The sequence below is a fragment of the Bacteroides nordii genome, assembly GCF_019930665.1.
Taxonomy (GTDB): domain Bacteria; phylum Bacteroidota; class Bacteroidia; order Bacteroidales; family Bacteroidaceae; genus Bacteroides; species Bacteroides nordii.
This window is the reverse complement of record NZ_CP082886.1, coordinates 3,806,317-3,863,987: the sequence shown is the minus strand read 5'-3', so window position 1 is coordinate 3,863,987 and position 57,671 is coordinate 3,806,317. Positions and strand designations below refer to the sequence as shown.

Annotated in this window: 38 protein-coding genes and 2 rRNA genes (2 of these 40 only partly in view); 28 read left to right on the top strand and 12 right to left on the bottom strand. The window is 40.1% G+C overall.

Features of this window, described 5'->3' with window-relative positions:
• From K8P02_RS15295 to K8P02_RS15255, 9 genes are all read left to right on the top strand, one after another.
• A 23S ribosomal RNA gene (locus K8P02_RS15295) occupies nucleotides 1-2,685 on the top strand (it extends 202 nt beyond the left edge of the window).
• A 78-nt stretch (nucleotides 2,686-2,763) separates the two neighbouring features.
• Nucleotides 2,764-2,874 (top strand): 5S ribosomal RNA (gene rrf, locus K8P02_RS15290).
• A gap of 289 nt (nucleotides 2,875-3,163) precedes the next feature.
• Nucleotides 3,164-4,309 carry a sensor histidine kinase gene (locus tag K8P02_RS15285; protein ID WP_007487138.1) on the top strand — a complete coding sequence of 382 codons (1,146 nt, stop codon included), beginning with the start codon at nucleotides 3,164-3,166 and terminating at the stop codon, nucleotides 4,307-4,309.
• Nucleotides 4,310-4,465: 156 nt separating this feature from the next.
• Nucleotides 4,466-5,047 carry a YceD family protein gene (locus K8P02_RS15280; RefSeq protein ID WP_002562388.1) on the top strand — a complete coding sequence of 194 codons (582 nt, stop codon included), beginning with the start codon at nucleotides 4,466-4,468 and terminating at the stop codon, nucleotides 5,045-5,047.
• A gap of 13 nt (nucleotides 5,048-5,060) precedes the next feature.
• Nucleotides 5,061-5,246 carry a 50S ribosomal protein L32 gene (gene rpmF, locus K8P02_RS15275; protein ID WP_081768163.1) on the top strand — a complete coding sequence of 62 codons (186 nt, stop codon included), beginning with the start codon at nucleotides 5,061-5,063 and terminating at the stop codon, nucleotides 5,244-5,246.
• 104 nt (nucleotides 5,247-5,350) lie between these two features.
• Nucleotides 5,351-6,355 (top strand): beta-ketoacyl-ACP synthase III, encoded by a 1,005-nt coding sequence (locus tag K8P02_RS15270; RefSeq protein WP_002562386.1) that lies wholly within the window; start codon nucleotides 5,351-5,353, stop codon nucleotides 6,353-6,355.
• Between the two features lie 87 nt (nucleotides 6,356-6,442).
• Nucleotides 6,443-7,324, top strand: coding sequence for a GTPase Era (gene era / locus K8P02_RS15265; RefSeq protein WP_002562385.1), 882 nt, complete (start codon nucleotides 6,443-6,445; stop codon nucleotides 7,322-7,324).
• A gap of 47 nt (nucleotides 7,325-7,371) precedes the next feature.
• On the top strand, nucleotides 7,372-8,685 hold the full coding sequence (gene der / locus K8P02_RS15260; RefSeq protein WP_002562384.1) for a ribosome biogenesis GTPase Der: 1,314 nt from the start codon (nucleotides 7,372-7,374) through the stop codon (nucleotides 8,683-8,685).
• Nucleotides 8,686-8,768: 83 nt separating this feature from the next.
• Complete coding sequence (locus K8P02_RS15255) at nucleotides 8,769-9,416, top strand: response regulator (protein ID WP_002562383.1); 648 nt, start codon at nucleotides 8,769-8,771, stop codon at nucleotides 9,414-9,416.
• 218 nt (nucleotides 9,417-9,634) lie between these two features.
• On the opposite strand, the gene K8P02_RS15250 is transcribed toward K8P02_RS15255, so the two are convergent.
• Together K8P02_RS15250 and K8P02_RS15245 are read right to left on the bottom strand one after the other, a co-directional pair.
• Nucleotides 9,635-10,405, bottom strand: a complete 771-nt coding sequence (locus tag K8P02_RS15250) for an ABC transporter ATP-binding protein (RefSeq protein ID WP_002562381.1) — start codon at nucleotides 10,403-10,405, stop codon at nucleotides 9,635-9,637.
• Complete coding sequence (locus tag K8P02_RS15245) at nucleotides 10,402-11,145, bottom strand: MlaE family ABC transporter permease (RefSeq protein ID WP_002562380.1); 744 nt, start codon at nucleotides 11,143-11,145, stop codon at nucleotides 10,402-10,404. Before K8P02_RS15245 ends, K8P02_RS15250 begins: the two co-directional genes overlap by 4 nt.
• 75 nt (nucleotides 11,146-11,220) lie before the next feature.
• Between K8P02_RS15245 and lptB the strand changes: the two genes are divergently transcribed.
• The gene (gene lptB / locus K8P02_RS15240) at nucleotides 11,221-11,985 is read left to right on the top strand and encodes an LPS export ABC transporter ATP-binding protein (protein WP_002562379.1); all 765 of its coding nucleotides are present in this window, start codon (nucleotides 11,221-11,223) and stop codon (nucleotides 11,983-11,985) included.
• Here lptB and K8P02_RS15235 read toward each other — a convergent pair.
• The 10 genes from K8P02_RS15235 to K8P02_RS15190 all read right to left on the bottom strand — a co-directional run bounded on the left by K8P02_RS15235 (nucleotide 11,982) and on the right by K8P02_RS15190 (nucleotide 26,565).
• The gene (locus tag K8P02_RS15235) at nucleotides 11,982-12,473 is read right to left on the bottom strand and encodes a GNAT family N-acetyltransferase (RefSeq protein WP_044158565.1); all 492 of its coding nucleotides are present in this window, start codon (nucleotides 12,471-12,473) and stop codon (nucleotides 11,982-11,984) included. The two genes, lptB and K8P02_RS15235, sit on opposite strands and share 4 nt — an antisense overlap.
• A 76-nt stretch (nucleotides 12,474-12,549) precedes the next feature.
• On the bottom strand, nucleotides 12,550-12,795 hold the full coding sequence (locus K8P02_RS15230; RefSeq protein ID WP_025868121.1) for an RNA recognition motif domain-containing protein: 246 nt from the start codon (nucleotides 12,793-12,795) through the stop codon (nucleotides 12,550-12,552).
• Between the two features lie 401 nt (nucleotides 12,796-13,196).
• Nucleotides 13,197-16,283: a T9SS type A sorting domain-containing protein gene (locus K8P02_RS15225; RefSeq protein ID WP_025868120.1), complete on the bottom strand. Its 3,087-nt coding sequence runs from the start codon at nucleotides 16,281-16,283 to the stop codon at nucleotides 13,197-13,199.
• Between the two features lie 45 nt (nucleotides 16,284-16,328).
• Entirely contained in the window at nucleotides 16,329-17,357 is a 1,029-nt protein-coding gene (locus tag K8P02_RS15220; protein WP_025868119.1) for a BACON domain-containing protein, read from the bottom strand.
• A 6-nt stretch (nucleotides 17,358-17,363) separates the two neighbouring features.
• The gene (locus tag K8P02_RS15215; protein ID WP_025868118.1) at nucleotides 17,364-18,629 is read right to left on the bottom strand and encodes a DUF4302 domain-containing protein; all 1,266 of its coding nucleotides are present in this window, start codon (nucleotides 18,627-18,629) and stop codon (nucleotides 17,364-17,366) included.
• A gap of 11 nt (nucleotides 18,630-18,640) precedes the next feature.
• Complete coding sequence (locus K8P02_RS15210; protein ID WP_002562372.1) at nucleotides 18,641-19,513, bottom strand: zinc-binding metallopeptidase; 873 nt, start codon at nucleotides 19,511-19,513, stop codon at nucleotides 18,641-18,643.
• 36 nt (nucleotides 19,514-19,549) lie between these two features.
• Nucleotides 19,550-21,115 (bottom strand): RagB/SusD family nutrient uptake outer membrane protein, encoded by a 1,566-nt coding sequence (locus tag K8P02_RS15205; RefSeq protein WP_007487149.1) that lies wholly within the window; start codon nucleotides 21,113-21,115, stop codon nucleotides 19,550-19,552.
• 24 nt (nucleotides 21,116-21,139) lie between these two features.
• The gene (locus tag K8P02_RS15200; RefSeq protein WP_223381498.1) at nucleotides 21,140-24,718 is read right to left on the bottom strand and encodes a SusC/RagA family TonB-linked outer membrane protein; all 3,579 of its coding nucleotides are present in this window, start codon (nucleotides 24,716-24,718) and stop codon (nucleotides 21,140-21,142) included.
• 25 nt (nucleotides 24,719-24,743) lie between these two features.
• On the bottom strand, nucleotides 24,744-25,844 hold the full coding sequence (locus K8P02_RS15195; protein WP_025868117.1) for a FecR family protein: 1,101 nt from the start codon (nucleotides 25,842-25,844) through the stop codon (nucleotides 24,744-24,746).
• 142 nt (nucleotides 25,845-25,986) lie between these two features.
• Complete coding sequence (locus K8P02_RS15190) at nucleotides 25,987-26,565, bottom strand: RNA polymerase sigma-70 factor (RefSeq protein WP_007487154.1); 579 nt, start codon at nucleotides 26,563-26,565, stop codon at nucleotides 25,987-25,989.
• Nucleotides 26,566-27,548: 983 nt separating this feature from the next.
• Between K8P02_RS15190 and tig the strand changes: the two genes are divergently transcribed.
• The 18 genes from tig to K8P02_RS15100 all read left to right on the top strand — a co-directional run.
• Complete coding sequence (gene tig / locus K8P02_RS15185; protein WP_007487157.1) at nucleotides 27,549-28,904, top strand: trigger factor; 1,356 nt, start codon at nucleotides 27,549-27,551, stop codon at nucleotides 28,902-28,904.
• A gap of 139 nt (nucleotides 28,905-29,043) precedes the next feature.
• Nucleotides 29,044-29,706, top strand: a complete 663-nt coding sequence (gene clpP, locus K8P02_RS15180) for an ATP-dependent Clp endopeptidase proteolytic subunit ClpP (protein WP_002562365.1) — start codon at nucleotides 29,044-29,046, stop codon at nucleotides 29,704-29,706.
• Nucleotides 29,707-29,708: 2 nt separating this feature from the next.
• Nucleotides 29,709-30,956: an ATP-dependent Clp protease ATP-binding subunit ClpX gene (gene clpX / locus K8P02_RS15175; protein ID WP_002562364.1), complete on the top strand. Its 1,248-nt coding sequence runs from the start codon at nucleotides 29,709-29,711 to the stop codon at nucleotides 30,954-30,956.
• A 166-nt stretch (nucleotides 30,957-31,122) separates the two neighbouring features.
• The gene (gene recQ / locus K8P02_RS15170; protein ID WP_002562363.1) at nucleotides 31,123-33,303 is read left to right on the top strand and encodes a DNA helicase RecQ; all 2,181 of its coding nucleotides are present in this window, start codon (nucleotides 31,123-31,125) and stop codon (nucleotides 33,301-33,303) included.
• A gap of 763 nt (nucleotides 33,304-34,066) precedes the next feature.
• The gene (locus K8P02_RS15165) at nucleotides 34,067-35,287 is read left to right on the top strand and encodes an IS4 family transposase (protein WP_025868357.1); all 1,221 of its coding nucleotides are present in this window, start codon (nucleotides 34,067-34,069) and stop codon (nucleotides 35,285-35,287) included.
• Nucleotides 35,288-35,482: 195 nt separating this feature from the next.
• A complete protein-coding gene (locus tag K8P02_RS15160; RefSeq protein ID WP_122201946.1) occupies nucleotides 35,483-38,410 on the top strand; it encodes a SusC/RagA family TonB-linked outer membrane protein in 2,928 nt (975 codons plus the stop codon).
• Nucleotides 38,411-38,427: 17 nt separating this feature from the next.
• A complete protein-coding gene (locus tag K8P02_RS15155) occupies nucleotides 38,428-39,957 on the top strand; it encodes a RagB/SusD family nutrient uptake outer membrane protein (RefSeq protein WP_007487159.1) in 1,530 nt (509 codons plus the stop codon).
• Nucleotides 39,958-39,968: 11 nt separating this feature from the next.
• Complete coding sequence (locus K8P02_RS15150) at nucleotides 39,969-40,871, top strand: DUF4984 domain-containing protein (protein WP_195450013.1); 903 nt, start codon at nucleotides 39,969-39,971, stop codon at nucleotides 40,869-40,871.
• A 20-nt stretch (nucleotides 40,872-40,891) separates the two neighbouring features.
• Nucleotides 40,892-42,745 (top strand): BACON domain-containing protein, encoded by a 1,854-nt coding sequence (locus K8P02_RS15145; RefSeq protein WP_025867891.1) that lies wholly within the window; start codon nucleotides 40,892-40,894, stop codon nucleotides 42,743-42,745.
• A gap of 18 nt (nucleotides 42,746-42,763) precedes the next feature.
• Entirely contained in the window at nucleotides 42,764-45,373 is a 2,610-nt protein-coding gene (locus K8P02_RS15140; RefSeq protein WP_025867892.1) for a DUF4458 domain-containing protein, read from the top strand.
• An 11-nt stretch (nucleotides 45,374-45,384) separates the two neighbouring features.
• A complete protein-coding gene (locus K8P02_RS15135; RefSeq protein ID WP_223381496.1) occupies nucleotides 45,385-47,097 on the top strand; it encodes a BACON domain-containing protein in 1,713 nt (570 codons plus the stop codon).
• Between the two features lie 13 nt (nucleotides 47,098-47,110).
• On the top strand, nucleotides 47,111-48,592 hold the full coding sequence (locus tag K8P02_RS15130) for a leucine-rich repeat domain-containing protein (protein WP_025867893.1): 1,482 nt from the start codon (nucleotides 47,111-47,113) through the stop codon (nucleotides 48,590-48,592).
• Nucleotides 48,593-48,696: 104 nt separating this feature from the next.
• Complete coding sequence (locus tag K8P02_RS15125) at nucleotides 48,697-49,764, top strand: hypothetical protein (RefSeq protein ID WP_025867894.1); 1,068 nt, start codon at nucleotides 48,697-48,699, stop codon at nucleotides 49,762-49,764.
• Between the two features lie 29 nt (nucleotides 49,765-49,793).
• Nucleotides 49,794-53,132, top strand: coding sequence for a T9SS type A sorting domain-containing protein (locus K8P02_RS15120; RefSeq protein WP_223381494.1), 3,339 nt, complete (start codon nucleotides 49,794-49,796; stop codon nucleotides 53,130-53,132).
• A 128-nt stretch (nucleotides 53,133-53,260) separates the two neighbouring features.
• Nucleotides 53,261-54,736 (top strand): IMP dehydrogenase, encoded by a 1,476-nt coding sequence (guaB, locus tag K8P02_RS15115; protein WP_002562353.1) that lies wholly within the window; start codon nucleotides 53,261-53,263, stop codon nucleotides 54,734-54,736.
• Between the two features lie 216 nt (nucleotides 54,737-54,952).
• The gene (locus K8P02_RS15110; protein ID WP_007487166.1) at nucleotides 54,953-56,500 is read left to right on the top strand and encodes a peptidylprolyl isomerase; all 1,548 of its coding nucleotides are present in this window, start codon (nucleotides 54,953-54,955) and stop codon (nucleotides 56,498-56,500) included.
• 58 nt (nucleotides 56,501-56,558) lie between these two features.
• Nucleotides 56,559-57,404 (top strand): peptidylprolyl isomerase, encoded by an 846-nt coding sequence (locus tag K8P02_RS15105; RefSeq protein WP_007487168.1) that lies wholly within the window; start codon nucleotides 56,559-56,561, stop codon nucleotides 57,402-57,404.
• 9 nt (nucleotides 57,405-57,413) lie between these two features.
• Nucleotides 57,414-57,671, top strand: partial view of a peptidylprolyl isomerase gene (locus tag K8P02_RS15100; RefSeq protein ID WP_007487170.1) — the beginning only. 1,134 nt of this gene lie beyond the right edge of the window; 258 of the gene's 1,392 nt are visible here — the first part of the coding sequence; the start codon lies at nucleotides 57,414-57,416; its stop codon lies beyond the right edge, outside the window.

Genomic DNA, 57,671 nt, shown 5'->3' with positions numbered 1-57,671 from the left:
GAAAAGAAAATAAATAATGATTCCCCTAGTAGTGGCGAGCGAACGGGGAATAGCCCAAACCAATTATGTTACGGCATAATTGGGGTTGTAGGACCACGTTTTGGGACGAAAGTTGGTGAGTGGAATGATCTGGAAAGTTCAGTCATAGACGGTGATAACCCTGTACACGAAGCCATCTGAACCCTAGTGGTATCCTGAGTAGCGCGGAGCACGAGGAATTCTGCGTGAATCTGCCGGGACCATCCGGTAAGGCTAAATACTCCCGAGAGACCGATAGCGAACCAGTACTGTGAAGGAAAGGTGAAAAGCACTTCGAATAGAAGAGTGAAATAGTCCCTGAAACCGTGCGCCTACAAGCGGTCGGAGCAGCTTTTTGTTGTGACGGCGTGCCTTTTGCATAATGAACCTACGAGTTACTTTTTCCGGCAAGGTTAAGCGTCTGAAGACGTGCAGCCGAAGCGAAAGCGAGTCTGAACAGGGCGTTATAGTCGGAAGGAGTAGACGCGAAACCAAGTGATCTACCCTTGGGCAGGTTGAAGGTTAGGTAACACTAACTGGAGGACCGAACCGATAAGCGTTGAAAAGCTTCCGGATGACCTGAGGGTGGGGGTGAAAGGCTAATCAAACTTGGAGATAGCTCGTACTCCCCGAAATGCATTTAGGTGCAGCCTTGTGAATTACTAATGTGAGGTAGAGCGACTGATAAGATGCGAGGGCTTCGCCGCCTATCAAGTCTTGATAAACTCCGAATGCGCATTAGTTCAATCACAGGAGTGAGGGCATGGGTGCTAAGGTCCATGTCCGAAAGGAGAAGAATCCAGACCATCAGCTAAGGTCCCCAAATAAACACTAAGTTGAACTAACGAAGTCAGATTGCTAAGACAGCTAGGATGTTGGCTTGGAAGCAGCCATTCATTTAAAGAGTGCGTAACAGCTCACTAGTCGAGGAGTTTGGCGTGGATAATAATCGGGCATCAAGTGTTTTACCGAAGCTATGGGATCAGTAATGATCGGTAGGGGAGCATTCCACTCTGCGTTGAAGGTGTACCGTCAGGTATGCTGGAGCGTGTGGAAAAGCAAATGTAGGTATAAGTAACGATAAAGGGGGTGAGAAACCCCCTCGCCGAAAGACTAAGGTTTCCTGATCAACGCTAATCGGATCAGGGTTAGTCGGGTCCTAAGGCTCAGCCGAACGGTGATGCCGATGGCAGAACAGGTTAATATTCCTGTACTACCTTTAGGAGTGACGTGGAGACGGAGGCGTGACAGCGCCGCGAACTGACGGAATAGTTCGTTAAAGGGTGTAGATGTTGATTGCGGCAGGCAAATCCACCGCAAGAGTCGAACCTGATAGTATGGAGCGTTCTTCTGAACAATCCAATAGTGCGTGTAAACATACTCCCAAGAAAATCCGCTAAACTTAATCTTAAAGGTACCCGTACCGTAAACGGACACACGTAGTCGGGTTGAATATACTAAGGCGCTTGAGTGAATCACGGTTAAGGAACTAGGCAAATTGACCCTGTAACTTCGGGATAAAGGGTCCCCGTCAGTGATGGCGGGGCGCAGAGAATAGGTCCAGGCAACTGTTTAACAAAAACACAGGGCTGTGCAAAATTGAAAGATCACGTATACAGCCTGACACCTGCCCGGTGCTGGAAGGTTAAGAGGAGATGTCATCGCAAGAGAAGCATTGAATTGAAGCCCCAGTAAACGGCGGCCGTAACTATAACGGTCCTAAGGTAGCGAAATTCCTTGTCGGGTAAGTTCCGACCTGCACGAATGGTGTAATGATCTGGACACTGTCTCAACCGTGAGCTCAGTGAAATTGTAGTATCGGTGAAGATGCCGATTACCCGCGATGGGACGAAAAGACCCCGTGAACCTTTACTATAGCTTAACATTGAATTTGGGTAATTGATGTGTAGGATAGGCCGGAGACTTTGAAGCAGGTACGCCAGTATTTGTGGAGTCGCTGTTGAAATACGGCCCTTTGATTATTTGAGTTCTAACTCGTTGTTACGAGGACACTGTTTGGTGGGTAGTTTGACTGGGGTGGTCGCCTCCAAAAGTGTAACGGAGGCTTCTAAAGGTGCCCTCACGCCGATTGGTAACCGGCGGTAGAGTGTAATGGCATAAGGGCGCTTGACTGGGAGACCCACAAGTCGATCAGGTAGGAAACTAGAGCATAGTGATCCGGTGTTTCCGCATGGAAGGGACATCGCTCAAAGGATAAAAGGTACTCCGGGGATAACAGGCTGATCCCTCCCAAGAGCTCATATCGACGGAGGGGTTTGGCACCTCGATGTCGGCTCGTCACATCCTGGGGCTGGAGAAGGTCCCAAGGGTTGGGCTGTTCGCCCATTAAAGTGGCACGCGAGCTGGGTTCAGAACGTCGTGAGACAGTTCGGTCTCTATCTATCGTGGGCGTATGAAATTTGCGTGGCTCTGACACTAGTACGAGAGGACCGTGTTGGACTGACCGCTGGTTTACCAGTTGTGCCGCCAGGTGCATTGCTGGGTATCTAAGTCGGGATTGGATAAGTGCTGAAAGCATCTAAGTACGAAGCCAGCCACAAGATTAGATTTCTTAGGGTCGTCATAGACGATGACGTTGATAGGAGGCAGGTGTAAAGGTAGTAATATCATAGCCGAGCCTTACTAATTGCCCGTTGACTTTTGTTTTCTTTCCTTTTTGTATGGTTTATATATACGTTTAGTTCTTTTTGACTGAATTGCTTTTTGTACACATGTCTACCTTCTTCAGGTGACTATAGCATCAGGGTTCCACCTCTTCCCATTCCGAACAGAGAAGTTAAGCCTGATCACGCCGATGGTACTGCGTAACAGTGGGAGAGTAGGTAGTCGCCGTTTTTTGAATCCCCCTTTCGTCAAGATGATTGATGGAAGGGGGATTCTTTTGTTTTATTCACCGCTGAGTTTCACAGAGGAATAAGCCGTATTCTTGTTTATTCTGTTTATGAAGGATAATCAATACTCTGTGTTTCTCTGTGAAACTCGGTGGTGAAAGTTTCTGTGCCCCTGTGAAACTCGGTGCCAATCTGTGGGGAACCAACGTAAACACAGCCTGGAGAACTTCCCAGTGTGGGAAGTACAATATAAAGAGCGATAGGACGTTATATATTAGTAAATCTATATTTATATGCAATTTATTGATATTCGACGAATAAAGGTTGTGCTAGTTCTTTCTGCTATAGTTATAGCCGTGGCTTCTTTGTACATTTCTCATCAGTTGGTTAGAGATCTTTCAATGGAAGAAAGGCTTAGGATGGAGGTTTGGGCGGAAGCCATGCGTGCTTTTAATACAGCTGATGAAAAGACTGACCTTAATCTGGTGTTGAAGGTACTGAATGCTAATAATACGATTCCTGTAATCGTAGTAGGGGAAGCAGGAGATATCCAAACCTATCGTAATATAGACGTTGCTTCCAATGACTCTGTTTCCTTTTTATATAAACGGTTGGAGCATTTGAAGCAATATGGAAGTGTGATCCGTATTAATTTGTCTCCAGGGAGTGATTATATAGATGTTTACTATGAAGATTCTCTGATGCTGACCCGGCTTTCTGTTTATCCTTATGTGCAGTTAGGAGTTGTTCTGATATTTGTATTGGTAGCTATTTTTGCTTTACTTAGTTCTAAAAAGGCTGAACAGAATAAAGTTTGGGTTGGGCTTTCTAAGGAGACGGCTCACCAGTTAGGAACCCCTATTTCTTCTCTTATGGCCTGGACGGAATTATTAAAGAGTGAATACCCTTCGGATGGTCTTATTCCTTGCATGGCTGAAGATGTAGCCCGTTTGCAGATGATTGCTAATCGTTTCTCTAAAATTGGTTCCGCGCCAGAAATGGAGGAAGTTGATTTGCGGATACTATTAAAAGAGGTGACTGAATATATAGCACATCGTACCTCAGATAAAGTGAAAATTGTTACTCACTTGCCGGAGACGTCAGTAACTCTTCCTTTGAATGCTTCTTTATTTGGTTGGGTAATAGAAAATTTGTGTAAAAATGCGATAGATGCTATGGATGGTGTAGGAAGAATTACCATCTCAGTCACGGACTCTTCCAATCGCTGGTACATTGATGTAGAGGATACGGGAAAAGGAATTATAAAAAGTAAACATCAAACAGTCTTTACGCCGGGCTATACAACTAAAAAAAGAGGATGGGGTCTTGGCTTGTCATTGGCTCGTAGAATCGTTGAAGAGTATCACTCCGGGCGTATTTTTGTGAAACAATCCGAACTAAATAAAGGTACAGTATTTAGAATAGAACTTAAAAAGTGAATATTTACTGATGATTTGTGTGTTATGAGGATTATTATTTGTATCTTTGTCGCCCGAATTCTGTCCATCTAATTGTCCTAAATCGGAAAATAACTGGTGAAGAACAGAATATTTAGGCTTTTTTTGTACCTTTGCAACGATTAAAAAAGTAAAGCTTTGGGAAAGTTTGATAAATACAAAATTGATTTGAAAGGAATGCAGTCAGACTCTGTTAAGTATGAGTTTGTACTGGATAATCTTTATTTCACTCACATTGATGGCCCTGAGGTTCAGAAAGGTAAGGTTAATGTGGAATTAACTGTAAAGAGAACATCTCGTGCTTTTGAACTGAGTTTCCAGACCGATGGTATGGTATGGGTGCCGTGTGACCGTTGTCTGGATGAAATGGAACAGCCTGTTAGTTCTTCTGATAAGTTGATGGTGAAATTTGGTCATGAATATGCAGAAGAAGGTGATAACCTCATTGTGATTCCGGAAGAAGAAGGAGAGATCAATGTGGCATGGTTCATGTATGAATTTATAGCTTTATCTATTCCGATGAAGCATGTACATGCTCCCGGAAAATGTAATAAAGCGGTGACAAGTAAGCTAAGTAAACATTTAAGAACTAATGCCGATGACGACAGCGAAGATTCGTATGAATCTGCCGGAGGAGAAGATGTCGTTGTGGAAGAAGAGACAGAGGAACAAATAGATCCTCGATGGAATGAATTAAAAAAAATATTAGATAATAATTAAAGTTTAAAGAAAAATGGCACATCCTAAGAGAAGACAATCAAAAACAAGAACTGCAAAGAGAAGAACTCACGATAAGGCAGTGGTTCCTACATTAGCTATTTGCCCGAATTGTGGAGAATGGCACGTTTATCACACTGTATGTGGCGCTTGCGGCTATTACAGAGGTAAACTCGCTATCGAAAAAGAAGCAGCTGTATAAATTATAGTACAGTCTGAATAGACTTATACTTAAATAAACAGCCAGGGAGCTTGCTCTCGGGCTGCTTTAAGTATTATAAGTATTGCTAAATTAAATTTGAATTGATGGAAAAAATAAACGCAGTAATTACAGGAGTCGGTGGATATGTACCTGATTATGTCTTGACTAATGACGAGATATCAAAGATGGTAGATACAAACGACGAGTGGATTATGACTCGTATCGGGGTAAGAGAAAGACGAATTCTGAATGAAGAAGGATTAGGTACCTCTTATATGGCTCGTAAGGCCTGCAGACAGTTAATGCAGAAGACCGGTGCTAATCCTGATGACATTGATTTGGTTATTGTTGCTACTACTACAGCTGACTATCACTTTCCTTCCACAGCTTCTATTCTTTGTGATAAACTCGGATTAAAAAATGCATTTGCTTTTGACTTACAAGCTGCTTGTAGTGGTTTCTTGTTTGCAATAGAAACTGCAGCCAATTATATCCGTTCAGGAAGGTATAAGAAGGTGATTCTCGTAGGAGCAGATAAAATGTCATCGATGGTAGATTACACGGAACGTGCTACATGTCCTATCTTTGGAGACGGTGCAGCTGCTTTTATGATGGAACCAACTACTGAAGAGCTTGGTGTTATGGATTCTCTGTTGAGAACAGACGGTAAAGGTTTGCCGTTTCTCCATATGAAAGCGGGTGGTTCTGTTTGTCCCCCTTCTTATTTTACTGTAGACAACCATATGCATTATATCTATCAGGAAGGTAGAACCGTATTTAAATATGCTGTTTCAAATATGTCTGATAGTTGTGCTGCTATTGCTGAGCGGAATGGTCTGAATAAAGATAATATTAATTGGGTAATTCCTCATCAGGCTAATATGCGTATTATTGACGCAGTGGCTCATCGTTTGGAGCTTCCGATTGAAAAGGTTTTAATCAATATAGACAGATATGGTAATACCAGTGCTGGTACTCTGCCTCTTTGTATCTGGGATTATGAAGATAAACTAAAGAAAGGCGATAACTTAATCTTTACCGCATTCGGTGCAGGTTTTACCTGGGGAGCTGTTTACGTGAAGTGGGGTTATGATGGAAAGAAGGAATAGTAACAAATGTTACTAAAATATAACACATAAAACGCATCTTATTTCGATTCGATGCGTTTTTTTGTCTAAATCAATAAATGAAAGGCGATGCATAAAGCAGGTTTTGTTAATATAGTAGGTAATCCGAATGTCGGAAAGTCGACATTGATGAATGTGTTAGTGGGGGAGCGTGTTTCTATTGCTACCTTTAAGGCACAAACGACTCGTCATCGTATTATGGGTATCTATAATACGGATGATATGCAAATTGTTTTTTCCGATACTCCGGGAGTTCTGAAACCAAACTATAAGTTGCAGGAGTCTATGCTGAATTTTTCTACTTCGGCATTGACCGATGCGGATATATTGCTTTATGTGACGGATGTGATAGAGACTCCTGATAAAAATAATGAGTTTGTTGAGAAAGTGCGTCAGATGACAGTTCCGGTGTTGCTACTTATTAATAAAATAGACTTAACAGATCAGGAGAAGCTCGTTGAACTTGTAGAAGACTGGAAAACTTTACTTCCGCAAGCTGAGATTATTCCTATCTCGGCAACGTCAAAATTCAATGTGGATTATGTGATGAAGCGAATAAAGGAATTATTGCCGGATTCTCCGCCTTATTTTGAAAAAGATCAATGGACTGATAAGCCGGCTCGTTTTTTTGTAAACGAGATTATTCGTGAGAAGATTCTTCTGTATTATGACAAGGAGATACCTTATGCGGTAGAGGTTGTTGTGGAAGAGTTTAAGGAAGAGGCGAAGATGATACATATCCGTGCGATAATCTATGTGGAGCGAGATTCTCAAAAAGGGATTATTATCGGAAAGCAGGGAAAAGCTTTAAAGAAAGTGGCTACTGAAGCTCGTCGGGATCTGGAACGTTTCTTTGGGAAGACTGTTTTCCTGGAGACATACGTAAAGGTGGATAAAGACTGGCGTAGTTCGGATAAGGAATTGCGCAACTTTGGTTATCAGTTGGATTAAGAAAATATTCATACGACTGTGATAGTCGCAAAAACAACACGTGAACTATGGGAAATTTAGTTGCAATTGTTGGACGCCCCAATGTGGGAAAGTCAACTTTATTTAATCGCTTGACAAAGACTCGTCAGGCAATCGTAAATGATGAAGCGGGTACAACCCGTGACAGACAATATGGCAAGTCGGAATGGCTGGGTCGTGAATTCTCAGTAGTTGATACCGGCGGTTGGGTTGTCAACTCAGATGATATATTTGAAGAAGAAATTCGTAAACAGGTATTGATGGCAGTTGACGAAGCTGATGTAATACTGTTTGTGGTGGATGTGATGAATGGTATTACTGATCTGGATATGCAAGTAGCAGCGATTTTGCGTCGTGCGAAAAGTCCGGTAATTATGGTGGCCAATAAAACAGACAATCATGACTTACAGTATAATGCTCCTGAATTTTATCGTTTGGGACTGGGTGATCCTTACTGTATTTCAGCTATGACCGGTAGTGGTACAGGAGACCTGATGGATCTTATTGTTAGTAAATTTAAGAAGGAGTCAGCTGAGATTCTGGATGACGATATTCCTCGTTTTGCTGTAGTAGGCCGTCCGAATGCAGGAAAGTCGTCTATTGTTAACGCTTTTATTGGTGAAGAGCGTAATATTGTTACTGAAATAGCCGGTACGACTCGTGATTCAATCTATACTCGTTATAATAAGTTTGGTTTTGACTTTTATCTTGTCGATACAGCAGGTATTCGTAAGAAAAATAAGGTCAATGAAGATTTGGAATATTACTCGGTTGTACGTTCTATCCGTTCCATAGAAAATGCGGATGTATGTATTCTTATGGTTGATGCAACCCGTGGTATAGAGAGTCAGGATCTGAATATATTTTCTTTAATCCAGAAGAATCAGAAAGGACTTGTCGTTGTTGTGAATAAGTGGGATTTGGTAGAGGATAAAACAGCAAAAGTAATGAAAACGTTTGAAGAAGCTATCCGTACTCGTTTTGCTCCTTTTGTGGATTTTCCTATTATATTTGCTTCTGCATTGACCAAACAGCGTATTTTAAAAGTACTTGAAGAAGCACGTGCAGTTTATGAAAACAGGACTATAAAGATACCTACTGCGCGTCTGAATGAAGAATTGCTTCCATTGATAGAAGCTTATCCACCTCCTGCAATAAAAGGGAAATACATAAAGATTAAGTATATTACTCAATTGCCTAATACGCAGGTGCCCTCTTTTGTGTTTTTTGCTAATCTGCCGCAGTATATTAAAGAACCATATAAGCGATTCCTTGAGAACAAAATGCGTGAGAAGTGGAATCTGACCGGAACTCCTGTAAATATTTATATTCGTCAGAAATAATGTGAAATAAATAATGCAATATCTTCATTTTTCTAATGATAATATTTATATTTGTCAAAAATAGCAACAGACAATAAAATAGTATGGTAGAGAAAGCGGAGATTTTGCTGGTTGATGATCATGCATTAATCTTGGAGGGAATATGTCATATTCTTAAACGGCTTCCTGAAGTTGTGGTAGCAAATGCTGTAACAACTGGTGAGGAAGCTGTTGGATTAATAGCTGAACGTGATTATGATATTTATATTTTGGATGTTGGCCTTCCCGATGTATCTGGATTTGAATTGATAGATATGATTCGTGAGCTCAATGAAGATGCACGTATTATTGTAAATACGATGCATGAAGAAATATGGTATATTAACAGGCTTGTTCGGCAAGGAGTGAATTCTGTAATTTTAAAGGCCTCCGATTCAATTGAAGTAGAAAATGCAGTGAAGAGTGTGTTACGGGGTGAAGCCTATACTTGTCCACGGTTTGAGAGGATACGTAAGAAATTGGGACATACATCTTCACAGATACACCCTAAAGACGTACCTACTAAGCGTGAAATAGAAGTACTCCAGGCAGTGGCTGAGGGACTTTGTACGCATGAGATTGCTGGACGATTGAAGATCACGGAGAATACTGTTGAAACATTCCGTAGAAGGTTGATTCAGAAATTTAATGCAAAGAATGCTATCGATATGGTAGTAAAGGCTATGGCTCAAGGATGGATTCATATTGTGTAAATTGATTTTTTCTTTTGTCACGGTTTTCAGTGATGTTTCTGTATGAATTTTCGACTATCTTTGAAGCGGTAATTGAAATACTCTCTTTTAGAGTTTTATAAAGAAAAGGGACAGTCAATATGTCGTGATGATATATGTCAATTCTATTAACTGGTTTTTACAATTAAGAAGGGCGCATTCTGAAGTGAGTGCGCCCTTTCTTATACTGTGTACTGTGTTTAACCTTCTATGTTTTGTATTTCTACATCTTTCACTTTACGGAGTAAGTCGGAAGCGAAGATAAAATCGTTCAAACGTTTATTGGTCGATGTAAAAATGTCGTCTTTTGTACCTTCCCACTCTTTTGTACCTTCATAAATATAAATAATCTTCTCTCCAATACCCATAACGGAGTTCATGTCATGTGTATTGATGATGGTGGTCATATTATATTCGCGGGTAATGTCATGTATGAGATCGTCAATTACCAATGAGGTTTTGGGGTCAAGACCAGAGTTGGGCTCATCGCAAAACAGATACTGAGGATTTAGTGCAATAGCCCTTGCAATGGCTACACGTTTTTGCATACCTCCACTGATTTCTCCCGGATATTTATCTTTAGCTTCTGTCAGATTTACACGGTCCAAGCAAAACATTGCACGTTTGGTACGGTCCCGTACCGTATCATTGCTAAACATATTCAGCGGGAACATTACATTGTCCAATACAGACATGGAATCGAATAAAGCAGCACTCTGGAATATCATGCCCATTTCACGGCGGAGCATCTTTTTTTCTTTCTTTCCCATGGTCAGAAAGTTACGATGGTCGTATAATAACTCTCCTTTTTCCGGGACAAGCAAACCAACGATACATTTCATCAATACAGTCTTTCCCGAACCACTCTGACCAATAATCAGATTAGTCTTTCCATTTTCGAAGGTGGCATTGATATCTTTCAATACCGCTTTGTCCTCGAATGACTTATAGAGCCTTTTTACTTCAATCATCCCATTAAAAGTTTAGTTAATATCAAGTCGGCAAATAAGATTAGTACGCTACTGGAAACTACAGAGTCCGTAGATGCTTTTCCTACAGCTATCGAACCACCCTCTACCGTATAGCCGAAGAAAGAAGATACGCTGGCAATGATAAATGCAAAGAATAACGATTTTATAATACCGCACCACACAAACCATTCCACAAACATATATTGCAAACCATACTCTAAATTGGTAGCAGTCATAATGCCTCCAAACCAACAGGTGGCAAAGGCACCGATGATACCGGCAAAAATACTAAACGTTACCAGAATCGGAATGGTTGTCACCATTGCTGCTATTTTGGGAAGTATCAGGTAGTTAGCAGAGTTTACTCCCATTATTTCGAGGGCATCTATTTGCTGTGTTACACGCATTGTCCCTAATTCAGAGGCAATATTAGAACCCACTTTACCGGCCAGTATCAAACACATGATAGAGGAGGAGAATTCCAGTAACATGATTTCGCGGGTCACGTAACCCACTGTCCAACGAGGCATCCAGGGGCTTTCGATATTCAGCTTGATTTGTATGGTGATAACCGCTCCTATGAAAAATGAAATCAGCAGTACGATTCCAATAGAGTTCACCCCTAGTTGTTCTATCTCATTGAGATATTGACGGAAGAACATTCTCATACGTTCAGGCCGCGAGAAAGTGCGTCCCATCAGCACCATATATCTCCCAACCGTTCTTAATGCTTTGATCATAACTTCGTATATTTGTCTGCAAATGTACGTTTTTTCGGCTTATTTTTGCTACATTTGCCGCAAAATAACAAAGATATGGAAGAAAGCAAGATGGTACTTCGTACGGAGGACCTGGTAAAAAAGTACGGTAAGAGAACTGTGGTTAGCCATGTTTCCATTAATGTGAAGCAAGGTGAAATCGTAGGTTTGCTGGGACCGAACGGTGCTGGTAAGACTACCTCATTCTATATGACCGTAGGCCTGATTACTCCTAATGAGGGCCGTATCTTTCTCGATGATCTTGAAATAACAAAATATCCGGTGTATAAGCGTGCGCAAACCGGTATTGGTTATTTGGCACAGGAGGCTTCCGTATTTCGTCAGATGAGTGTGGAAGATAACATTGCTTCTGTGCTTGAAATGACAAACAAACCGAAAGAATATCAGAAAGAAAAGCTGGAGAGCCTGATTGCCGAGTTTCGTCTGCAGAAAGTGCGTAAGAATAAAGGAAATCAACTTTCGGGAGGAGAGCGCCGTCGTACGGAAATAGCCCGTTGTTTGGCTATTGACCCTAAGTTTATTATGCTTGATGAACCTTTTGCCGGAGTAGATCCTATTGCAGTAGAAGATATTCAGCAAATTGTCTGGAAACTAAAAGACAAGAATATCGGTATTCTTATTACTGACCATAATGTGCAGGAGACGTTGAGTATAACAGATCGTGCCTATCTTCTGTTTGAAGGAAAGATTCTTTTTCAGGGAACTCCAGAGGAACTTGCAGCGAATAAGATTGTTCGTGAAAAATACCTGAGTAACAGCTTTGTGCTTCGTCGTAAAGACTTCCAGTTAGAGAAAGATTAGTCTTTTTTATCCGGGAGGTACTTCAAATAAACCATATCTATACATTGTTCGCCGTTGTCTTCGAATATAGGTTCGGGATAGTTGTCAACGAAGAAGTTCCTGATAATGTGTGAATTAACAAAGCCGCATTTCCGGTAAAATGCCAATTGGTAGAATTCCCGTTCGGGTATACCGGTGCTTCCCGTACCAACAATGATTTCAGGAGTTCCCTGGAAATAATTGATAATAAAGGAGATCATATGGCTGGCATATCCTTTCCTTAAATGATCGGGATGGGTAACCAGATTTTTTATTTCTGCTGTGACCCCATCCGATACAACTACAACTGCGCATACAACCTCTTTTTTTACCTGCATAGTAAATAAATGTCCCTTGCTGAGATATTTCGTTATCATGTCCACTGAAGGATCTGCTATCAGCAGTAATTCGATGAAAGCTTCTTTGTTCTCAGTGATTTCTTCTATCACGATGTCTTGTGGATATTTCATATAGATAAATCTGTTAAAGAAAGAACCTTCCGACAACACTTAGTATATCGGAAGGCCATTTCATTTTTTCCTTTTGTTAGAATTTGGGTCTTGCCTCTTTAACCACCATTGTACGACCGTGGTATTCTGCGCCATTCAGTTCGGCGATAGCTTTTGAAGCAGCAGCATCGTCTTCCATTTCAATAAAAGCAAAACCTTTTGATCTGCCGGTTTCGCGATCCATAATAACTTTTACTGAAGATACTGTTCCGTAGTCTTCCATGACTTGTTGCAAATCTGCCTCCTTAACGCGGTAGTTAAGGTTTCCAACATAAATGTTCATAGTGAAAGTGATAAAAAATAAATAATGAAATAAAACTCTCGGGAAGATGATTGATAATAAAAAGATTAAAACGACAGAGAGTTTACAAATGCGTTTTTCAAACGAAGTAAAACCTTGTAATAGAAATCGAGAAACTAATATATCATCATTCCGTAACAAAGAAAAACATAAAAAATGAAAATACAATTATTTTTCTTGTGTTTTTGTTGTTAATGTGATGATATACTGTGCTTTTATTCGTCTTGTAGTATAAATTGGTGTATTTTAGAGGCCTTTTTTTCAATAACAAGGATTTATTGAAAATTAGTTCCGGATAGTTTATAAAACCACCTAAAGACCTGTTTTTATACAGATGTCTTTAGGTGGTTTCTCTTTTTTGTTAGATAAAGAGAGAGAGAATATTATTCGATTACAACTTTTGTTGTATAGGATACCTGGTCTTTTGTGATTTTTACAATGTATAATCCGGCAGAAGGTACCTGTATATTATCTATGTTATTTATAATTTCTTTCTGTAAACAGACTTTTCCACTGGCATCAAAGATACGAATATAAGTGTTAGCGGCATTTTCTACAGTCAATATTTCTTCGTTGGCATAAACAGTGAATGCTGTTTGTACTGCCATCTTTTCAATACCTGTACCTGTTTCCTTATCGAGTACAAAAAGGCATACGGTTTTACTATTGTTTTTGTAGGTTGCCGTCAGGTTGCATTGGGTTGTTTCATCCGGAAGTGTGATTGTAACCTCTTTGCCGTTGATTGCAGCTACTGTGGTATTGTCTGAAGTCCAGACTGTTTCATTGCTTCCGCCTACTTTAAAGCTTTTGCTTATTGTACTGAAATTATTGCCTGTGGCCAGATAAACCGGGGTTGCAGCAAGTTTGGCAGCATCGGTCTCAGCAAAATCTTTCAAGGTAGGATATTGTTCATTGGCAAATCTCCATGTATCGGCACTCATATCTTTAAGCGCTGTCCCGTTAGTAAGGTCAAGAGTTGATACTGCGGTTGCTCCTTCAGCAACTAAACCGTTTGTACACATTTGAGAGTCATAATAACAATTTTCCAGAACATCACTTGCAGCCATTGTACCTGCGATAGCTCCGGCTACACCCCGTGCTGTGACAATAACACTACCTACATTGATACAGTCTTTTAAGATGGCAGGTGCTGCTTTACTTCCTCCGGTTCTGCCTATGATACCTCCGGCTACCGATTTAGTATTTCCTGTAGCAGCGTCTACAAATAAGTGGGCTACTACCCCATAATTGATACAATCGGAAACCGGTTTTGAGGTATACCCCAGGATACCTCCGGCCTGTGTTGGGTTAGTTCCTGTTCCATCAACAAGCACGTAACCGAAGTTATAACACTTATTGATACTCAAAGCTGAGTTATTCCCCATGATACCACCTACGTTTCCGCGGGTTGAATTGATCTTACCTGCATTATAGCAGTTGTATATTTTACCATCATTAGCTCCGTATTCGGAACCTCCTGCAATGCCACCAACACCTGTTATACCAAAAATTGCGGCGTAGTTACTGCAATTATAAACAACTCCTCCAAGCTGGCCAACAATCCCTCCGATTGACATTGAGCCGTTGATATAGGAACCTGCCCCGAGCGTCAGATCTTTTATAGTCCCGTTTATACCTACATAGCTGAATAATCCGGCGGCACTTGTTGTTTCAGTAGAATAATAAAAATTGTCGATTACTTTTTTATTTCCGTCGAATGTTCCCTGGAATGGATTGTCTTTAGCGCCTACAGGTATTGAAGGGGTAGATTTATTTCCCTGCATATCCAAATCGTTGATCAGTTTGAAGTACTTGCCTTCATAAGTTTCACCTCCTGCAACCATTGTTGCAAAGTAGCTGAATTGTTTAGCTGTTTTAATTTGATACGGATTACCTTCTGAACCGTCACCTCCTAAATCGGCTGTAATACTCAAAGGATAACTATAATTCATGTCCCCCAAAGAAGCTGTTAGTGTACCAGATACCAACTCGTCTGTCGGACGTTTTAAAAGAGTTACCTGATTATTCTCTATTTTCAGATATTCGGTATTATCTACTTTCCAGCTTAATGAATTTCCTGTAGGTATGCTGATAGAGTGTGCCAAATAGTCTAATCTATCAAATTCACTGCCATCAGCATTAGAGTAACAAATAACCGGTGAAGCTGTGAGTATCGCATTAGGGATTGTCTCCATTCCTTTCAGGCGTGGATACATACCTTCTTCATAAATCCAGTCTTCTGCTCCAAGTGCTTCTTTCAAGGTTTCCCCGATCATATCTTTTGTTAATGTTCCTTCACCCGGCCCTCCGGCAGAACGATGCATTTGTTTGTCATAAAAGCAAGATTTGATACTAGCAACCAGACCGCTTCCCGGATCAGGGGTAATCATACCTGCCTTATAGTCACTTTGTCCGCCAGCTATGGTGTAGCATGATTCTAACTTGCTGCTTCCTGCATAGCTTCCTACTATTCCTCCTACATATGCATAGTTGTTTCCTTTGCAGGGCATTGTATTATAGCATTTCTGCACTATCGCCGAATAGCAACGTCCTACAACACCACCCACATAAGAAGAAGTGGCACTCTGTATGCTCTCTACTTTTCCGAAGTTGACACTTTTCTCTATAACGGCATTACTGGCAATAAATCCTGCAATACCGCCTACACCAGCTTCTGTCTCGTAGTCGTACCCCATTTCGCTACCACCGGAAATTGATATACTCCCCATATTGTAACATTGACTGAGAGAACCTGCATTATTAAAGGCTCCTGTAATTCCTCCCACGTGTTTCACGCCAAATATCTCTCCGGTATTGTAACAGTTCGTGATGTTTCCGCATGTATTCAGGGAATACTCCTTGTCCATGCCTCCGACGATACCTCCGATCCACCAACCACCGGACGCTTTTCCGGAGAAATTACAATTTTCAATATTCCCGCCTATATTGTTGCCTGCAATGCCTCCAACGTATTTACTTCCCTGAATCGTTGAGCTTTTAACGATACAATTACTTATTTTTCCTTTATTGTATCCGCAAATTCCTGCCACATAATAAGCCTCTTCACTTCCTACAGATACAATACGTGCAGAAGCTAATGTCAGATTTTTAATGACAGCACTAAGATCTGTACCTCCGAAAAGTCCTGCACCGTTTTGCCCACTTGGGAAAACAATCAGATTACTAATCGTCTTATTATTTCCGTCGAAACTCCCCTTGAATGGAATTGATTTACTCCCAATTGAAAATTGAGTACCTTCCAGCTCGATATCGTTAGCAAGTTGGAAGTAAGTATCTGCAAACTGGTTGTCCTTAGTGATGGCATCTGCCATATCTTCCAGATCCTGAGCAGTCTTGATCAGATAAGGTTCGGTTTCCGTCCCTTTACCACCGCTGAATCCTGCTGCCTGAGACTTTAACGAAAAAGTCAGACTGCATAGCAGAATCGCAAAAAAGTAATACTTTCCCATAATACAAATTTTTTAATGAATACTATATATAAATTGAAATACACGTTATTGCTTTATCATAACTATGTCTATAGCCCGATCCAATCCTCCGGCGTAACTGCCACTCGAAGGCTCTTTGGTAGAGAATCCCGCGAAATATAATCCTATGACCTTGTTGCCGGGGAATGTGCCATTGTCTTTGAATGACAGTCTTACCTTTCCATCACGTATTTCCGGGATAGCCATGTACTGGCTGCTTTTATCCCATGTGATATTGTCATTATCGGCCAATACACAATTATATACAAACAAAGGTGTTGAAGTACCCAAATACTGCCCGGCAGCGATAATTAGTTTTCCGTTATCATAGTCTACAACGAACTGCGCACCAGACATCGGACCATCAATCATCACATACTTATCAGGTTGATATTTTAATAATTGAGCTGTATGCGATACCGTTTTATTGGTTTTATCTATATAGCTGATGTCATATTTTCCCTGAAAATCTTTATAGATGGTTTGGCAGAAAGAATAAGTTTGTTGTGTTTTTCCACATCTGATAGTGACCGGGATGATTTTTTCGGTCAATGTTCCTTCTTCGTACGGAATGGAAGTGAAAATAACGGAATCGCCTTCGACTTTATGCGATAACCATTTAGAATCGTATTTTATTTCGTATGGTAAGTTGCTTTTCAGATAATATGCTTTTCGCTCTCCTGTTGTAGAGAAATTATAGAAAGCTGGAAAGTTGGTGGAGAAAATAGCTCCTAACTGTGTGACGGGGACAACTGTACTTTCTGTTCCCATACAGATTTCTATCAAAGCATTTCTTCCGGTAATATCTTCATTGGCAGAGATTGTCAGGAGTACTTTATTTCCCGATAGAACAGGGGCACACCACTCTTCTGTAGAAGTCACCACATAGTCTCCTACCACCGATAATTCAATCTCACCCGTTCCTCCGATAGCAGGTAGGCTGGTACTGGCACTGATCACTTTAAAAGTAGGGGAGGAATTCTCCTCTTCATTGTCATTGCATCCTATGTTTAGTATGCAAAGCATAAATAAGCATAGATAAAAATATTTTTTCATAACTCTTTATTTAGCTGAGACGGTGAACCACACCTCTTCTGGTTTATCAATACTTGTGAATTTAATTTTTGTCGGATATTTGGGATTATCAGCTTCCATGATATAAGGACTATAGTTTGTAATAATACTGACAAACTCCTGATATCCACCTGTCCAAAATGCACCTCCGTTGATATAGCCTTTATTTGTAAAGTCAAGTTCTATTTCATTTTCCGTATTCTTTACCGTAAGGAAATCGAATGAATAATAGCTCCACCAGGCGATAGAAGAGTTGTCTACCCGGGTGGCGCCGGTTACTACGGCATAAGTGCTTTCATCTTTGTAGTATCCCAGATATATGAAAGATAATCCGGTAGTAGCTTCTGCGAAGTTGGTAGCAAGCTGGCGATCTGTATATTTCCAATAAGTCAGAACGAAATCACTCATTTCGTCCGGAGAAAAATACCAGGAAGCCTTTGATTGGGCAAAGAATTTATTCACTTTCATTAGTTCAAAACTAATTTGGGCATTTCCATTGTCTGTGCTTAATATATCTTGTTCAACCGAATATTGCATACTTTCAATAGAGTTTCCTGAGATAGTGACCGGTTGATAGAAGCGGATGCCTGTGTCTGTGTAGATATAGGGTACTTCTGTAGAAATAGTTTTTCCCCCATCTTCATAATTTAGAGTGAAAGTGCGGTTGGCACCTTTTTCTATGGAAACTTCCTCTCCATTGACATTCATTTTATAAATAGGAGCTATCGCATTCTTTTTTGTGTATTCTACTTTATCCATGTACTCTTTGGCAGGTACAGTCAGTTTGTTCATTACGATTTTGTTTCCGGTCTTTTTGCCTTGTAATATGATTTGGGTATCGGTTTTACTCATTAATATAAATTCGTAATCTCCTTCCAACCCCTGATAGAGATCAGAATATGGAGTAGAGAAATAGTGTAACAATGAATTATAAGTATCAAAAGTAAGTACAGGACCGTTATCTGATATTAAACGCCACAGACTGCTCTCTTCTTTTCCGGGAGATAAATCCATTCTGACTTTTACTTCTGAACTGGTGAACTGGAGCGTGTACATATATCCTCCGTAAGCCTGTGATCCTTGCGGGTAGTATTCCATAGACCATCCGTATTCGGAACTCACCAATGCTTCCTGATATTCCCTTAATGCCTGTGCGATTCTTTCGGCGGCCGGGCTGTCGAAGATATCTTCATTATCTTTAAAGCAGGAGCCTAATAGAAGCGGCAATAATAATATGATTACTATTTTTTTCATTTTTGTTCTGTTTAAAAGTTTTCCAGATCGAGTTTGTCTATCTCAGAAGAGCGGCGTTGTACGATGTCTCTAAGCTGGTTTAGGTCGATGTTCCAGCTGTCTTTCATATAGTTGTATACAACTTCAAATTTCTGTTTTATAATTTCAGCTCCGGCTGTTCCGGCTCCAGTCAACATGGCGTCCCATTGTTTGGAAGATTGAGTCAGATAGATACATACATTTTCGGCAAAATCCTCGTTGGCCTCTTTACTGGCATATTGGCTGACAAAACCGGCTTTTTGTGCATCTGCATCACTACTCCAATAATCATTCCAGGCATCGCCCACATACGACGTACCGGATATTAACTGAAAGTCGCTCGTGTACTCTTTGGTCTGAGTAAAGATATGCGTAAATTCATGGTGAATGGTTTTAAAATACCATTCGTTAAGTAGGTTGATATTGGTCGGATCAATGTAGTTAGCTCCGTATAAAGTGATTTTCATCCCTCCTTCGGCAGTACCCAGTTCGAATGTTCCGTTGTTGCGAAAAGCAAAACTGCCTATGATATGAATTACTTTGGGAAAATAGTTTCGGATGTAATCCGGACCAGCCAGTTCATCATAGGCTTCAATACAAAGATGTTTGATGAGCTTGGCCAATTGTACTGACTTTTTCATTTCTGCGGGAACCAATGTATAGTCCATATCCGATTCAATATCTTCCATCCGGTATTTGAACTCGATGTTGTAAGGATATATATAGTTGTTTAACAACCATCCGTCAAATTCGTTTTGTTCACCGGTTTCTACGGTAATAATACTATGGTTCTTGTCCGGTTCGTCATCAGTGCAGGCTATGAAGCCTACTATGACAGGAATCAGGAATATCCATTTACTTTTCATATTCTCAGGTTTTTATTTTTGTTGTAACGAATGTGTTTATCTCGGGTTGGCCGGAAGCCCGGCATTGATGACTTCCTGTGGAAGCTGTATGGCACAGCGTGGGTCACGGGGAAGCAATTGGTCTGCTATGGTGACATCTTTCCCGTTGGCACTGACTACACGGCGGTCTACCTCTATGCCATATCGTTTGATGTCGAACCAGCGCAATCCTTCATGAATTGTTTGTATCCGGCGGACGAACAGTAAGAATTGGATGAAACTTTCCTGCTTCCCACTTTTGACAGTGAATCCGGGATTCAATTTTTTCTTTAGTGTTGGTGCATTCGGTTCATAATAAGGAATAGGATTGATAAATTTCTCTACATCCTCTTCTTTTAGTACATAAGCACTTTTTGTATTGGCTTTGATCCAGATATTGAAGTCTCTGACAGCTTCCTGATATTTCTCTTTCATGATATATGCTTCCGTTCTTGCCAGTAAAGTCTCTTCTGCACTGAAGGCTGTGTATACGGTGTGTGGATAGCCTATCATTGCAACGGGATCGAGGTATTCAAACAAGAATGGTAACTTCATTGTCAGAGTCTTATCAAGATTGGTTCCTTGGTATATGAATGGGAGGACATGATAGTTGGTATATCTTCCCCATGGTCCGTCGGCCTTTAATGTTTCATATTCGGCGATGAGGGCTCCGTGCGTAATACGCGACATGTTAAAGTAAGGGCCAAAGTATCTTCCTGCCTGTGATAGTGAAGTCATTAACATCAGATTACAGTTATATTCCGGTTTGATATAGTCTTTGGTATATACATCTTCGTCTCTTGTCATTTTGGCGCGTGCCTCCATATTCCTCATCATAACTGCGGGGTTGGAGGTTAGTACTTTATCTGCATATTCTATCACTTTGTCCCATCGTCCGGCATATAAGTTGAAACGTGTGGCAAATGCATAGGCAGCCTTGGTGTTGAAGTGATATTTGGGTACACTGTACGCGTCTTTGATCATGGGGAGTGCTTCTTCTATATCCTTGTTGATTTCTTTATAGACACTATCCACTGTGATACGGTCATATTCTACTATCAGCTGGGTTTCCGGTACCTTCACATAAGGTATACCCATGTCTTTGGTTGCATACTTTTCAGTGTAGTGCTGGCAGAAAATATTGACCAGTATGAAGTGTGCATATGCCCTACATAACAGGGCTTCTGCCTTGAATGGTTTCAGACTGGCAGGAGTTCCCAGCTCTTCTATGGCTTCCAGCGCCTGATTGGCTGCGGAGATTGATTTATATGACCGGCTCCACAAGGCATACGGATCTTCTTGTCCGTTCGTTTCTGTAACATCTTTCCAGTATGCCATTTGCTCAATGAATAAATAGGTATAGGGATTACTGGGGCCATAGTCGTCTACGTTGTCGGAAGAGTACTCCCCTAAGAACATGGCTGAGGCTTCGGGATAGGCTGAAGTTATCAGCGCTTTTACATTTGCTTCTGTGTTGACCTCTGTACGGTTGTCCGGAACCTCACTCAAGAAGTCATCGCACGAAGCTAAGATGCTTCCTGACAGTAAGATGATAACCGGAATATATTTATATATATGTGTCATATTGATTTTATTTAGTGGTTATTGTTACATTCCAAGTCTTAATGTCAAAGTGAACTGCCGTGGCACTGGGGTTGCTACACCACCTGAATTGAAGAATTCCGGATCTTGCCCGTTCAGTTTCTTATCGGCATATATCAAAAAGAGGTTCGTACATTGTAGTTTCAATGACAGGCTGTTCAGTTTCCAGTTGGCTATCAATGCTTTGGGGAAATCATAAGACAAGCCTATTTCTTTCATTCGGATAAATCCGCCGTCAGCAATGCGCATGTCAGAATAGTTGTAGGCATTGTAGGCCCGGCTTAAATAAGGATCCAGTCTGTTTTGGCGCGTACTGGCTATTACGGGTATATTAGTAAACTTTTCGTCTCCCGGCACCACCCAGCGGTTTTTGAATTCTTTTGGAGTGGCGGTGAGGTCCGAATAACTGGAACTGAAAACATTGTCCAGGCGCACCACGTTGCCGAATGAATAGGTGATGAATAAGTTTAGTTTAAACCCTTTATAGCCGAATGTATTCCCGAAACTACCCAGATCTGTTGGGTCGGCAGCTCCCGAATATTTCAGGAAATCAAGTTTTTTACTTTCCTGAAAGTTGATATCTGTTGTTGTAATCTGTCCGTCCTGATTGAGGAAGGTAGGTATACCATCTTTGTTTAATCCCTGAAATGGAATAGAGAAGATAGAACGTACCGGATAGCCTTCTCTGGCAAAACCATAACCGGATACCAGCCCCATCAGTGTCTTGTTTGATTTTAGTTTGGTAATCTCGTTATGGGTATGCGAATAGATGAAGTCGGTAGTCCAGCTAAAATCTTTAGTCTGGATGTTTCTTGTTGACAGAGTGAACTCTACACCATTGGATTTCATCTCGGCGATATTACCCATTTTCAAAATCTCACCTCCGGCTCCCTGGGTACTTACCGGTCCTATGAGGTCATAGTTGTTACGCTGATACCAGTCTACTGCAACACTGATACGATTGTCTAGCAATCCTACATCAACTCCTATGTTCAGCTCATGTTTTTTTTCATAAGTCAGATCAGAGTTTCCAAGATCCACTACCTGCAATCCCATTTCACCTGTAGAAGCTGTTGGTCTCCAGGGCTTATAAGCGGATAAGATGGCTGTAGAGTTTGTTACACTTTCGGGACCACGGTCTGCCGTCAAACTATAAGATGCTTTAAGCGATAAATGAGATAGAGCCGGTTCCCAATCTTTGAAAAACTCTTCCTCATGGATATTCCATGCACCCGATATATTCCACGTTGGTAACCAACGGGACGAATGTGTTTTTCCTAATGTATTGGAACCTTCGTAGCGAATCGTACCATTGAGGGTATATATTCCTTTATAAGAATAGGTTGCATTGGCGAAGAAGGCAATGTTGCGTACCCTTCCCTTTGCGATAGAATAGTAATCAGTGCCTTCTTCGGCCCCTTTCTTAAATACCTGATAAGCATAGAACGGTACTTCACCCATTGAGTACTGAAGCCCCCATCCGCGTATCCACTTTCTTTGCCGGTCAATATAGTTTGATTCCATACCGCCAAACAAGTTCACGATATGTTTCTCTTTGAATACATTATTATAAGAGATTGTACCGCGAAAATCATATCCTAACATGCGGAAGTCCGAACACTCGTAAATGCCACCTTCCGGGAGTATGCTGATAGGCAGTGCATATGGATTGTCCGGATCACGGTATAAATGAGGGTTTTGGTCTCTGATGCTGGAAGTGGGCATGGCCCGGTAGGCCATTGCCTGATTGGAAAAGTCAGTAATGATATGTTCCTGTGATGTTGATGAATATTTCATGGCACCTAATGCGGTGACTTCCAGGTTGGGCAGTATTTTCCATTTCAATTCCCCCTGTACTTTCAGGTCGGATGCGTTGATATCCATGTAATTATTCTCCAGTTCATGGAAAATATTGAAAGGAGCATAATTACGGGTATAGTACTCTGTGGCACTGATGGCCCGCGAACTGTTCAGGGCATAACTGTAAGGGTTGATATCAAAATCACGTTTTACTTCTCCCGAAACGGGATCGGTACTTTGTGACAATGTGCCTGGTGCTTTTTGCTTTCGGTACGAACCACTTGAAATAAGATTCAGGCTCAGGTTTGTCAGAATGTTGTAAGTGGCATTCAGGTTGGCTGTATAGCGGTTTACCTTGCTGTCTTTAGTCCATCCCGGATCTACCAGCGCACTCAATGATGCATAATAAGAGGTCTTGTCGTTACCGGAGGAGATACTGACGGAATGATTGTGCATCACATTGGTATTGAATAACAAATCGAACCAGTTGGTATTTCTCATTTCTGCATCGCGCAGGTAATTGGCACGGGACAGCGGTGTGTTTAATAAACCGAATTGTTGGGTAACGGGGTCGTACGTATGTAGTAGTTCGTACATCTTTCCATAGACTCCACTTTCACTGGCATTAGATAATTCGGAGAAGTTCAACCACCCTTTCTTCTGCATCTCCTGATAGACAGACATCTGATCTTGTGAATTCATTATGTTGAACTGTGAGTAGTCCGGTTTTAATCTCATCGTGTATTCACCTGTATAACTAACCCGGCTACTGCCTGCTTTCCCTTTCTTGGTAGTGATCACAATTACTCCCGACATGGCTCGTGCCCCATAAATAGAGGTGGCAGAACCGTCCTTTAATATCTGAAAGCTTTCGATGTCATCAGCATTCAGGCCTGATATAGCCGAACTGATCAACGTGGTGGCATCTCCTGAGGATAGCTGGTCGGCATCTACTTCTACTACATCCTCCATGATGACCCCGTCTACTACCCATAAAGGCTTGGAACTACCATAAATAGAAGTAGCACCACGAACACGAATTTTAGGCGCCGTACCAAAGGTACCCGATACATTTTGCACAGATACACCTGCGGAACGTCCTTCCAATGAACGACTTATATCTGGTACACCATCCAGTTTAACATTCGAGGCACTGAGCTGGTCGGTAGCTCCTGTGAATAGCCGTTTGTCCATTTTCTGTACACCCGTTACGACTACTTCATTCAGTGTCTGTACATCTGAAGCCAATGTCACTTTTAATGGGATGCCTCTTTTGACGGCTACTTCTTTATCTTTCATTCCGACATAAGAAACGATCAGTGTTTGTGCGTTTTGAGGGATATCTTTCAACGTAAAACGTCCGTCTATGTCGGCAATTGTCCCCATTGTGGTACCTTTTACTTTGATAGATGCCCCTACAACAGGTTCGTTGTCTTCTTCGAATAGAACGATTCCGGTTATAATATTACTTTCCTGTGCAGGAGCCTGTACCGGGGCCATCTTGTAGATCTGTATTACTTTATTTTTAACTTCATACTGTAGTTGCTGGCCGGTAAGAATAATGTCCAGCATCTCATTGATCGTTTTATCCTGCGCCTCCACGCTGATTTTCTTTTCTAACTCCATTTCAGAAGAGCTGCACCACAGGGAGTAAGATGTAAGTGTCTTCAGCTTTTTAAGGGCTTCTTTTACCGTAACATTGTGCATACTCATTGAGACCCTTTGTTCCTGTGCAAAGGCTCCGATGCTACAACATAAAAGCATGATTAATAATAGTTTTCTCATATCATCCGTTTAAAATGTTTATGGACTAATTTACACGATTTCTTATTTCATTTTTTTTCATTATCTGAATAGTATCTCCTTTTATGGTGTAATAGAGGCTGTTTTTCTCCGCTATGATTTTCAATATGTCAGTGATTGTTTCTTCATTGCAGAAGTCACCGTAGAAGTGTTTCTCCCTTAGAGTTTTGTCTTCTATCACAATATGTACATTGAAAGCTCTTTCCAGGTCTTTTACAATCTGACTGAGTGGTTCTTCATCAAAAAACAGTATATTCCGGGCTGCTGCTTTGGGGAGGCAGGTTGCTGCAGGAGCCTTTGCATTGTCGGTGGGGGATAATGCTGCACTTTTGGAGTGGGAGGTGGTCCACATTACATAGTTAGATGCAATAACATTGCGTACTTGTGTCCGTTCGCTTTTTTGATTGATGACTGCCTGTTGGTTAGGTTTCAATAAAATATTGGCTTTTGAATTTTTGTTGTTTTCAACAGCCAGACTTCCTTCTACCAGTGTAATTTTGGCTTTCTCATCTTCTGGATAGGCTTTCATGTTAAATTTGGTTCCTAATACATGAATGGCAATTTTTCCAGAACTTACTCTGAAAGGGAGTTCCTTGTTTTTGCTGACCTCAAAGTAGGCTTCTCCTTTTAAAGTCACATTTCTGTTACTTCGCCCGAAACTTCCGGGATATTCAAGTTTACTTCCCGAATTGAGCCATACCTGTGTACCATCCGGCAGGGTGACCAATGATTTTGAACCATAGGCTATTTCTATACTTTGCATAGAGTTATCCCATGAATTTTCGCCGGTTGATTTTAATAAATATCCCACTCCGAATGTCAGTAATACAATCGCTACATAGCCTATCCAGGCGATAGAGTGTTTTCGGCTTATGGTATATTCTTTTTGTCTGGTGATTTTATATATGCGGTTGTAAGCCGGGATTACCCGGGCTGTGAAATGCTTTTCTTTTTGCTTGATCCGGAAAAGTTTTAGTGTGGCATAATAACAGGTATAAGTACGCTGGTTGTTTGCATTGTTATTATACCACGCTTGTAGTTCCTGCTCTTCATTAGGAGTGAGGGCTCCATTAAATTGCTTTTTAATTAATTTGAAAATATTATCCATAAATTCTCTATTAATTGTTTGTTGATTGTATAAAGACGTAATAGAGAATAAAAGGGGTAGTGAGAAAATGAAATATTTTTCTACTAAAATGATTTATTTTAATAGAAAAAAGAAGTTAGTGCTTTTAATTTTTTACTGAAAGTTAAGTAAAAAGAAAGAGTTGCAATGCCAGGATGCATAAAATATAATCGGTGAGATCTTCACGAAGAGCATTTAACGCGTTTTTTATGTGATATTTGACTGTATTTACAGAAATGCCTAATTCTGCGGCAATTTCCTGATGGCTTTTGCCTTCATAGCGGCTGAGGATGAATACTTTCCGGCATTCTTCGGATAATCCGTTGATAATTTGCTGTATTTGTTCTTCTAATTCCTGAGATACCAATTGCTCAAAAACATCCTCGTCCGGTGCAAAGCAGTTTTGATATTTTTTGTCTGTGATGTCTACTGAATGAAAAGAATGGTCAGCTCGTATAAAGTCGATAGCCTGATTCCGAACAGCTCTCATTAAATATCCCCTGATGGACTTTGTTACAGCTATTTGCTTTCGTTTTTCCCATAATGCGAACATCACGTCTTCTACGATACTTTGGCATATGTATTCATCATGGACATATTCATAAGCAACGGCACACAAAAATGCATAATGTTGTTTGAAAATAATCTCGTATGCTTTATGATTACTATTCTGAAGTTTCGATATCAGCTCACGTTCGTCCATGCCGTTAAGTAACTATTTTCTTGCAAAAGTAGTTATTTTGTCGATATATCCTATAAAATCTAATAATAGTGATTGTTTTTTTAGAATATTCCGTTTGTAGTTGTTCTGTTTCTCTTTTGCTGACATTGTTTTTATTTGTGATTGTTTGTAAGTTGTTGATTATCAATTGATGTAAGGATGTACATTCTTGTAGTGTGAAAGTGTACATTTTTGTATGACAGGATTGTACACTTTTGTGGTACTAATGTGTACAACCTTGTCCTATTAAAGTAATAAGAAGATAATTTTATTATTTATTTTGGTCTCTTTTTATTACAAATAATGCAAGACCTTTATTTTGAAGTTTATGTCCTTTGTAATCTTTTAGAAATAACCTGTCGGCTTCTCTACGAGAAACGCCTCGTTTGTCGTAGAGAAACGGTCCGATCTTCGTAGAGTTTCGAAGCGTTTCTCGTAGAGAAAAAATGTGTATATTTAATGTGTTGATATTTAGTATTTTAACAAGAGTTGGGTATGTCTTGTATTTTCTTAATGATACTATCTTTCTTTTTCTTCTTTTCTTTGTGTATTAGTTTTATAAATAGTTACAAAATTAAGTTCGGAAGTGGCTGTTGTTCTTGTGCTTAAAAATGGTAATACTTTGGGTGTTTTTTATCAATTTTGGTAGAAATATTTATGGGAAGTATGACAAACGATGTTTGGTTGAAATGTATGTTAACTCAGGCTTTCGAGAATAAAATGATGTGTAAGATAAAGAAAAACAGTTTTTTAATCTGTGTTTTATTGAATGATAATACTCAGTAGAACTTTGTGTGACTCTGTGGTGAGTTTAACTCATTTATTGATTCATATTAAAAAATCTTCAATGCGTTAGTTCTATAAATAATTCTTCCGCGTTTTTTTGATAATTGAAAGATTAGCACTAATTTTGCACCCTCATTTGAATATAGAATAAAGTATAAATCAAATAAATAATTGTCAGAATGAACGTTTCATTTCAAAACATTGACAAAGTAAGCGCATTGCTTACAGTAAAGCTGGAAAAGGCTGATTATCAGGAAAAAGTAGATAAATCTTTGAAGACATTCCGTCAAAAAGCTCAGATCCCGGGATTCCGTAAAGGGATGGTACCGATGAGCCTGGTGAAGAAAATGTATGGTAAATCAGTGGTTGCTGAGGAAGTAAATAAACTTCTTTCAGAAAAAGTATATGATTATATTAAGAGTAATAATATAAATATGCTGGGCGAACCAATGCCTAACGAAGAAAAGCAGCAGGTGATTGATTTCGATACAATGGAAGATTTTGAATTTGTATTTGATATTGCTTTGGCACCTGAATTTAAGGCGGAAGTAAGTAGCAGTGATAAGGTAGACTACTATACAATCGAAGTAACTGATGCAATGGTAGACAACCAGGTGAAAGCTTATACACAGCGTAATGGCAAATACGAACAGGTTGCTGCTTACGAAGATAACGATATGCTGAAAGGCCTGATTGCCGAACTCGATGAAAACGGTAATACTAAAGAAGGTGGTATTCAGGTAGAAGGTGCCGTATTGATGCCTTCTTATATGAAGAACGATGAGCAGAAAGCTATTTTTGCCAATGCAAAAGTAAACGATGTATTGGTGTTCAATCCGAATACTGCATATGACGGACATGCTGCTGAAATCGCATCGTTACTGAAGATTGAAAAAGAGGCTGCTGCTGAAGTGAAATCTGATTTCAGTTTCCAGGTGGAAGAAATTACTCGTTTTGTGTCTGGTGAATTAAATCAGGAAATCTTTGATCAGGTATTTGGCGAAGGCGTTGTGAAGACTGAAGAAGAATTCCGTGCTAAAATTAAGGAAAGCATTGCTGAACAGCTTGTTGCCGACAGTGATTATAAATTCCTGATTGACGCTCGTAAGATGTTGATGGAGAAGGTTGGTAAACTTGAATTCCCGGATGCATTGCTGAAACGTGTGATGTTGTTGAACAACAGAGAAAAAGGTGAAGAATTCGTAGCTGAAAACTATGACAAGAGTATTGAAGAACTGACTTGGCACCTGATTAAAGAACAGTTGGTGAAAGACAACGAAATCAAAGTTGAGCAGGAAGATGTAATCAAGATGGCTAAAGAGGCTACCAAAGGACAGTTTGCTCAGTATGGTATGATGACTGTGCCCGAGGATATTCTTGAAAACTACGCTCAGGAAATGTTGAAGAAAAAAGAAAATGTTGATGGTCTTGTAGGGCGCGTGGTTGAAGCTAAATTGGCTACAGCGCTGAAAGCTAAGGTAACGCTGAACAACAAGACTGTTCCGATGGAAGAATTTAACAAGATGTTCGAATAATATCCTTTTACAGGAAAGAACATAAAGTCACAGAAACACAGAGTTTTTATAAAATTATAACTCTGTGTTTTTTTGTGTCTCTGTGTTCTTTTTTGTTTCTTTGCAGTTACATATTAAAAAATAAGAAAGGAACATAAAAATGGACGATTTTAGAAAATACGCAACCAAGCATTTAGGAATGAACAGCTTGGCACTGGATGATGTGATTAAATCACAGGCTGGGTATTTGAATCCCTATATTCTTGAAGAAAGACAGCTCAATGTAACACAACTTGATGTGTTCTCACGTCTGATGATGGACCGCATTATCTTTCTTGGTACTCAGATAGACGATTATACAGCCAATACTTTGCAGGCTCAGTTGTTGTATCTGGATTCAGTGGATCCGGGTAAAGATATCTCTATCTATATTAATTCTCCGGGAGGGTCAGTGTATGCCGGATTGGGCATCTATGATACAATGCAATTCATTTCCAGTGATGTGGCTACTATTTGTACAGGTATGGCTGCTTCTATGGCTGCTGTTCTGTTGGTAGCGGGTACAGAAGGTAAGCGTTCTGCTTTAAAGCATTCCCGCGTAATGATTCACCAGCCGATGGGAGGGGCGCAAGGACAGGCTTCGGATATCGAAATCACTGCCCGCGAAATAATGAAGTTAAAGAAAGAACTCTATACTATTATTGCAGACCATTCTCATACAGACTTTGAAAAGGTGTGGGCGGATTCTGACCGTGATTATTGGATGACAGCAGAAGAAGCCAAGGAATATGGTATGGTAGATGAAGTGTTGATTAAAAAATAAAAATGGCTGAATCAAAAAATAATAAAAAGAGATGTAGTTTTTGCGGCCGTACAGAGAATGAAGTCGGCTTCCTGATAACAGGAATGAACGGTTATATCTGCGATAGTTGTGCCACCCAGGCTTATGAGATAACTCAGGAAGCGCTGGGAGTTGACAAAAAGGGCGCAGAAACTACAAAACTGAATCTGAAAGAACTGCCTAAACCGGTAGAAATCAAAAAGTTTCTAGATCAGTATATTATCGGGCAGGACGATGCGAAACGATTTCTGTCCGTGTCGGTGTACAATCACTACAAGCGTCTTTTACAGAAAGACACGGGAGATGATGTGGAGATTGAAAAGTCGAACATCATTATGGTGGGAAGTACCGGAACTGGAAAAACTCTATTGGCACGTACAATTGCGAAGCTGTTACATGTGCCGTTTACTATTGTAGATGCTACAGTGCTTACTGAGGCTGGTTATGTAGGAGAAGACATCGAGAGTATTCTCACCCGCCTGCTCCAGGTGGCCGATTATAATGTACCCGAGGCAGAACAGGGAATTGTATTTATAGACGAAATAGATAAGATTGCCCGCAAAGGTGATAACCCTTCTATTACCCGTGATGTCAGTGGTGAAGGTGTACAGCAGGGGTTACTCAAACTATTGGAAGGATCTGTTGTAAATGTGCCGCCTCAGGGTGGCCGTAAACATCCGGATCAGAAAATGATTCCCGTGAACACCAAAAATATTCTGTTTATTTGTGGTGGCGCTTTCGATGGTATCGAAAAGAAGATAGCACAGCGCCTGAACACCCATGTGGTGGGCTATAGCGCTTCACGTAAGACAGCTACGATTGATAAAAGCAATATGATGCAGTATATTGCGCCGCAAGACCTGAAATCATTCGGATTGATACCCGAAATTATCGGTCGTTTGCCGGTGCTTACTTATCTGAATCCGTTGGATCGTGATGCACTTCGTGCGATACTGACAGAACCGAAAAACTCCATTATCCGTCAATATGTGAAGTTATTTGAGATGGATGGAGTCAAACTGACGTTCCAGGATGAGGTGTTTGAGTACATCGTAGATAAAGCAGTTGAATATAAGCTCGGAGCACGCGGATTGCGTTCCATTGTAGAGACAATCATGATGGATGTCATGTTTGAAATCCCTTCGGAAAATAAAAAAGAGTACGAAGTAACATTGGATTATGCGAAACTGCAGCTGGAAAAAGCAAATATAGCAAGATTGCAAACTGCTTAAAATCAAAAGGTAAGAAGTATCGGATGGTTCGTTTCTGTTTTTTATTGAAAAATATTAGTCGAATTATGCTTGATATTTAAGAAGTTGTTTATAACTTTGTTAGAGCTCTTTTACAGAAAGAGTTTTTAAAGTTAAACCATGAACTGAATAAAACAACCTATTTAAGATGGCAGGGAAGATTAATTTGACAGACCAACTGAAACAGTATTTCGGATTTGATAAATTCAAAGGAAATCAGGAAGCGATCATTCAGAACTTGCTTAATGGTGGCGATACTTTTGTGTTGATGCCTACCGGTGGCGGCAAATCTTTATGCTATCAGTTGCCTTCTCTTTTGATGGAGGGTACGGGAATTGTTATTTCTCCATTGATTGCATTGATGAAGAATCAAGTGGATGCAATGCGTAACTTCAGTGAAGAAGATGGCATAGCCCATTTTATTAATTCTTCATTAAATAAAGGTGCGATAGACCAGGTGAAGTCTGATATTCTTGCCGGAAAGACAAAGTTGCTGTATGTGGCTCCTGAGTCATTGACGAAGGAAGAGAACGTGGAGTTTTTGCGGTCGGTAAAAATCTCGTTTTACGCAGTAGATGAGGCTCACTGTATTTCGGAATGGGGACATGATTTCCGTCCGGAATATCGAAGAATACGTCCTATTATTAATGAGATAGGCAAAGCGCCACTTATTGCGCTTACAGCAACTGCAACACCCAAAGTGCAACACGACATTCAGAAGAATCTGGGAATGGTAGACGCACAAGTCTTTAAATCGTCGTTTAATCGGCCGAACTTATATTATGAGGTACGTCCGAAAACTACAAATATAGATAGAGATATCATTAAGTTTATCCGAAATAATCCGGAAAAGTCAGGTATTATCTACTGTCTGAGCCGGAAGAAAGTGGAAGAACTTGCTGAAATTCTTCAGGCGAATGGTATTAACGCACGAGCTTATCATGCAGGTATGGATTCGGCTACAAGGACTCAAAATCAGGATGACTTCCTGATGGAAAAAATTGATGTGATTGTGGCAACCATTGCTTTTGGTATGGGGATCGATAAACCGGATGTCAGGTATGTGATGCATTATGATATACCAAAGAGTCTGGAAGGTTACTATCAGGAGACAGGGCGTGCCGGCAGAGATGGCGGTGAGGGCAAGTGCATTACCTTTTATACAAATAAAGACCTGCAGAAACTGGAGAAGTTTATGCAAGGCAAACCTGTGGCAGAACAGGAAATAGGCAAGCAGCTTCTGCTGGAAACTGCTGCGTATGCCGAATCTTCCGTTTGTCGCCGTAAGACTTTATTACATTACTTTGGCGAAGAGTATACGGAAGATAATTGTGGAAATTGTGACAACTGTTTAAACCCTAAAAAACAAGTGGAGGCTCAAGAATTATTGTGTGCTGTGATTGAAGCGGTCATAGCGGTAAAAGAAAACTTTAAGGCAGACTATATAATAGATATTTTACAAGGAAGAGAAACTTCTGAAATACAAGCACATTTACATGAAGATCTGGAAGTATTCGGATCGGGTATGGGCGAAGAAGATAAAACCTGGAACGCTGTTATTCGTCAGGCATTGATTGCCGGTTATCTAAGTAAAGACGTTGAGAATTATGGCCTGTTGAAAGTGACAGAGGAAGGACATAAGTTTCTGAAGAAACCTAAATCGTTTAAAATTACAGAAGATAATGATTTTGAAGAGGTAGAAGAAGAAACTCCGGCCAGAGGTGGTGGTTCTTGTGCTGTGGATCCGGCACTTTACTCTATGCTTAAAGACTTGCGGAAGAAACTTTCTAAAAAACTGGAAGTTCCCCCTTATGTTATTTTCCAGGATCCTTCTTTGGAAGCGATGGCAACCATTTATCCGGTGACGCTTGATGAACTCCAGAATATTCCGGGAGTTGGAGCTGGAAAAGCGAAACGTTATGGTGAGGAGTTCTGCAAACTGATTAAGCGTCATTGTGAAGAGAATGAGATAGAGCGCCCTGAGGATTTACGTGTGCGTACTGTCGCCAATAAATCGAAGTTAAAGGTTGCTATCATTCAGGCTATTGACCGTAAGGTTGCATTGGATGATATTGCTTTGTCCAAAGGGATTGAATTCGGTGAACTGTTGGATGAAGTAGAAGCGATTGTTTATTCGGGCACAAAACTGAATATTGATTATTTTCTTGACGAAATAATGGATGAAGACCATATGCTTGATATTTATGATTATTTCAAAGAGTCAACAACAGACAAAATAGATGATGCCCTGGATGAATTGGGAGATGAGTTTACAGAGGAGGAAGTGCGTCTGGTGCGTATTAAGTTTATCTCGGAAATGGCTAATTAAAAAAAAGCAAAATATATTTTGCGGAGAATAGCAAAAGTCCGGTTACCCGTTGAGGTAGCCGGACTTTTTTATGGAGGAAAATAAAGGTTTCTTTTTGAAATGTAGTAATACTGAATTGTTATAAAAACACGGCATTTCTCTTTCATTTGGATGGAAATGGGAAATTTTAACAATAAAGTAGGAGTTTTTACGGAATTATATTTAACTTTGTAGCATCAAATAAAAAAAATACAAGTATAAGTTTTACACCTGACAAAACAAGTTTATCATGAATGAGGATTACTTAATAAATCTATTAACTGCACACGCTCTGAATATTTGGGTCAAGATAAAAAAATGCCCTGTCTGAATATCTTCTCTTGAGCTATTATCTATAATGTATTTAAAAGTGATTTTCTCTCTTTTGCTTTTTTATGTATACATTGAAACTGCTCATACTATAAATATCCTAACGAAAAGAATTTTTTTATTATAATCAATGCTATCACACCTGACAAAACAAGTTTATCATGGATGAAGATTACTTAATTACCGTTTTTGCCGTACGTGCTTTAAAAAATGTCTGGGTCAAGATAAAAAAATGGCCTGTTTGAATACCAGGAGTGGTCGGAAGATTTTTCTTTCGACCCTTTTCGTATTTTAATGTGTACATATTTTGATATCTGCATCTGCATTTTTTTGGTTATTATTTTGATATTCAGGTGATTGTATTTGTTTTTGTTATTTATTTTGCTTATCTTTAATCATTGATAATCAAAATATTATGGCAATTTTTAAAGATCACAAAGTAAGGGTTAACGACCTATTGGGAGTGATTCCCGAAAGCCTGATTTCACACCTGTCAACCACAACACCCATCGATTACTACACCAAAGTTCTCCACGGTAAAAAGGTGTTCTATCTGCTATTGTACGGTATTCTGGAAAATGATCGCCTTAGTCAGCGAACGCTTGAAGATACTTTTAACGATTCTGTATTCAAGATTTTGTTCGGGTTGGACGAAGATGAAAAAGTACGCCGGAGTTCTCTCTCTGAGAGGTTGTCGAAGATATCACCGGATTACTTCCGTCAGATTTACGATTGTGTCTATGACCAGTTCTCGGAGTGCTATTCCGATACAGAGATAGCACAATACAACCTTATCCGGGTTGACAGTTCCATTGTTTCAGACACATCCGGCAGGATGGCAGAGGGGTTGGGCAACTGTGGCGGAAAGGCTGTAAAGTATAGTATAGCTTTCGATGGTATGTTACCTTGTGAAGTAAACCTGTTTACAGATCCAGTATTTTCGAGCGAGGATATTTCCCTGCCCCAAATAGTAACCAGTCACGTTAAGCAGCAGTCCGGACATCGCAACGTATATGTATTGGATAGAGGTTTTCAGTCAACCAGAACGATGAAAGAGTTTTGCGATCAGAGAACTACTTTTATTGCTCGAAGTAAAGAAAACCGTAAGTATGTAGAACTGGAGCCGATACCGTTTTCTAACAGCGACTTAGCCACTTTGGAACTTATTCGCGACAGTAAGGTGTATCTGTACACAGGCCAGCCTGTTATCAATAAGCGCGGTAATAAACATTACCGGCAGGTATTGGTCAAAGAACCTTTAAGACTTATTGTTGCCCGAAGCAAAACTGATCCAGCGATGGAGTATTGGTTTATTACCAATGACTTTGAACTCACGGCAAAGGAAATTACCGATGCCTACCGTAAACGATGGGATATTGAAGTCTTTTTTCGCTTCATCAAGCAGGAATTAAACGCAAGCCATCTTATATCACTGAATAAGAATGGAATAGAGGTGATGCTTTACATGACTTTGATTGTAGCCATGCTCGTGTTGATATACAAAAAAGCCAACAAGATAGGTTATAAAACCGCTAAACGGCGATTTGCTATGGAAGTTCGCGATCTGGCAATAGCCATGATTGTCCTGCAATGCGGGGGAGACCCAAACTTATTTTTCAAGATAAAGAAAGAGTGACCGGAATTTCTTCCGACCACTCCTGGTTTGAATACTCTCTTTTAATCGTATTAAAGTTTATGCGAAAATAGTTACCCTCTTTTGAAGAGGGCTGGATTTGTTTTATCATATCTGATTGCATCCCCCGTCTTTGTACGCACATGAATAGTCTAAATAAGTATATAGAATAAAGTTTAATTAAAAAGAACGCAGAAGATGAGAAAAAGTATCCTTTTGTTTGTACTTTTTTCAGTTTTGCATATCTCAATGCTCTATGCACAGGGGTATGTCGTGAACGGACATATCATTTCGGCTGAAGATAATCAGCCTTTGATAGGTGTTTCTGTTCTGGAAAAAGGTACAACGAATGGTGTAATTACCGATATGGATGGTAATTACAGACTGAATGTAACAAAGTCTCCGGCAACCTTGCAATTCTCTTATATAGGAATGACAATGGTAGAAAAGCAGGTGACAGGTACTTCAACAATTAATGTTACAATGGAAAATGCCACTCAAATGGTGGACGAAGTTGTGGTGGTGGCTTACGGGGTAAAGAAAAAAGGGACCATAGCCGGTTCGGTTTCCGTAGTTAAAGGTGATAAGATTGAGAACACACCCACAGCCAGCTTCGATCAGGCACTACAAGGTAAGTCTGCCGGATTAACCGTTTTACAGAATACAGGGGAACCAAGTGCTGCTGCCAGTTTTCAGATTCGTGGAACGAATTCAATCAATGCAGGTACTGCACCTCTCTTTATTATGGATGGAGTTGCTATCTCTGCCGATGATTTTTCGTCTATCAATCCCAATGATATAGAAAGTTTTACAGTGCTGAAGGATGCATCGTCTACTTCAATTTACGGAGCTCGTGCCGCCAATGGTGTGATTGTGATTACAACAAAGAGGGGACGTACGGCTGAAAAAGGAAAAATCATTCTTCGTGCTCAATATGGTTTTTCTGACCTGGCGTATGGTAAGTGGGATCAGATGAATACAACGGAACGCCTCAATTATGAGGAACAGATCGGACTGCGTGTGCCGGGCACGTATGATCGTGAAGCATTAGAGCGCATTGATATAAACTGGCGTGATGTAATATACAATAATAATGCTCCCATGTATTCTTATGAATTGAGTACATCGGGTGGAAGTAACAAATTCAACTATTTTGTTTCGGCAGCTTATTTTGGTCAGGAAGGTATTGCAGTAGGATCTGATTTTGAACGTTATTCGGTTCGTGCCAACCTGGAGGTCCGTCCGGTGGAATGGTTGAAAATCGGCACGAATACTTCTTTATCATATGAAAAAATAAAGGAAGCAGACGAAGGTGATTATAATGTAGTGACTCCGGTTTCGGCTTCTAAGTTTATGTTACCTTATTGGAATCCTTATAGGGAAGACGGTTCTTACACATCTGTAGGAGACGGTTCTTGGAATGGTACGAATCAGAACCCCTTGGAGTGGCTGGATAATAATCCGGTAAAACGGAATCGTATGAAGGTGTTGACCAGTCTGTTTGCTGAGTTGAGACCCATTGAAGGGTTGGTGCTACGTACTGTCGGAGGTCTCGATGCATCAGACAACCGTCTGACCGCTACCTCTAATCCTTCGTATGTCCCTAATTATGGTTCCGGTACGGTAGCCAAATCATTTGAGCGTTATAGTAACCTGACATGGACAAATACTGCCAATTATACATTTACAATAAAGGATGACCACAATATTAGCCTGCTGCTTGGACAAGAGGCGGTTATTAATCAGTCTGAAGGATTTAATGTAACCACAAGAGGACAATCCAATGATAAATTGTTGACTATGGCTACTGCCACCTCTGCCACTTCATGGGACGACATTGTATCAGAGGCCACTTATTTGTCTTTCTTCGGTCGTGCGGAATATAACTATAGCAATAAGTATTATGCCGATTTTTCAGTTCGTAGAGACGGTTCTTCCAAGTTCGGCAAGGATGCACGCTGGGCCAACTTCTGGTCGGTAGGTGCGATGTGGAACCTGAAATCGGAAGACTTCTTAAAGGATATAGATTGGCTGACCAATCTTCAGCTGATTGCGAGTATCGGAACATCGGGAAACTCTTCCATTCCTAATTATGATCATACGGCCTTGTTTGCAGCCGGACCGCAGTATTCCGGTAAAACCGGTATCGCACCCTATTCACGTGGAAATGAAAACTTGACCTGGGAAAAATTAATGACTACCAATATTGGTGTGAAGATCGGGCTTTTTGATCGTCTGAATCTGAACGTTGAATTCTATAATAAAAAGACAACTGATATGTTGATGGAAGTTCCCGTCACCTTTGGTAATGGCTTCAATACTAAATGGGACAATATCGGAGCCATGATTAACAGGGGAGTGGAGTTTGATGTGGATGCAGATATTATTCGTACGAAAGACTTCACATGGAATGTTTCAGCGAATGCTTCTTATAATCACAATGAAATAACAGAATTGTATAATGGTCTGGATGAATATGAAATAAGTACGACTGGGCTACTTTTGAAAGTTGGACATTCTTATGGTGAATTTCATGCAGTGCGTTATGCGGGAGTTAATCCGGCCAATGGTGATGCTTTATGGTATACTAAAGACGGAGAACTGACAAATCGTTTTAGCAATGAAGACCGTGTGTTATTGGGCAAATCTTATGTAGCCCCCTGGCAAGGTGGTTTTGGTACAACCTTTTCTTATAAGGGTATTCAGTTGTCTGCCTTGTTTAGCTGGGTGGCAGACCGTTGGATGATGAACAATGACCGCTTCTTTGATGAAAGTAACGGTACATATGCTGTTTATAACCAATCTGCTAAATTATTAAATCGCTGGCAGAAACCTGGTGATATAACAGAAATTCCCCGTGATGGAGTCCAGACGCAGCTTGATAGCCATTTGGTAGAAGATGCTTCGTTTATGCGTTTGAAAAATTTGTCGCTTAGTTATACTTTCCCGCAATCGTTATTGAAAAAGACAAAAGTGATAGAACGTGCTAAAGTATTTGGGCAAGCACAGAATTTATTGACTTTCACTAAGTTCACAGGTCTGGATCCGGAATCTAATTTGAATATGTACCGGGCGTCGTATCCGTTGTCCCGTCAGTTCTCATTCGGCATTGAAGTTACATTCTAATAAGTAGAAGAAAAAGTATGAAAAAGATAAGAATATATTTATTAGTGGCACTATTGTGTGGAATGTCCTCCTGTAGTGATTTTCTGGACAGATATCCCGATACAGCTGTACCCGAAGAAGAGTCGATGACCGATCTGGTATCCAGTGAGCAGATTGTAATTGGTATTTATAGTAGTTTTAAGAATTCCGCTTTGTATAGCGGAACTTTGACCTTGGCACCCGATGTGCAGACTGATCTGGTATATGCTGTAAAAGGGTATACGAATGTATATGGTCCGTTGTATCGTTGGGATTTCCGGGACAGTGATACAAGTATTGAATCGGTATATTCGGGGTTGTATCAAGTGATCGCCCGCTGCAATTTCTTTATGGATCATAAAGATGAAGTATATGGTAAACTAACAACAGAGGCCGATAAAACTACTTTCAAGAAATACGAAGGGGATGTTTATTTTTTCCGTGCGTTAGCTTATTCTGATTTGATACGTATGTATTGTGAGGCTTATGATCCGGATAACGCGGAAAATCAGCTGGGAGTTTCTTTGTATTTGCGCTATCGTAAAGAGGGTGAGGATAGCTCTATTGAGCCTCGTGCTTCATTAGCTGATTCTTATAAACAGGTATTAAGTGACCTGGAACAGGCGGAGAAATATGCAACCCGTAAGGGAGCAGACACGCAGTGGATTACAATAGGAGCCGTGCAGACCTTGAAATCAAGAGTTTATCTTCATATGAAGAATTGGGAAAAGGTGATAGAATATGCTACAAAGGTAGTTGACTCCAAAGTATATACCTTGGCCGATGCAATGAAAGTAAAATGGGTAGATGAAGAAACTGGTAATACGATGACCGATTATCAACGCATGTGGAAATATGATGAAGGTGATGAAGTGATCTGGCGTGTGCAAATGAGTACGACGGATAGAGGGGGCGCACTGGGAACGGTCTTTCTGAACTATAATAATGTGGCTTATCTGCCCGATTATGTACCGGCTAAGTGGCTGCTTGATTCGTATAGTACAAATGATATGCGCTATTCTGCTTTCTTTTATTCCATTAAGACCGGATATTCTCATGGATTAACCTGGCCTATTGTGATCAAATATTTGGGTAATGCGGATATCGATGCCGGTGTTGGTAAGTATTATACAAATATGCCCAAAGTATTGCGTTACGCTGAAGTCTTTTTGAACCGTGCTGAGGCTTATGCACAATTGGGAAAAACGAAAGAGGCCAATAATGATTTGACTAAGTTGCGAAGAGCGCGTATTGCAGATTATGGTAGTGCATCCTATACTCAGGATAAACTGATGAAGGCAATTCAGGATGAACGTGCAAAAGAATTATTTATGGAAGGTTTCCGTTTGTCTGATTTGAAGCGTTGGAATTTAGGTTTTGAACGCACGCCCCAAACCGGAACGATAGATGGATCTTTAAATAACTCATTGAAAATAGAAAAAGGTAATCCAGCCTTTATATGGCCTATCCCGAAACATGAACTTGATGCTTCGATGGGATTGGTTAAACCAAATGAAAGTAATAAATAAGGGAGATGATTATGAAGAAAAGCATATATAGTTTATGTGTACTGTTTGCAATTCTGTTTGTGAGTTGCGATGGCAAGGAAATATTGTATTCCGGCGATTCGTATGTCATGTTTGCCGACTCTGCCATGGTAATGCCTGTAACGGTGAATTCGGAAAGAACTTTTGATATTGTAGTTGCTGCTACCCAGGCAATGGATTATGACCGGAATTACGTGGTAAGTGTAGATGTAGATCATACAAATGCCATTGAAGGATATCATTTTGAGCTTTTGAATAAGAATGTTTTGATAAAGTCAGGTGAGAGGACAGGAGTGGTGACGATGAAAGGGTATTTTGATAATATGAATCGTACAGATAGTCTGGCAGTCACTTTGAAACTGATCAACGATAAGAATGAAACGATGAGCCTGTACGGGAATACGACAAATATCTTTTTATTTAAATGCTATCCGTTTAATATAAATGATTACATAGGTGACATGCGTATGACATGTACATTCCCGTTCAGTGAAGATTCTAAGAGCTTTTTAGTGAAAAGCGAGAAGATAGACGATCATACAATGCTTATCAAGGCACCGTTTGATGACAGTTATGATTTAAAGGTCAAATTCAATGCATCGGATGATGAACCGATGAATGAGGAAGTAACTGTTGTGGAACAGGAAGCGTTTCTCGACGCAGGATACGGGTTGGTTTTTGCACAATCGGTGGCAAGTAACCCGAGCTTTTTCATCGCAGCAGACAGAGGAGTAGTTCTCTATTTGAACATATTCCTTCCTAAAGTGGGCTCATTTGGAACATACCTGTATATATTTGAATGGATCAGCCCTTATGAGGCCGAAGCAGAAAAGAACAGTATTACTCCTCCTTATGACATTAAGGTACAGCCTACAGGATATTCATTGAAAAAATAATCGATTAAAAGAAAGAAAATATGAATACAATCACCCATTTGAAAAATCGGTTGGGCTATTGGGCGTTACTCGTAATGACCTTTGCCATTGCAGCCTGTTCGGATGATAAGGAAGAATCACCGGAGGTGCAGGGAAAAACAACGTTTGATGTTGAAGATATAGTTTTTGTAAGTGAAAAAGGAGAACAGGAGACAACCTTCTCTTTTGAAGCAGGAAATGAATGGACGGCTTCTTTTTCGGAAGGTGGCAGTGTGTTTTTCTCGGCTTCACAAACTAAAGGAAGTAAAGGCAAAGCGGAAATTACCATACAACCTTTGAGAACAAACCTGGAAGCACAGGTACGTACAGCGGAATTCCGTATATCAGTTGTTGGAGATGAAATGGTATATGTGGTGAAGATCTCTCAATTAGGCAAAGGGGCTAACCTTGTGGTCGACACAGAAAGCTTGGTTTTAGAGGCGGATAATGTTGGTGAGTATTTTGTAGATACACTGACTGTAAGCTCTGATCAAACTTGGGAGTTGACCGATGCAACAAGCGGAATACTTTTCTCTTTTATAGACGAGCATCAGTCCGGTCAGATTACTACTAAGAAAGTAGAAGTGAAAGTACTGTTTACAGACTTTGAATCAATGGTCCTGGAAGGTGGGTTTAATATTAAGGCCGGTGCTACTCCGAAACATATTTCGGTGAAAGCTACAGCCGAATGTAAAGCTTATCTGACAGAAGAAATGGATGCGGAAGTTGAAAAGTTGGAACTGTTGATAGACCCTGCTACCCCCGGAGTCTATATGGCTCCTCTGTATGTCTCTTCAAATATTCAGTGGAAATTGGAGTTGCCGGAATGGTTATCTACTCCTCAACCCACTAATATTACTGTATCAGGAACGTTGGCTACGAACCCTTTATATGTAGAAGTACGCATAGCTGACGGTATGATTCCTGCGTCAGAAAAAGAAGATGTGATTATATTGTCGGATGTTCGTTCCAAGCAACTGATTATTATTCCTATTCACTTTGCCGGAATCAGTGATGATTATATTAATCATAATTTTGAGTTCCCGGCATTTGATCCGTATGGAAATGATTTTGCATTTGATCCGATACCAGGTACGGCACGGATACTCGAATTGCCATTTATGATTGAAACAGGTGAAAATTATACAGATGTAACTGATGCACCATTCAAGTTACTTTTATGTAAATGTGTGAATGGAGCGCTTGAGCGTACAGCTGTCCATTGGGCTACTTTGCGTATGGGCGATTCTTCCAAAGATAAGACATCCAATGGGATATATACAAAGGAACTTTATCTGGTAGCTAATCAGCGTGGCGACGAGGATGATGTGAATAAGCTTACCTCTATGGGAGAAGATAGAGAGGCTTATCTGTTTATTGTTCCCAATTCGGTAAGTTTTGATGATTTGTTTGAAGATCCGGTTTCTACTACTTTGAAGAGCCAGTATATAGGGTCATATATACGGCAAAAAAATGCTTTTCTGGAATATAAGATGAGTGTAACCGGTATTGAAAATGGAGCAACGATCACTCTTCCGGCAGCAGGTGAAACAAAATCTTTTGATATGCTTTCTGATGCGGTGAAAATCTTTACACCCCGGTTGGATGTGACGGAAGTCATAGCAGGAGTTGAGAATCCACGTACTTTTGTCCCTAATGATGTAAATGTTGAATTTAAAATGAAAGATGGTGTGGTCGATTTAACTAAGTTCGTACTTATCGTAGGAAAGAATAAGGATAAACGGGATCGTGTAATCAAGATTGAATTTAAGGCATTTAGAGGTGTTAATCCGGAAGATGGTAGTGATAATACCTTTACGATGTTTACTTTCTATGTTAAACAACCATTTCAATAATTAAATATACTGTTAATAATGAAGTTATTATATCAAATATTAGGAGTGTTTGTGGCTTTTCTGGGGCTTGTTCTGGTCGGAAGTTGTTCTGATGATGAAATAGTCGCCTCACAAGAAGGTTACGGATATATGCAGCTTCAGTTGCATAAGAAGGGTGCGGACTCCCGCGCATTGGATAGCGGAAAGGAACTCAGCTATCTGAAGGATGTACGTAAGATTCAGATTACCTTAGCATCTGCCGGTAATCAATCTTTCAGTATGGCATTGATGCCGAAGTCTGTCAGTGAAGAGGGTGCTGAATTTGGATTATCTACTGTACCGGTGCAATTGATGCCCGGTACTTATAAGATCACTTACTTTGTTGTTTATGGAGATGAGGTTGTGGATGGACAGGCTGAAATCTTACAGTCGGGGACACCTGATGAAGAGGTTAACTTCCGGATAGAGAATAACCGTCTGACAGAGGTTGATTTTGCGTTAGAAGCTGTATTGTATGGTAAATATGCGGCAGTATTTGGCAAAGACTTGTCTGCCATTGAGTCTCCTCTTTCTCGTGCAACTGTTGATAACAGCGAGATAAAATACGATGATATTGCTTCTGCTGTGTTCACGTTTAAGTATTCAAGTAATGGCGTTAGCTATGTTGAGAGTTATCCGGTAAAGGCAAAAAAGGAAAAAAAAGCTCAGCTGTTTTCTACCGATACGATTCAAATGAAACAGGGAGATTATGTTCTGTCTCATTATAAATTGTATAATAAGAATCAGGAACTGATCTATGCAATGGACGAAGAGCAGAATGTGAAGATTGAGCATTTTAAGCTTTTGCGTGATACGGTGGATGTGAAACTATATGAAACGGCAGCGATTCGCGATTACATTGCTTTGTATAACATTTGGAAGGCAATGGGAGGTGAAGAGTGGTCATGGAATGGTGAAGGTTATAATATCGGTTCAAACTGGGTGTTTAAATTTGCTGATGGTACTCCGCGTCCTATCGATATGTGGGGAGATCAACCGGGAGTAGGGCTTGGTGGTAATGGCAGGGTTACTTCTTTAAATCTGGGAAGTTTCAATCCTAAAGGTTTCGTTCCCGATGCTATCGGCGATTTGACTCAGCTTGAAACTTTGTATCTTGGAAATCATGATGAAACAGTTTCGATTGTTGGAGATGAGGGTATGGAGGGCATACTTAGCCATTATCTGCTTGCACGTGAAGGAGTGGATGTACGTGCCCACCGTATGGATATTGCACGCGAAAGGTTTGCTTTGAGAAGAGCGCAGCTTCAGATAGCTTCTAAATTGAACTATGAGAGCAGAAATGCACGTCCCACCGTATATACAAAATATGCAGGTAGGAATAAGGGTTCTATGTCAAATCGTATTACAGGTATTTCTGAGCGTATTGGTGAATTAGCAGGTACATTGACTATGCTATACATAGCAAATGGCTTTATAGAAGAGTTACCAGAATCATTTGGCAAACTGGAAAATCTTACAGATTTGGAAATTTATAACTGTCGGATGACTACTTTTCCGGAACAGTTGAAAGAATTACCCAATCTGGTTTCCTTAAATTTTTCCATGAATGGGAGTCTTGATTTGGAATCAACCTATAAGAATCTGGATGACTTTTTTACGAATGGAAAGTCTCAGGGAACGGTTCAACTTTTATACTTGAATGACAATAAGTTAACTAAACTACCACCCAGTATTCGTAATATGAAAAAGCTGGGAATGCTTGATTTGGCTTATAACAAACTGGTTGAACTTCCTGCTCTTGGTAATGTATCTCCTGTTCAGTTTATGGTTGATTGTAATGAACTGGGCAATGAAGATTTGGGAGCCGGAGCTACTCCTATTCCTAATAACTTCTGTATTACAGATGATTTAGAGTTGTTCTCAGCTTCTTGTAATAAGTTAAAGAAGTTTCCGGTATTGTTGTCTAATATGAAAAATGACGGTAAATATTCCATTGAAGAGATAGACCTGTCTGTCAACCAGATCGATGGTTTTGAACCGGGCTTTAAAGGAGTGCGTGCAGAGAAACTTAATTTATGTTCCAACAAGTTTACCAAGTTGCCTACTGAATTTTCTGAATATTCATCTGTGATCAATTTCCTTCGGTTGTCTTACAATGGAATAACAGAAGTCCCATTTGAATCATTTAAGAACCTGAAAGCACTGGAGGCACTGGAGTTGGCTGGTAATAAGATAAAATCCATGCCCAATGAATTTAATTCGGAATATCTTCCTCACTTTTCCGGAATAGATTTGAGCCAGAATCGTTTTGATAAGTTTCCTGTCAATATCTTATATGTGAATAGTCTCAATCAGCTGATTCTTAACTCTCAAGGATATTATACCGATGCTGCTCAGAAGAAATTCAAACGTACATTGGTTGAATGGCCTACCGGTTTGGATCAGCATATGGCTCTGAAGATATTGGAGGTATCCGGTAATGACCTGCGTATGATACAAACTTTTCCGGACAATCTTAATAAGTTTGATGTTTCGGATAATCCGAATATCAAGATGACTGTTCCTTCAGCGATTATTGCCCGTATCAATGATGGCTCGTTCCTGCTGGTTTATGATGAGACTCAGGATATTACGAATGTAAACAACTAATGACAAAGAAGATGAAATCAATCAGATATAAAAATAGAAATATCCAGGTTTTCCTGTTAATCTGCCTGGGGATAGTTGCTCTCTTCTCTTGTAAGGATGATGACGATGTTCAGCCTTCTTTCTTTGGAGTGAGTGAGGAAGAATCGGAGTTTGTTGTTCCGGACTGTGGTGATACATGTGCTGTCAATCTGTCCGCTGATCAGGATTGGTATGTAGAATCGAATGCTGAGTGGTGTATGGTATCACCAGCCAATGGGAACGCTTCTACTGTTTGCGAATTGCGCGTGGATACCAGTTATTTGTATAAGGAACGGGAAGCGGTTATTACGTTCCGTTCCGGCTCAAAAGCCTCTCAGGTAAAGGTATTCCAGTATGGTTATGAGAAAATTATAAAACTGGATAAAGAAGCGGTTGAAGTGGAAGATTTTGTAGACTACGAAAAGATGTTCACAGAGTTGAATGTAACCTCGAATGTTAAGTATGAAGTGATACCGGTTGATGCTACTCAGAAATGGGTACGTGTGAGTGTACCGGAAAAAAAGGTCGGTTCGGTACCCCGTCCGGATAAGGTACGTTTCGACTTCGACATTTACACACAGTCAGATGCAGATCGGGTGGCTGAATTTACGTTTCGCCAGACAGATGCAAAAGAGGGTGAAAAACCTATAGAGAAAACATTTACTTTCCGGCAGAAGAAGTCAGAAAGAATAGTACCGTCACGTCGGGGAGATTCGCTTGCCTTATTGGCTATCAGCCGTATGATGAAGTGTTACACCCAGTGGGATGGCAGTCAGCCGATGATTTATTGGAACAATGTAAAGACGGAAGAGGTCGACTATAAATATGTGGATGGCGATTTCGTACGAGATACCACCGAGCTGCGTGTCGTTGGCGTAAACTTCTATATATTCAATACGGATAATAGTATTCCTTTTCAGATACGTTATTTGAATCAGTTGAAAACCTTGGTCTTTACGGGTAATGAAAATAGTTATCGTAAGTCTATTAAGCTGGAAGATGATGTAACCTATTTGGATAGCTTGGAGAGCCTTGCCTTTATTGGTTATGGAATTAATTCACTTCCTGCCCGGATGACCAACCTGAAGAAATTAAAGGAACTGGAGATGACTGGTAATCCTTTGCAGGAATTTCCGATGGATATTATTGAGACTTTGGATAAAGACAGTCTGCTCTATGTGAGTTTAGGGAATTGCCGTCATTATGAAGTGGGTAGTAATCTTTTTACTAATAAAAAAGACAGTATTGGCTTGAGAGGTGAACTTCCGGAGCGCTTGTTTCTGTTGAAACGGGTGGCTTATCTTCATCTGTCATACAACTATTTTGAAGGTTCTATTCCGGCTATGGAAGGCGTGGCTGATGTGATGCCTCAATTAAAAGCCTTATCACTGAATTTGAACTACTTGTCTGGTATGATTCCTGAATGGATATTGAAGCATAAGCGATTGAAATGTTGGAACCCATACACAATGGTGTTTAATCAGACTTATAACGGCAGAGATAGTAAGAACCGACGGGTTGGTTTTGATAATGAGCCGGATTTTATAGATACTCCGTGTCCAGATTGGGAAGAGGATACGAACAACACGGCTCTGACTCCATCTTCATTTGATAGCACTTTCAGATGGTTTCACTATTATGATGCAAGTAAGAAACAATATCCCAAGCTTTCACTGGATGGAAACTGGGGTGAAATAGATGATTAAAACTAAAATGATTATGAGGAAGATTAAGAATATACTGGCGATTGTCTGGGCAGCTTGTTTTTTACTGGTCTTAATTTCGGCTTGTAAAGAGGATGATAAGGATGCTTTGTTACCTAATCAGGGAGAAATTTGTTTCCAGTTTACCAAAATAACAACCTATACATTGGCTGATCTGGACGATATTGCTACCGTAAAGATTGTGTTAGAGAAGGACGGGGTAAAAATAGAACTGCCCAGTTACCCGCTTACGGGAAACACTGAATTACTGTCTACTGAAAAAGTAAGATTAGAAGAAGGACATTATAAACTTTTAAGTTATCGGGCTTTTGGTAAGGATGCTAATTTAATTGAGAATCTGGATATTACTTTGACAGAAGATAATGAGTTTGATGTGAAAGTAGGAGAACTACAGGAATATATTTTACCGGTAAAGGTAAAAACAGTTGTTGATCCTACTAACAATTATACCAACGTCCTTTTTGCTATTTGCAAAGAGGTATTGGGGGACGATAGAAGTAAGTGGCCACCTTCTTGGGATGTGGAAGAAACATTGGATACCTGGGCCGGACTCTCGTTTGAGACGGATGATTATGGAAATTTGCTTTATATTACTGATTTGGATATTGACGGCGACGGGAATCTGCCTGAATTCAAACATATGAAAAAACTGTCCCGGGCGATTATCAACTTCCCGAGTATGACAGGACTGCACATCAGTAATTGCGATCTGGAAGAACTTCCTGATAATATTGGTGAATCGAGGATTGCTTCTATTTACATTGAGAATACTAATTTCAGCACCTTTCCAAAGTCTTTCTGGGATATGAAAAAACTGAATGATCTGACACTGATAAACAATAAAGTGACGGAACTTCCAGAATCGATAGGTGAGATTAAGACGCTGAGAACCATTGATGTGATTAATGAGAAGGTTAGCAAAATACCGGCAAGCATTGTCAATCTGACGGAATTGGTCAGCTTGCGTTTTATAAATACTGAAATAAGTGAACTCCCCGATGTATTTGATCAGTTGTACAAAATATCAACGTTGGATATGCGCAATAATAAGAACCTGAAATCGCTGCCTCCTTCTATAGCCAATACAGTAATTGGTGAAGAAGGCAACCGAACCCGTAAATATCTGCGTGGCATGTTATTGGATGGATGTTCTTTTACCTCTATACCTAAAGAGGTACAGCATGAAAATATGCAACTATTGTCTATGGCTGATAATCAGATCCAATCTGTGACAAAAGAAGAATTAGAGAAAATGCCCAATTTGCATTCATTGATATTAGATGGTAATAAATTACCATCATTTCCTGCTATGAAAAGTGATAAGTTGTTGATGTTGAGTTTGATTAATTGCGGATTGAAGGCTGCTGATATAGATCGGAGTAATCTGCCTAATCTGAGGTTCCTGTTTATGACACAGGAAGAATATGATGCGGTAATGAAGGGTTACGAAGTGAATGCGGATTATCTGCTTAAATAATAAATTACTCTCTCTTGAAGAAAGTTGTTAGGAAGGTTGTCGTTGTGAAACCATAGGCCTTCCGAAGCAACTTTATAGAGAGTTATTTTAATATAAGAATAAGAATGAAGACTTTAAACTGTACTATTACCATACTATTAGGCTGTATATGTGCGGTCTTTACTGCTTGTAAGGACGACGACCTTATTGTGCAACCGGTTACTCCATATGAAAAGCAATATGGTGAAGCAACTGTTGTGTGGGAGGCTACTCATCAGAGCTTGTTCAATTTTAAGGGAAACCCACTCTATGTGCAGGTGTCAGAAGAGAGCACGAACGAAGACCTGGCAGTATTCAATACAACCAAGAAATATTTGTTCGACACACGCGGACACTTACTAATCTATAATCCAATTAATGAACTTGTTGACGCATCCTCCGGCTTAACGAGAGGATGGGGGACTACCGGTGACGCAACGAGATATTCTTATGGATATGATTCTGCAGGGAGGTTGGCGGTAGTTACCGAAACGGAGTTGGGAGGTACTTCCGTCGTTTATGAATTGAAATACGGCACTCATGCTGTATACGTACCTTTTCCTTTCTCATTTGCTGGTTTACCTCTCTTCTTGCTGAAAGGATTGGTCTCGGTAGAAGGTGACAATGGCTTCAAATACGAATTTGATGGAGAGAAAGCTGTTTGTGAAACAGATAGCTGGATGGGGATTGCCCGAACAGAGTACTTGTTTCGGAACTCTTACCCGTCAATGTGTACCAAGCAGCTGATCAGAGGAGACGAGGTACTTCAGCATGAAGAAACGGTCTATGCTTTCGGAGAGAAAGGTGTGTTACTTGGAATGACAACTTCTGCTCGTACCAATGATGATCCCGACATGGTTCAGAAGCGATCAGTGGTTTATGCTTCTCCCCGGTTGCAGGTACAGGTAACGGAAGTTGCCTATGAAGCCGGATTGGCACAGGAAAGAACTGTGTATACATATACAGAAGAGGGTTTTCTACTCTCTGCTACGAAGAGTGATAACGAGGGAAATACGGCATCTGTTCATTTGAACGCTTATGAACTGGATGCGCAAGGAAACTGGATTTCTGCGGAACGTGCCGTCGAGGGCTACTTTAATGATTACTGGCCGGAGGGCACGATGACTTTGAAACAAGAATTTTCTTATAAATAAACTTAGTATTAATTAAAATTTAGTGTAACATGGGAAAAAAGAACTACTACTTCTTGCTAATGTTTGTCATGATGAACATTATGGCAGTGGCTACATCTACCGTAAAGGCGGAGGCGTGGGATGGTTCGTGGAGAACTATCAAATTTGAATCCGGGGAGGATGAGATAAATTTAGAGTTTACAGCTCCTGAAGCTAAAACTTATACTTTTAAGAGCAATACCCAAGAGTTTGGGATAAAAATTAAAGCTGTATGTGGAGATGTGACCGAGTGGTCTGATGCACTTTATGATTGGTTTGGTGCAACAGTCAGCATTGGGGCTAAAGCTAATGAAGTTATTAAGTTGACAGTTGTAACTGATGGAGAAGAATTTTTCCCTGTAATAGTGCCAATGGAATTGGTTAAAGACAGTGGGGATGATACTGCCTGGGATGGTACAAAGAAAGATATTACTATTACCGGAGCTGATGACGCAATAACTTTAACATTTACTCCTACTGAATCAAAACAATATACTTTTAAGTGTGATACAAAAAGTTATGCAGTAAAAATAAAGGCTACTTGGGAAGGACAGAGTTCTGCAGCATGGTCTGAGGGACTTTTCGATTGGGCTGGCGCAACGTTAACAGTAGATGCTGTTAAAGACCGGGTTATTACATTAACAATAACCGCAGCAGATGAAGAGTCATATCCTGTAACTTTCCCGCTTGAACTGAGTGATGGTAGCGGTGATGATGATACTCCCGCTGGGCCTTGGGATGGAACTACTATGGCTATTACTTTAAACGATGCTAATACTTCTAAAACATTCAGTTATACAGCTACTCAAAATGAAATGTTCTATCTCTTTTCTAAAGCTGAGGCTTATGATGTGAAATTTGCAGGTGGAGTAGTTGGAGAGCCTGATCTTGTATTAGAGTGGGAGGCTTATGATAATCTGGTCGGTGGCTATTCGGCCATAAAGCTGATGGAAGGCGATGTTCTGAAATTTACTGTGACTTCTACCGAGTTCTTGGAAGGACAAGGTGCAGATTTTCCTCGTAAATTTTCAATTAGTAGTTTAGTTGTACCGGTATCAGGCTTCTTCCTGCCGGGATCAACTTTTGAGAATGCAGTCGGCTTGCAACCGGATGTAGAGACAATTATTCCTGTAAACGAGAATACTAATGTAGATGAATTTCCTGATTTTGCAAGTTATTCGGAATTGTCCTGGTTGCAATTTACAGCACCGATTACAGGGCTTGCCAATATAGATATTGAGCAGTATGTACTGTTTGTATATGAAGGAGAAGATAAAATTGGAGCTTTAGATTATAAACCGATGATGGTTGTACAGGATGAAAATAATAATAGCCATAAATTTGCAGTAAAAGCCAATACTACTTATTATGTAGTAACTACTAATAATCGTCCAACAAAGGCAACTTTGAAGCTTACGGAAGTTGAAGAAGGTAATGATTGTATCGTACCTATTCATATCAATTCTACGACTTCAGCTCTTTCTGTGAAAGCAGGGGCTACCTGGTATAACTATACTATAACCAAGAGTGAAGATAGTGCACTTAATCTGTTGGAATTGGCTTCTAATAAGGGGTGGACAGGAACAATCAGCTATTATGTGGATTGTTCAGATGCCGAGCCTGTGGTAAATGAAGTGGCAGCTGGTGCTAAATCATACTTTGAAATGGAGACTACCAGAACTAATTATCTTATCTGTGTAAACAGTGCTAATGCTGTTGAGGATGCTATTAAGTTAGTGCAGCGTGATCCCAAACCAGGTGAGGCGAAAGTCAATCCGTTAAATGCTAAATTAGGTGATAACGAATATGGTGGTGAAAAACGTAATTATTGGTTTAAGTATATTGCTACTCAGGATTGTATGTTGAAACTTACTTATCCGGAAGATGCATTGACTATGATAACTTTGAATTCCGGTACAACGAATATTGCTAATTATGGTTCTACAAGCTGTATAGTGAGAGTAAATGCAGGCGAAGAGTATAGAATGAGATTTGTGGCATCAAGTACAGATAAGGCTACATTCACAGTTGTTGAAGATGAGAATATTCCATTAGGAGATTATTGCGATTATCCGAGACCGTTTAATCTGGATGAAGATATTGTAATGAAGAACCGGGACGCTCGGGAAGAATGGTATCTATTTACCGCTCCTGATGATGGTACTGTAGAATTTGAAGTGGAAGATAAAATATGGGTTAGAGATCACTGGTCATGTGGCATAGTAAAAGAATGTGGTACTACACAGGATAAATTGTCGTTTGAAGAATTGATGGGAAGGCTTACTTACCGTTATTCTGTAATCAAAGGCGAAACATATCGGTTTACTGTTTATCAGTTTAAGAATGAAGAAGGAGCAGATATTGTAATCAAAACTAAGTTTACTGCAGCAGGTGAAGGCGAATCTTGTGACAAAGCCATCAGTATCGATTTTGATAAAACTGTGATATGCAAAGATGTTGCCAGTGAGACATGGTATGAATTTGTTGCTCCTGAAATTGGCGAATACTACCTGGTAAGTTCATTGGGACAAGGTGCTGGTGTATCTTATAAGATTAATGATTGTAGTACAAAAGCTACAGCCGCAGAAGTGAAAGACTTTATGTATGGAAGAGCGTATACAACACTAAATCTGGTAAAAGACCAAGTTGTAAAAATATGCGCTATTATATCAAAGGATAAGCCGGAAGATCAGGATTATGATTATTCATTAATTGTAAGAAAGAAAGCTCAGGGCGATGATTTGGAAACTCCGTTTGTTGCTAAGGCTGGAGAATATTATGCATTGGGTGCCGGAAATGTAACAACTGCAGCTACTCTGGAAGGATATGTTTATTCTATCACTACCACAGATGATAAACTGGAATTTACTATTCTTACTAAAGAGGCATATTTTAGTGGAAACTTCTTCGTTTATTATGAAGGAAACAGAATTGGATTTACTCCGGCCAAGGTCAAAACAGATAATGGGGATGGTACATATACTTATACCTATACGTTGACTAATACAGCTATTGAAGCGGGTAAAACTTATACTGTTCTCTTCCCGTTCACTGTAGATGGTTTCAATCTGGGTACTTCGTTGATTACAGGAATCGAATCAACCGAATCTTCTGATAAGATTATTGTTTGTCCTAATCCGAATGACGGAAACTTCCGGGTTACTTTAGGTGAACTGGCTACCAATGGTGCTTTGGTTGAAGTTATTAATATGGCAGGTGTAGTTATTTATAAAGAATATACAACGTCAACTATGTTTTCTGTAAATCTGAAAGGTATTACAGCAGGGGTTTACTTTGTCAGGGTATATGCTGATGGTAAAAATGCAGTTGCTAAGCTGATTGTTCGTTAATCGTTTGTCTGGTTATATTATAAAGAATCCTCTTGCCTTCTGGCAGGGGGATTTTTTTATTTCTATTTTTGTCTGTATTGAATAAAAACCGTATATTTGCACGCAATAAATTTTAAACGCATAGCCCTATGTCATTTATTGCTGATAAGATTGTAATGGATGGATTAACGTATGATGACGTTTTGTTAATCCCTGCCTATTCAGAAGTTTTACCGCGCACTGTCGAGCTCTCGACAAAGTTTTCAAGAAATATTGAGTTAAAAATTCCTTTTGTTACCGCCGCTATGGATACGGTTACCGAGGCTAAAATGGCTATTGCTATAGCTCGTGAAGGAGGAATTGGTGTAATTCATAAAAATATGCCGATAAAAGATCAGGCTAAACAGGTTGCCACTGTGAAGCGTGCTGAAAATGGTATGATTTATGATCCGGTGACTATCAAAAAGGGGTCCACTGTACGTGATGCACTTGCTTTGATGGCTGAATATAAGATTGGTGGTATTCCGGTAGTAGATGATAACAGATATCTGGTTGGTATTGTAACCAATCGTGACCTTCGTTTTGAACGTGATATGGATAAACATATCGATGAAGTAATGACAAAAGACAGGCTGATAACTACTAATCAGTCTACTGACTTGGAAGCTGCTGCACAAATCCTGCAAAAATATAAGATAGAAAAGCTACCGGTAGTTGATAAGGATAACAAACTTATTGGATTGGTAACCTACAAAGATATCACCAAGGCAAAAGATAAACCGATGGCTTGTAAAGATTCTAAGGGGCGTTTGCGTGTAGCTGCCGGTGTTGGAGTGACTGCCGATACGATGGAACGTATGCAGGCTTTGGTCGATGCCGGAGTGGATGCTATTGTGATTGATACAGCTCATGGCCATTCTAAATTTGTAATTGAAAAATTGAAGGAAGCAAAGAACCGTTTTCCGAACATTGATATTGTTGTAGGTAATATTGCTACCGGAGAAGCTGCTAAAGCTTTGGTTGAAGCTGGGGCTGATGGTGTAAAGGTTGGTATTGGACCAGGCTCTATTTGCACTACACGCGTAGTGGCCGGTGTGGGTGTACCTCAATTATCTGCTGTCTATGATGTAGCAAAAGCTTTGAAAGGTACAGGTGTTCCTTTGATTGCAGATGGCGGACTTCGTTACTCAGGTGATGTTGTAAAAGCACTTGCAGCTGGAGGGTATTCTGTCATGATCGGTTCTCTGGTTGCCGGTACAGAAGAAAGTCCGGGTGAAACTATTATTTTTAATGGACGTAAATTTAAGTCATATCGTGGCATGGGCTCTTTAGAAGCGATGGAAAACGGATCGAAAGACCGCTATTTTCAGAGTGGAGAAGCAGATGTGAAGAAACTTGTTCCGGAAGGTATTGCTGCACGTGTTCCTTATAAAGGGACACTGTTTGAAGTGATTTATCAGTTGACCGGTGGCTTGCGTGCAGGTATGGGGTATTGTGGTGCGCAGAATATTGAAAAGTTACATGATGCTAAATTTACACGTATTACGAATGCAGGTGTGATGGAGAGCCATCCTCATGATGTAACAATTACAAGCGAGTCGCCTAACTATAGTCGTCCGGAATAATATAATTCTCGATAACGTGGGAGCTGCTAAGTTTACCACGAGTTGATGCGGAGTCTCACAGAGTTATTTTTCTTCTATCGCATAGTAGGAAAAAGAATAATACTCTGTGGGACTCTGTTTTACTCGGTAGGAAGTCCGGCTTTTTATTATCGTTAAATACAATTTTTCCAATCTTTCAGCGTTTAATAAAACGTATGTATATAAACGAAGCTTTGTATGAAAAGAAACTTGGTTTTATTAGTAACCTGTCTATTGGGACTTTCTGCTGTAGCACAGCAAGATCCTGTATTGATGCGGATAAACGGAAAAGATGTAACTCGTTCTGAGTTTGAGTATATCTATAATAAGAATAACTCTCTTAATGAACAAGAGTCAAAAACGCTTGATGAGTATGTTGATCTTTTTGTCAACTTTAAGTTGAAAGTTGCGGCTGCCGAAGCTGCTGGCATTGATACCACCCGGACTTTCCGGGAAGAACTGGAAGGATATCGCAGGCAATTAGCGAAATCTTATTTGACGGATGAAGAAGCCGAAGAAGCTTATGTGCGTCAATTTTATGATGAAATGAAAGCTAAATCCCGGGCTGGCTATGTACAGGTGATGCATATCTTTAAATACCTTCCTCAAACTGTATCAAAATCGTATCTGAATGAAACGGAAGTTCGGATGGATTCAATTTATAAAGTGCTATCTGCTGCGCCGAATACGGATGACTTTGCAACTTATGTAGAAAAGTTCTCAGATGATAAGAAACCGTTTTGGGTGGGGTTTCTTCAGACACCGGAAGAGTTTGAAGATGTTGTTTTCTCTTTGAATAAAGGAGAAATATCCAAGCCTTTTTTCACTCCTCAAGGCATGCATATAACAAAAGTTCTTGATACTAAAGAGTTGCCTTCGTTTGAAGAAATAAAGGGAGAAATAGCCCGTCGGCTTGCTCGTAAATTCGGAGTTGACAAAGGCACGGAGTCAATGGTAGAAAAATTAAAGAAAGAATATAACTACCAGGTGGATGATGAAGGAATGAAAGAATTGTTGTCTAAGGGTGAAACAGACAAAACGCTCTTTACATTGGATAATCATTCGTATACCGGTTTGGATTTTAAAAGTTTTGCAACGTCGTTTCCCAGAGGGCTTAAAACACAAGTGGATGCTTTTGTTTTAAAAACTGTATTGGATTATGAGAATGGACGTTTGGAACAGAAATATCCGGCTTTCCGGTTGTTGATGCAGGAATATAAAGAGGGGATGTTGCTGTTTGAGATTAGTAATCGTGAGGTTTGGGAGCGCGCAGTGGCCGATGAACCCGGACAAATAGCTTATTTTACTTCTCATAAGTCAAATTATAAATGGAAAGAGCCGCGTTATAAAGGCGTTGTAGTGCATTGTGCCGATAAAAAAATGGCCAAGCAGATTAAGAAATTAATTCGGAAACTTCCTGAAGAAGTATGGACAGATACGATAGCAAAAACTTTTAATGATTCTGTAGAAGTTGTTAAAGTGGAGGGAGGCGTGTTTGCTAAAGGTGATAATAAATATGTAGATAAACTGGTATTTAAAACCGGAAGCTTTGATTCTCTGGAGTCTTATCCTTTTACTACTGTTTTTGGTGAAAAACGGAAAGGTCCTGATAGCTATACAGAAGTGCGAGGGCCGCTTGCAGCCGACTATCAGAACTTCCTTGATTCGCTTTGGATAAAGCGTTTACGCGAAGAAAGTAAGGTTGAAATTAACCAAGAGGTTTTAAAAACAGTTAATAACCACTGATATAACCGATTATTGCATTATCTTCGTACCTTGAATATAAGTATAATTTCAGTTGACAATGCGAATAACGGGCCTCTTGCTGGTTTCTCTCTTTTTCTGTATATCATGTACTGAGAAGCATGATCATAGGGGAAAAACACCTCTGGTAGAGGTTAATGGAACTTTTTTATACAAAGAGGACCTTCAATCTGTGCTTCCTGCCGGGTTGACTAAAGACGATAGTTTGCTTTTCGCTGAACATTATATACGCACTTGGGTTGAAGATCTTTTGTTGTATGAAAAGGCTCAGAATAACATTCCCGACAATGAGGAGATAGACCGTCTGGTGGAGAATTATCGTAAAGCATTGATTATGCATACTTATCAGGAGGAGTTAATCGGCCAGAGACTTACCAAAGATATCCCTGAACAGGAAATCGCTGAATATTACGAGAAAAACAAAGAACTTTTTAAACTGGATCGTCCTTTGGTGAAAGGATTGTTTATAAAAGTTCCGTTGACAGCACCACAGCTTACCAATGTGCGTAAGTGGTATAAATCCGAAGCACAAGAAGCCGTAGAACATTTAGAGAAGTACAGCTTTCAGAATGCGGTGAAGTATGAATACTTTTATGATAAATGGGTTTCATTGGCAGATATCCTCGATTTGATTCCTTTAAAGACAGATTCACCGGAAGAATATATCAACAAGAATCGGCATGTGGAGTTGAAAGATACCGCTTTTTATTATTTTCTTAACGTCAGTGATTATCGGGCGGTAGGAGAGCAGGAACCCTATGAGTTTGCAATGCCTGAAGCAAAAGATATGCTTGTTAATATAAAACGCGTAGACTTTATGCGCCAGGTAAAAGATGACTTGTATAAGCGGGCCATAGATCGGAAAAAGATTATATATAATTATTAAATACAAAGAATGAAGAAGTTTGTAAACTTTAGATTTGTTGTTTTATTTGCCTTAGTAATGCTTGCTAATGTGGTAGCATACGGACAGGACAACGTGATTGATGAAGTGGTCTGGGTCGTAGGTGATGAGGCTATTTTGAAATCGGAAGTAGAAGAGGCACGTTTGAGCGCCCTGTATGAAGGACGTAAAATAGATGGCGATCCTTATTGCGTAATTCCGGAGGAGTTAGCTGTGCAAAAGTTGTTTTTGCATCAGGCGCGTCTTGAT

Coding starts and splice junctions, on each gene's coding strand:
- K8P02_RS15200 (WP_223381498.1), bottom strand. CDS start 24,718: ATGAGAAAACTATTATTAATCATGCTTTTATGTTGTAGCATCGGAGCC.
- K8P02_RS15105 (WP_007487168.1), top strand. CDS start 56,559: ATGCGAATAACGGGCCTCTTGCTGGTTTCTCTCTTTTTCTGTATATCA.
- K8P02_RS15150 (WP_195450013.1), top strand. CDS start 39,969: ATGAAGAAAAGCATATATAGTTTATGTGTACTGTTTGCAATTCTGTTT.
- K8P02_RS15245 (WP_002562380.1), bottom strand. CDS start 11,145: ATGATCAAAGCATTAAGAACGGTTGGGAGATATATGGTGCTGATGGGA.
- clpP (WP_002562365.1), top strand. CDS start 29,044: ATGGACGATTTTAGAAAATACGCAACCAAGCATTTAGGAATGAACAGC.
- lptB (WP_002562379.1), top strand. CDS start 11,221: ATGGAAGAAAGCAAGATGGTACTTCGTACGGAGGACCTGGTAAAAAAG.
- K8P02_RS15165 (WP_025868357.1), top strand. CDS start 34,067: ATGGCAATTTTTAAAGATCACAAAGTAAGGGTTAACGACCTATTGGGA.
- clpX (WP_002562364.1), top strand. CDS start 29,709: ATGGCTGAATCAAAAAATAATAAAAAGAGATGTAGTTTTTGCGGCCGT.
- K8P02_RS15140 (WP_025867892.1), top strand. CDS start 42,764: ATGAAGTTATTATATCAAATATTAGGAGTGTTTGTGGCTTTTCTGGGG.
- K8P02_RS15220 (WP_025868119.1), bottom strand. CDS start 17,357: ATGAAAAAATATTTTTATCTATGCTTATTTATGCTTTGCATACTAAAC.
- K8P02_RS15145 (WP_025867891.1), top strand. CDS start 40,892: ATGAATACAATCACCCATTTGAAAAATCGGTTGGGCTATTGGGCGTTA.
- K8P02_RS15130 (WP_025867893.1), top strand. CDS start 47,111: ATGAGGAAGATTAAGAATATACTGGCGATTGTCTGGGCAGCTTGTTTT.
- tig (WP_007487157.1), top strand. CDS start 27,549: ATGAACGTTTCATTTCAAAACATTGACAAAGTAAGCGCATTGCTTACA.
- K8P02_RS15210 (WP_002562372.1), bottom strand. CDS start 19,513: ATGAAAAGTAAATGGATATTCCTGATTCCTGTCATAGTAGGCTTCATA.
- K8P02_RS15215 (WP_025868118.1), bottom strand. CDS start 18,629: ATGAAAAAAATAGTAATCATATTATTATTGCCGCTTCTATTAGGCTCC.
- K8P02_RS15285 (WP_007487138.1), top strand. CDS start 3,164: ATGCAATTTATTGATATTCGACGAATAAAGGTTGTGCTAGTTCTTTCT.
- K8P02_RS15250 (WP_002562381.1), bottom strand. CDS start 10,405: ATGATTGAAGTAAAAAGGCTCTATAAGTCATTCGAGGACAAAGCGGTA.
- guaB (WP_002562353.1), top strand. CDS start 53,261: ATGTCATTTATTGCTGATAAGATTGTAATGGATGGATTAACGTATGAT.
- K8P02_RS15160 (WP_122201946.1), top strand. CDS start 35,483: ATGAGAAAAAGTATCCTTTTGTTTGTACTTTTTTCAGTTTTGCATATC.
- K8P02_RS15110 (WP_007487166.1), top strand. CDS start 54,953: ATGAAAAGAAACTTGGTTTTATTAGTAACCTGTCTATTGGGACTTTCT.
- recQ (WP_002562363.1), top strand. CDS start 31,123: ATGGCAGGGAAGATTAATTTGACAGACCAACTGAAACAGTATTTCGGA.
- K8P02_RS15155 (WP_007487159.1), top strand. CDS start 38,428: ATGAAAAAGATAAGAATATATTTATTAGTGGCACTATTGTGTGGAATG.
- K8P02_RS15120 (WP_223381494.1), top strand. CDS start 49,794: ATGGGAAAAAAGAACTACTACTTCTTGCTAATGTTTGTCATGATGAAC.
- K8P02_RS15255 (WP_002562383.1), top strand. CDS start 8,769: ATGGTAGAGAAAGCGGAGATTTTGCTGGTTGATGATCATGCATTAATC.
- rpmF (WP_081768163.1), top strand. CDS start 5,061: ATGGCACATCCTAAGAGAAGACAATCAAAAACAAGAACTGCAAAGAGA.
- K8P02_RS15230 (WP_025868121.1), bottom strand. CDS start 12,795: ATGAACATTTATGTTGGAAACCTTAACTACCGCGTTAAGGAGGCAGAT.
- K8P02_RS15270 (WP_002562386.1), top strand. CDS start 5,351: ATGGAAAAAATAAACGCAGTAATTACAGGAGTCGGTGGATATGTACCT.
- K8P02_RS15235 (WP_044158565.1), bottom strand. CDS start 12,473: ATGAAATATCCACAAGACATCGTGATAGAAGAAATCACTGAGAACAAA.
- K8P02_RS15205 (WP_007487149.1), bottom strand. CDS start 21,115: ATGACACATATATATAAATATATTCCGGTTATCATCTTACTGTCAGGA.
- der (WP_002562384.1), top strand. CDS start 7,372: ATGGGAAATTTAGTTGCAATTGTTGGACGCCCCAATGTGGGAAAGTCA.
- era (WP_002562385.1), top strand. CDS start 6,443: ATGCATAAAGCAGGTTTTGTTAATATAGTAGGTAATCCGAATGTCGGA.
- K8P02_RS15225 (WP_025868120.1), bottom strand. CDS start 16,283: ATGGGAAAGTATTACTTTTTTGCGATTCTGCTATGCAGTCTGACTTTT.
- K8P02_RS15195 (WP_025868117.1), bottom strand. CDS start 25,844: ATGGATAATATTTTCAAATTAATTAAAAAGCAATTTAATGGAGCCCTC.
- K8P02_RS15135 (WP_223381496.1), top strand. CDS start 45,385: ATGAAATCAATCAGATATAAAAATAGAAATATCCAGGTTTTCCTGTTA.
- K8P02_RS15190 (WP_007487154.1), bottom strand. CDS start 26,565: ATGGACGAACGTGAGCTGATATCGAAACTTCAGAATAGTAATCATAAA.
- K8P02_RS15125 (WP_025867894.1), top strand. CDS start 48,697: ATGAAGACTTTAAACTGTACTATTACCATACTATTAGGCTGTATATGT.